Annotated in this window: 44 protein-coding genes and 1 other RNA gene; 26 read left to right on the forward strand and 19 right to left on the reverse strand. The window is 71.5% G+C overall.

Annotated elements, in window-relative coordinates:
• Positions 1-182: 182 nt before the first annotated feature.
• From ACFY6S_RS31060 to ACFY6S_RS31080, 5 genes are read right to left on the reverse strand one after another with little or no spacing between them, the layout of a single operon-like run.
• On the reverse strand, positions 183-1,493 hold the full coding sequence (locus tag ACFY6S_RS31060) for a DUF58 domain-containing protein (protein ID WP_388824905.1): 1,311 nt from the start codon (positions 1,491-1,493) through the stop codon (positions 183-185).
• Positions 1,494-1,504: 11 nt separating this feature from the next.
• The gene (locus ACFY6S_RS31065) at positions 1,505-2,515 is read right to left on the reverse strand and encodes an AAA family ATPase (RefSeq protein WP_388824908.1); all 1,011 of its coding nucleotides are present in this window, start codon (positions 2,513-2,515) and stop codon (positions 1,505-1,507) included.
• Positions 2,512-3,714, reverse strand: coding sequence for a DUF4350 domain-containing protein (locus tag ACFY6S_RS31070; protein ID WP_388824911.1), 1,203 nt, complete (start codon positions 3,712-3,714; stop codon positions 2,512-2,514). Before ACFY6S_RS31070 ends, ACFY6S_RS31065 begins: the two co-directional genes overlap by 4 nt.
• On the reverse strand, positions 3,711-4,394 hold the full coding sequence (locus ACFY6S_RS31075; protein WP_388824914.1) for a DUF4129 domain-containing protein: 684 nt from the start codon (positions 4,392-4,394) through the stop codon (positions 3,711-3,713). Before ACFY6S_RS31075 ends, ACFY6S_RS31070 begins: the two co-directional genes overlap by 4 nt.
• 4 nt (positions 4,395-4,398) lie before the next feature.
• Complete coding sequence (locus ACFY6S_RS31080) at positions 4,399-5,634, reverse strand: hypothetical protein (protein WP_388824916.1); 1,236 nt, start codon at positions 5,632-5,634, stop codon at positions 4,399-4,401.
• Between the two features lie 194 nt (positions 5,635-5,828).
• Here ACFY6S_RS31080 and mtnA point away from each other — a divergent pair, with 194 nt between their 5' ends.
• The 8 genes from mtnA (at position 5,829) to ACFY6S_RS31120 (ending at position 14,469) form a co-directional block, all read left to right on the forward strand.
• Entirely contained in the window at positions 5,829-6,977 is a 1,149-nt protein-coding gene (gene mtnA / locus ACFY6S_RS31085) for an S-methyl-5-thioribose-1-phosphate isomerase (RefSeq protein ID WP_388824919.1), read from the forward strand.
• Between the two features lie 15 nt (positions 6,978-6,992).
• Positions 6,993-7,670, forward strand: coding sequence for a two-component system response regulator MtrA (mtrA, locus tag ACFY6S_RS31090; RefSeq protein WP_114659522.1), 678 nt, complete (start codon positions 6,993-6,995; stop codon positions 7,668-7,670).
• A 1-nt stretch (position 7,671) separates the two neighbouring features.
• Positions 7,672-9,738 (forward strand): MtrAB system histidine kinase MtrB, encoded by a 2,067-nt coding sequence (mtrB, locus tag ACFY6S_RS31095; protein ID WP_388824923.1) that lies wholly within the window; start codon positions 7,672-7,674, stop codon positions 9,736-9,738.
• Entirely contained in the window at positions 9,728-11,575 is a 1,848-nt protein-coding gene (locus ACFY6S_RS31100) for an LpqB family beta-propeller domain-containing protein (RefSeq protein ID WP_388824926.1), read from the forward strand. The genes mtrB and ACFY6S_RS31100 overlap by 11 nt, the downstream gene beginning before the upstream one ends.
• A 150-nt stretch (positions 11,576-11,725) precedes the next feature.
• Positions 11,726-12,448, forward strand: a complete 723-nt coding sequence (locus ACFY6S_RS31105; protein WP_388825791.1) for a ComF family protein — start codon at positions 11,726-11,728, stop codon at positions 12,446-12,448.
• Positions 12,449-12,580: 132 nt separating this feature from the next.
• Positions 12,581-12,742: a hypothetical protein gene (locus tag ACFY6S_RS31110; RefSeq protein ID WP_388824929.1), complete on the forward strand. Its 162-nt coding sequence runs from the start codon at positions 12,581-12,583 to the stop codon at positions 12,740-12,742.
• 19 nt (positions 12,743-12,761) lie between these two features.
• Complete coding sequence (gene hpf, locus ACFY6S_RS31115; protein WP_388824932.1) at positions 12,762-13,457, forward strand: ribosome hibernation-promoting factor, HPF/YfiA family; 696 nt, start codon at positions 12,762-12,764, stop codon at positions 13,455-13,457.
• 250 nt (positions 13,458-13,707) lie between these two features.
• Complete coding sequence (locus ACFY6S_RS31120; protein ID WP_388824935.1) at positions 13,708-14,469, forward strand: response regulator; 762 nt, start codon at positions 13,708-13,710, stop codon at positions 14,467-14,469.
• A gap of 96 nt (positions 14,470-14,565) precedes the next feature.
• On the opposite strand, the gene ACFY6S_RS31125 is transcribed toward ACFY6S_RS31120, so the two are convergent.
• Together ACFY6S_RS31125 and ACFY6S_RS31130 are read right to left on the reverse strand one after the other, a co-directional pair.
• Positions 14,566-15,762, reverse strand: a complete 1,197-nt coding sequence (locus ACFY6S_RS31125) for a winged helix-turn-helix domain-containing protein (protein WP_388824938.1) — start codon at positions 15,760-15,762, stop codon at positions 14,566-14,568.
• Positions 15,763-15,812: 50 nt separating this feature from the next.
• Positions 15,813-16,382, reverse strand: coding sequence for a GNAT family N-acetyltransferase (locus ACFY6S_RS31130; protein WP_388824941.1), 570 nt, complete (start codon positions 16,380-16,382; stop codon positions 15,813-15,815).
• A 241-nt stretch (positions 16,383-16,623) separates the two neighbouring features.
• Between ACFY6S_RS31130 and secA the strand changes: the two genes are divergently transcribed.
• Positions 16,624-19,449 carry a preprotein translocase subunit SecA gene (gene secA / locus ACFY6S_RS31135; protein WP_388824944.1) on the forward strand — a complete coding sequence of 942 codons (2,826 nt, stop codon included), beginning with the start codon at positions 16,624-16,626 and terminating at the stop codon, positions 19,447-19,449.
• A 201-nt stretch (positions 19,450-19,650) separates the two neighbouring features.
• Here the strand turns inward: secA and ACFY6S_RS31140 are convergent, their stop codons facing one another.
• Positions 19,651-20,154: an Rv3235 family protein gene (locus tag ACFY6S_RS31140; protein ID WP_388824947.1), complete on the reverse strand. Its 504-nt coding sequence runs from the start codon at positions 20,152-20,154 to the stop codon at positions 19,651-19,653.
• Between the two features lie 281 nt (positions 20,155-20,435).
• On the opposite strand from ACFY6S_RS31140, the gene ACFY6S_RS31145 reads away from it, so the two are divergent.
• The 3 genes from ACFY6S_RS31145 to ACFY6S_RS31155 all read left to right on the forward strand — a co-directional run bounded on the left by ACFY6S_RS31145 (position 20,436) and on the right by ACFY6S_RS31155 (position 27,148).
• Positions 20,436-20,942, forward strand: a complete 507-nt coding sequence (locus ACFY6S_RS31145) for a DUF6912 family protein (protein ID WP_388824950.1) — start codon at positions 20,436-20,438, stop codon at positions 20,940-20,942.
• Between the two features lie 104 nt (positions 20,943-21,046).
• Positions 21,047-21,715 (forward strand): HAD family hydrolase, encoded by a 669-nt coding sequence (locus ACFY6S_RS31150; protein WP_388824953.1) that lies wholly within the window; start codon positions 21,047-21,049, stop codon positions 21,713-21,715.
• 399 nt (positions 21,716-22,114) lie between these two features.
• Positions 22,115-27,148: an NAD-glutamate dehydrogenase gene (locus ACFY6S_RS31155; RefSeq protein ID WP_388824956.1), complete on the forward strand. Its 5,034-nt coding sequence runs from the start codon at positions 22,115-22,117 to the stop codon at positions 27,146-27,148.
• A 614-nt stretch (positions 27,149-27,762) separates the two neighbouring features.
• Here ACFY6S_RS31155 and ACFY6S_RS31160 read toward each other — a convergent pair.
• The 6 genes from ACFY6S_RS31160 to ACFY6S_RS31185 all read right to left on the reverse strand — a co-directional run bounded on the left by ACFY6S_RS31160 (position 27,763) and on the right by ACFY6S_RS31185 (position 33,700).
• On the reverse strand, positions 27,763-28,413 hold the full coding sequence (locus ACFY6S_RS31160; RefSeq protein WP_388824959.1) for a hypothetical protein: 651 nt from the start codon (positions 28,411-28,413) through the stop codon (positions 27,763-27,765).
• Between the two features lie 102 nt (positions 28,414-28,515).
• Positions 28,516-29,724 (reverse strand): helix-turn-helix domain-containing protein, encoded by a 1,209-nt coding sequence (locus tag ACFY6S_RS31165; RefSeq protein ID WP_388824962.1) that lies wholly within the window; start codon positions 29,722-29,724, stop codon positions 28,516-28,518.
• Positions 29,725-29,823: 99 nt separating this feature from the next.
• On the reverse strand, positions 29,824-30,522 hold the full coding sequence (locus tag ACFY6S_RS31170; RefSeq protein WP_388824966.1) for a hypothetical protein: 699 nt from the start codon (positions 30,520-30,522) through the stop codon (positions 29,824-29,826).
• Positions 30,523-30,627: 105 nt separating this feature from the next.
• The gene (locus ACFY6S_RS31175; protein WP_388824969.1) at positions 30,628-31,839 is read right to left on the reverse strand and encodes a helix-turn-helix domain-containing protein; all 1,212 of its coding nucleotides are present in this window, start codon (positions 31,837-31,839) and stop codon (positions 30,628-30,630) included.
• Positions 31,840-31,992: 153 nt separating this feature from the next.
• Entirely contained in the window at positions 31,993-32,787 is a 795-nt protein-coding gene (locus tag ACFY6S_RS31180; RefSeq protein WP_388824972.1) for an ABC transporter ATP-binding protein, read from the reverse strand.
• Positions 32,780-33,700 (reverse strand): ABC transporter permease, encoded by a 921-nt coding sequence (locus ACFY6S_RS31185; RefSeq protein WP_388824976.1) that lies wholly within the window; start codon positions 33,698-33,700, stop codon positions 32,780-32,782. Before ACFY6S_RS31185 ends, ACFY6S_RS31180 begins: the two co-directional genes overlap by 8 nt.
• 211 nt (positions 33,701-33,911) lie before the next feature.
• On the opposite strand from ACFY6S_RS31185, the gene ACFY6S_RS31190 reads away from it, so the two are divergent.
• The gene (locus ACFY6S_RS31190; RefSeq protein WP_388824979.1) at positions 33,912-34,547 is read left to right on the forward strand and encodes a TetR/AcrR family transcriptional regulator; all 636 of its coding nucleotides are present in this window, start codon (positions 33,912-33,914) and stop codon (positions 34,545-34,547) included.
• 73 nt (positions 34,548-34,620) lie between these two features.
• Here ACFY6S_RS31190 and ACFY6S_RS31195 read toward each other — a convergent pair whose 3' ends face one another.
• The 4 genes from ACFY6S_RS31195 to ACFY6S_RS31210 form a co-directional block, all read right to left on the reverse strand.
• Positions 34,621-35,502, reverse strand: coding sequence for a carbohydrate ABC transporter permease (locus ACFY6S_RS31195; protein WP_388824982.1), 882 nt, complete (start codon positions 35,500-35,502; stop codon positions 34,621-34,623).
• Positions 35,499-36,845: a carbohydrate ABC transporter permease gene (locus tag ACFY6S_RS31200; protein ID WP_388824985.1), complete on the reverse strand. Its 1,347-nt coding sequence runs from the start codon at positions 36,843-36,845 to the stop codon at positions 35,499-35,501. Before ACFY6S_RS31200 ends, ACFY6S_RS31195 begins: the two co-directional genes overlap by 4 nt.
• 4 nt (positions 36,846-36,849) lie before the next feature.
• Positions 36,850-38,271 (reverse strand): ABC transporter substrate-binding protein, encoded by a 1,422-nt coding sequence (locus ACFY6S_RS31205; protein WP_388824988.1) that lies wholly within the window; start codon positions 38,269-38,271, stop codon positions 36,850-36,852.
• A gap of 231 nt (positions 38,272-38,502) precedes the next feature.
• Entirely contained in the window at positions 38,503-42,267 is a 3,765-nt protein-coding gene (locus ACFY6S_RS31210; protein WP_388824991.1) for an FHA domain-containing protein, read from the reverse strand.
• A 569-nt stretch (positions 42,268-42,836) separates the two neighbouring features.
• On the opposite strand from ACFY6S_RS31210, the gene ACFY6S_RS31215 reads away from it, so the two are divergent.
• From ACFY6S_RS31215 to ACFY6S_RS31230, 4 genes are all read left to right on the forward strand, one after another.
• Entirely contained in the window at positions 42,837-44,534 is a 1,698-nt protein-coding gene (locus ACFY6S_RS31215; RefSeq protein WP_388825794.1) for a protein kinase, read from the forward strand.
• A gap of 144 nt (positions 44,535-44,678) precedes the next feature.
• Positions 44,679-45,914 carry a protein kinase gene (locus ACFY6S_RS31220; protein WP_388824994.1) on the forward strand — a complete coding sequence of 412 codons (1,236 nt, stop codon included), beginning with the start codon at positions 44,679-44,681 and terminating at the stop codon, positions 45,912-45,914.
• Between the two features lie 216 nt (positions 45,915-46,130).
• Positions 46,131-47,237 (forward strand): peptide chain release factor 2, encoded by a 1,107-nt coding sequence (gene prfB, locus ACFY6S_RS31225; RefSeq protein WP_388824997.1) that lies wholly within the window; start codon positions 46,131-46,133, stop codon positions 47,235-47,237.
• A 302-nt stretch (positions 47,238-47,539) separates the two neighbouring features.
• Complete coding sequence (locus ACFY6S_RS31230; protein ID WP_388825000.1) at positions 47,540-48,394, forward strand: hypothetical protein; 855 nt, start codon at positions 47,540-47,542, stop codon at positions 48,392-48,394.
• 123 nt (positions 48,395-48,517) lie between these two features.
• On the opposite strand, the gene ACFY6S_RS31235 is transcribed toward ACFY6S_RS31230, so the two are convergent.
• Complete coding sequence (locus ACFY6S_RS31235; protein ID WP_388825003.1) at positions 48,518-48,712, reverse strand: hypothetical protein; 195 nt, start codon at positions 48,710-48,712, stop codon at positions 48,518-48,520.
• A 298-nt stretch (positions 48,713-49,010) separates the two neighbouring features.
• On the opposite strand from ACFY6S_RS31235, the gene ftsE reads away from it, so the two are divergent.
• From ftsE to ACFY6S_RS31280, 9 genes are all read left to right on the forward strand, one after another.
• A complete protein-coding gene (gene ftsE, locus ACFY6S_RS31240; RefSeq protein WP_114622971.1) occupies positions 49,011-49,700 on the forward strand; it encodes a cell division ATP-binding protein FtsE in 690 nt (229 codons plus the stop codon).
• A 107-nt stretch (positions 49,701-49,807) separates the two neighbouring features.
• A complete protein-coding gene (gene ftsX / locus ACFY6S_RS31245) occupies positions 49,808-50,728 on the forward strand; it encodes a permease-like cell division protein FtsX (protein WP_388825007.1) in 921 nt (306 codons plus the stop codon).
• Positions 50,729-50,795: 67 nt separating this feature from the next.
• Positions 50,796-52,043, forward strand: coding sequence for a S41 family peptidase (locus tag ACFY6S_RS31250; RefSeq protein WP_388825010.1), 1,248 nt, complete (start codon positions 50,796-50,798; stop codon positions 52,041-52,043).
• Between the two features lie 34 nt (positions 52,044-52,077).
• Positions 52,078-52,557, forward strand: a complete 480-nt coding sequence (smpB, locus tag ACFY6S_RS31255) for an SsrA-binding protein SmpB (protein ID WP_388825014.1) — start codon at positions 52,078-52,080, stop codon at positions 52,555-52,557.
• Between the two features lie 181 nt (positions 52,558-52,738).
• Positions 52,739-53,125, forward strand: a transfer-messenger RNA (tmRNA) gene (gene ssrA / locus ACFY6S_RS31260).
• 105 nt (positions 53,126-53,230) lie between these two features.
• Positions 53,231-54,451 (forward strand): acyltransferase, encoded by a 1,221-nt coding sequence (locus ACFY6S_RS31265; protein ID WP_388825797.1) that lies wholly within the window; start codon positions 53,231-53,233, stop codon positions 54,449-54,451.
• A 236-nt stretch (positions 54,452-54,687) separates the two neighbouring features.
• A complete protein-coding gene (locus tag ACFY6S_RS31270; protein WP_388825017.1) occupies positions 54,688-55,551 on the forward strand; it encodes an LLM class F420-dependent oxidoreductase in 864 nt (287 codons plus the stop codon).
• A gap of 186 nt (positions 55,552-55,737) precedes the next feature.
• Positions 55,738-56,883, forward strand: a complete 1,146-nt coding sequence (locus ACFY6S_RS31275) for a uroporphyrinogen-III synthase (protein WP_388825019.1) — start codon at positions 55,738-55,740, stop codon at positions 56,881-56,883.
• 147 nt (positions 56,884-57,030) lie between these two features.
• Entirely contained in the window at positions 57,031-57,561 is a 531-nt protein-coding gene (locus ACFY6S_RS31280) for a GNAT family N-acetyltransferase (RefSeq protein WP_388825800.1), read from the forward strand.
• Positions 57,562-57,671: the final 110 nt, after the last annotated feature.

Here is a 57,671-nt window from a genome sequence, read left to right on the forward strand (position 1 = left end):
GGGGGGACCCTGTGGGAGAGTAGGACGCCGCCGAACAATCATTGTGGGAATGCCCCGCACCAGGTATCTGGTGCGGGGCATTTCTGCGTTCAGGGCCTTTTTGGAGCGCCTGCCGGGACTTCACCGGCCCGGTTCCGGTCTCCCTTTGCGCTTTCCCCGGGCCAGTGACATCCCTGCCGTCCTCAGAGACGCCCCGCAGCCTTCAACGCGAGGTACGTATCCGCCAGCGCAGGAGCGAGACCGTCCGGGGAGGCATCCACGACGGAGACTCCATAACGCTGCAACTGCTCCCCCGTCCGTCGACGCCGGGTCTGTGACTGGGTGCCGGCGGCGGCTTCGTAGACCGCGTCCACTGTGCCACGTGCCGCGCTCATCGCCTGGATGTGCGGATCGGACACCGAGGCGACGACCACGGAGTGGCGGCGAGTGAGCTGGGGGAGGACAGGGAGCAGCCCCTCCTCGACCGCGGTCGCGTCGAGGCCGGTGAGGAGAACGACCAGCGATCGGCGTGGGGCGCTCTTGAGGACGGCCGCACTGAGCCCTCGGGCGTCCGTCTCCACCAGCTCGGGCTCCAGAGTCGCGAGCGCGTTCACCGTGGCGGGCAGGAGATCCCCCGCCGAGCGCCCCTGGACCCGCGCTCGGACGCGGCGGTCGTAGGCGAGCAGATCCACCCGGTCGCCGGCCCGTGAAGCCAGGGCGGTCAGGAGAAGCGCCGCGTCCATCGCCGCGTCGAGACGAGGGACATCACCCACCCGGCCGGCGGAGGTGCGGCCGGTGTCGAGCACGATCAGGATGTGACGGTCGCGTTCGGGGCGCCAGGTGCGTACCGCCACCGCTGACTGCCGTGCCGTCGCCCGCCAGTCGATGGACCGCGTATCGTCCCCCGGCACGTAAGCGCGAAGGCTGTCGAACTCGGTTCCCTCGCCTCTCGTCAGCACGCTGGTGCGGCCGTCCAGTTCTCGAAGCCTGGCGAGCCGCGACGGCAGATGCTTGCGGCTCGTGAACGGCGGAAGCACACGCACCGCCCACGGCACCTCGTGGTTGCCCTGGCGCGCGGCCAGCCCCATCGGGCCGAACGAGCGGACGGTGACCCGCTGCGCGTGGCGCTCGCCCCGGCGGGTGGGCCGTAGGACGGTGGTCACGCGGCGTCGCTCACCGGCGGGAACCGTCAACATGTGACGGGAACGGCTCTGCTCGGTTCCGGTGATCCAACTGCTCGGCTCCCAGGCGTCCCGGAGCCGGGCACGTAGCCTGCGACCTGCGCGGTTGGTGACAGTGAGGTGGACATCCGCGCTCTCTCCCAGTCGAACTGACGTGTCACCGCTTCGAGTGAACCGGAGCGATTTGACTGGTGCTGCCAAGGCGTAGTCGCACAGAATGGCGATTGAGAGGGGCGCATTCACGGCAAGGATTCCCGCCCAGCTGGGGGCGAGGATGCCGACGGGGAGGGAGCCGAGGGCGGCGAGCAGCGCGGTTCGTCCGGTGAGGGCCATGGTTCAACGCCTCACCTGGGGACGGGGACTTGGGCGAGGATCGCGGTGATGACGGAGTCGGCGGTGACGCCCTCCATCTCGGCCTCTGGCCGCAGTTGGACGCGGTGGCGGAGGGTAGGGAGTGCCAGGGCCTTCACATCGTCCGGGATGACGTAGTCCCGGCCGGTGAGCCAGGCCCAGGCGCGGGCGGTGGAGAGCAGGGCAGTGGCGCCTCGGGGCGAGACGCCGAAGGCGAGTGAGGGGGACTGACGAGTGGTACGGCAGATATCGACGACATAGCCCGCGATCTCGGGCGAGACGGTTGTCCTGGCCACGGCATCCCGGGCGGCTTCCAGGTCGGCGGGCCCGGCGACGGGCCGTACCCCCGCTGCGTGGAGGTCGCGCGGATTGAAGCCTTCCGCATGTCGGGTCAGGACATGGATCTCGTCTTCTCGTGACGGCAGAGGCACGGTCAGCTTGAGGAGGAAGCGGTCGAGCTGGGCTTCGGGAAGGGGGTAGGTGCCCTCGTACTCGACCGGGTTCTGTGTCGCGGCGACCAGGAAGGGATCGGGCAGCGGACGTGCTGTCCCGTCGACCGTGACCTGGCGTTCCTCCATCGCTTCCAGAAGCGACGACTGGGTTTTCGGCGGCGTGCGGTTGATCTCGTCCGCCAGCAGCAGGTTGGTGAACACCGGGCCGGGCTGGAAGGAGAACTCGGCGGTCCGGGCGTCGTAGACGAGAGATCCGGTGATGTCGCTCGGCATCAGGTCCGGAGTGAACTGGACGCGTTTGGTGTCGAGTTCGAGGGATGCCGCGAGGGCCCGTACGAGCAGGGTCTTCGCGACACCGGGGACTCCTTCGAGAAGGACGTGGCCGCGGCAGAGAAGGGCGACGACCAGCCCGGTGACGGCGGGGTCCTGGCCGACCACCGCCTTCGCGATCTCGGAGCGCAGGGCCTCCAGGGAAGCACGGGCGCTGTCCGCGCTGGCCGCCTTCTCGGTGGTCGTGGTTTTCCCGGCGGTCTGTGCGGTCGGGGCACTCATGAGGTGCGTACCTCTCTTTCGAGGGCGTCGAGTTGGTCCGCCAGGCGGATGAGAGCGGAGTCGTCGGCCGGCGCCGGGCCGAAGAGGAGAGAGGGCGGGTCCAGCGCGGTGGAGGGGATCCGCGCGGAGACGGGAGGGAGCAGGGTTTCGGGGGCGTGGGCCTCCTTGGGAGGCACGCCGAGGAGGGCGGCGAGACACTCGCGGGCGGCCGAACGCAGGGCGGACGCGGCGTGATCCCGGGCGTTCGTCCTGCGGTAGAGACGGGCGCGGCCCTCTGCGGCCTCGGAGGCCCTGGTGGCCACGGGAAGGCGCTCGGCCACGAGCGGGCCCAGTCTGCGGGCACGCCAGACGGCCGCGAGCACCGCGGCGAGAAAGAGCTGGAAGGTCCCCCAGAGCCAGCCGGAAGGGATCAGGTCGAGGAAGTCACTGCCGCCACCGTCTTCAGCGCTGTCACGCCCGTCGGCGGCGGAGGGGTCACTGAGCGAAGGGAGGTACCAGACGAGATGGGGCCGGGAACCGAGCAGTTGGAGGGCCAGCGACGCGTTGCCCTCATGGCCGAGGCGGTCGTTGAGGAGGATGTCGGGGGAGCCCAGGAGGATCATGTCGCCCGCGCCGGCTTCACCCAGCCGGAGAAGGGAGGCCACCCCGTCGGTCGGGTAGCAGGCGTCGCTGTCGAGGGCGTCGGTGACATAGCGCTCTCCGCCGAGATCGGCCCTGCCGGCCCGGGTGGCGGCGGGCAGGGCGCACCGGGGGGATCGCGCGGAGACCGGTACGGGGGCGACGGTGCGGACGCCGGGGGCCAGTGTGCCCACGGAGGGTGTCCCGGGGGCGAGCAGTACGGTACGGCCGGCCGAGGGCGCGATCGCGGCGCGCAGTACCCGCTGCTGGTGGGGCGTCAGCAGATCGGGGTCCGTGACCAGGAGCGTCGTATCGGAGCCGGACCTGGTGGCGGCCTCGTCCAGTGTGGTGGCCACCTCGACGGAGACACCGCCGCTGGTGAGCAGCTCGGCGACCGCGCGGCTGCCGGACCGGTCGGCGGAGCGGGGGTCGAGGCGGCCGTGCTGATCGCCGGAGCGCAGGACGGCCAGGGTGACACCGGCGGCCAGCAGGATGACGAGGGCGAGCAGCAGCCCGCGGCTGCGGTTCCAGATCTGGCGGGAGGTCGGGGAGAGCGAGGTGGGGCTGATGGTGGAGGTCACTCGGCGGGTCCTCCGGGCACGGTGCTCAGCTGGGGTTTCGTGCGCTCCAGAGCGAGATCGAGGTCGTGCAGGCGCTGGTACGCGCGCTGGTCGCCGACGCGTCCTCCGTATGTGACGTCGTCGAACTCCCTGGCGGCGGCGTGCAGTCGGTCCGCGTGGCCGGGGAGGGTGCGGGCGGCCTCGGAGGCTGCTTCGTCGGCGGTGCGGCCGGGGCGTGGGTCGAGGAGGGCCCGCTCTTCCAGGGAGCGGACGATCGCGCGCATCCGTTCCTGGACGGCTTCGGTCCAGCGTGCGGCGGCGGCGTGTTCCTCGGCGGTGGCGCGGTGTTCCTCGGCGCTGCGCGGGCCGTCGTCGAAGAGGCGTCCCGGTGCGTCCGAGATAAGGCGGGGGGTGCCCAGCCGCCACCAGAGGGCGGCGAGGAGGGCCCCGACGATCAGTGCGATGACGGTGAGGCCGAGCGCACCGCCGGGGGCCGCGCCGGAGACCGAGTCGAGGATGCGGCCGAGCCGGTCCCACAGGGCGTTCATCGCGCGGGAGAGGAGGTTCGGGTCGTTCTCGTGGTACATCGGTTTGGACAGCTCCCGCTCCGCCGCCTCGCGGGCGGGGAGACGCGGGGTGTCCAACGGTATGTCGCCGCTCGCGCGGATCAGCAGTCTGCGCGCTCCCCCCGGTATGGACACCGTGTCAGGCTCCGGGGGCGTCGTGGCCCGGCTGGTGTGGGCTGTTGCCGGACACACCCGCGGCGCGGGCCAGTTCGAGGTCGAGGGCCTCGCGCCGGATGCGCTGGTCCACGTAGAGGAGGACGCTGACACCGGCGGAGATCGGGTAGGTGATCGTCAGGGCGATCACGGAGCCGATGCCGCTGATGATCAGGAAGGGCCAGCCGAAGTCCGGTGCGTCGCCCGAGAGCAGGCTGTCGAGGAAGGAGCCGTCCACGGTCACCGCGATGACGCTGAAGGGGACGGCGATGACCAGAGTGATGAACATGACCAGCACGACGGTCAGTGCCTGGATGCCGAAGATGCGCCACCAGGCTCCGTTCACGAGCTTCGCGGAGCGGCGCAGGGAGGTCAGCACGCCCTGGCGCTCCAGCATGAGAGCGGGGGAGGCGAGGCTGAAGCGGACCATCAGCCAGACGACGGCGACGACGGCCGCGAGTCCGCCGAGCAGAGCCAGCATGGCTCCCGCCGCCGAGCCCACCAGCAGACCGGGGAGGATACCGACGGTCACGACGACGACGCTGATGAACGGCACCAGCAGGGTGAGCCCGAGCAGTTGGGGGAGCCGGGGGCGGGCCTCGTTCCAGGCTTCGGAGAGGGTGACGGGGCGTCCCAGCACGGATCGGCTGATCACGACGGTGAGTACCGCGGTGATGAAGAGGGTGCCGATGATCGTGATGATCAGGGAGGGGGCTTGGCCGACGATGCTCGACTGCGCCGATTCGGCGGACTGCCGGAGGGCTTCCGAGGGGGTCGCGTCCGGATCGATCTCGGCCGGCTCGGGAATGAGAAAGCGCTGTACGAGTATCTCGCCGATCTGCGAAATGACGGCGACGACGAGGCTGACGCTGAGCACCGTGCGCCAGTGCGCGCGCATCGTGGAGACAGCGCCGTCGAGGATCTCCCCGACGCTGAGCGGGCGCAGCGGGATCACACCCGGCTTGGCGGCGGGCGGCTTGCCCCAGCCGCCGCCCGGTCCGCCACCGGGGCCTCCGTAGCCCCAGCCGGCGGTGGGCCGGGGAGCGGCGCCGGGGCCGGTGCCCGGGGTGCTCGGCGGGGACCACTGCCCGGCCGGCGGCTGGGCAGTGGACCACTTCGAGGCGGCGGTGTCGTCGGCGGGTGCGGCCGGGCCGGGCACGGTGGCGTCCTGGCCTTCGGACGGGGCGGATCCGGGCGAGGCCCAGCCCGGAGTGTCGTTCACGGTCGTCCACCTCGTGGATTGGTCGCGGGATCGGCTCGGGAGCCTGGCCCTTCAGCGGTGCCCGGTCCCCGAGCGGGGCAACGGGCCGGCAGCCATCGTGCCACGCGCGGCTCCCGGGCGGACCGGGGCCCGTATCCCCTTTCGCCCTGGAAGCGTGCCTTCAATGTCCGTGCGGCAGCGGGCAGACTGAGTGGATGGCTGATCAGCACGCACAAACCCCGGTCGGCGCCGGGGCGCCCATGCTTCCTTCTCTGCGGTGGGACGAGCCGCCCGAGGGGCCCGTCCTGGTGCTTCTCGACCAGACCAGACTGCCGGCCGAGGAAGCCGAGCTGGTCTGCACGGATGTGCCCGCGCTGGTGGTGGCGATCCGTACGCTCGCGGTGCGCGGGGCGCCGCTGCTGGGTATCGCGGGCGCCTACGGGGTGGCCCTGGCGGCGGCGCGCGGTTTCGATGTGGAGCACGCGGCCGAGCAGCTGGCGGGGGCGCGGCCCACCGCGGTGAACCTCGGTTACGGGGTGCGGCGGGCGCGTGACGCCCACCGGGCGGCGGCCGCGCGGGGCGGCGGTCCGGAGCGCGCGGCCGCCGCGACGCTCGCCGAGGCGAGGAAGCTGCACCGGGAGGACGCCGAGGCCAGCACGCGGATGGCGGCGTTCGGGCTTACGCTCCTCGATGAGCTGCTGCCGGGCGGCGGGCACCGGATCCTGACCCACTGCAACACCGGGGCACTCGTCTCGGGCGGGGAGGGCACCGCGTTCGCGGTGGCGCTCTCCGCCCACCGGGCGGGCCGGCTGCGGCGTCTGTGGGTGGACGAGACCCGTCCACTCCTTCAGGGGGCGCGGCTGACGGCGTACGAGGCCGCTCGCAACGGCATGCCGTACACCTTGCTCACGGACAACGCGGCGGGTTCGCTCCTCGCGTCGGGGGAGGTGGACGCCGTCCTGATCGGGGCGGACCGGATCGCCGCCGACGGCTCCGTGGCCAACAAGGTGGGAAGCTATCCGCTCGCGGTGCTTGCCAAGTACCACCACGTGCCGTTCGTGGTGGTCGCCCCGACGACGACGATCGACCTGGCCACCAGGGACGGTGCGGCGATCGAGGTGGAGCAACGACCGGGTCAGGAGGTGACGGAGCTCACGGCGCCGCAGGTCGCGGTGGCGGGAGTGGAGGCGGGAGGTGGGATGCCGGTGGCGCCGCTGGGAACGCAGGCGTACAACCCGGCCTTCGATGTCACGCCGCCGGAACTGGTGACGGCGATCGTCACCGAAAAGGGCGCGCTGTCCCCGGTGACCGGGGACGGAATCGCGGAGCTGTGTGTCAGGTCACGCCAGGTAACGATTAGCTAATGGGATGATGTCGATATGAAGGGACGCGTCCTTGTCGTCGATGACGACACCGCGCTGGCCGAGATGCTCGGCATTGTGCTGCGGGGTGAAGGTTTCGAGCCGTCGTTCGTAGCGGACGGTGACAAGGCACTGGCTGCCTTCCGTGAGGCCAAGCCCGATCTGGTGCTGCTGGATCTCATGCTGCCCGGTCGGGACGGCATCGAGGTGTGCCGGCTGATCAGGGCCGAGTCCGGGGTGCCCATTGTGATGCTGACGGCCAAGAGCGACACGGTGGATGTGGTGGTGGGGCTGGAGTCCGGCGCCGACGACTACATCGTCAAGCCGTTCAAGCCCAAGGAGCTGGTGGCCCGGATCAGGGCGCGGCTGCGCAGGTCGGAGGAGCCGGCGCCGGAGCAGCTGACGATCGGTGATCTGGTCATCGACGTGGCCGGTCACTCCGTGAAGCGGGAGGGGCAGTCCATCGCCCTGACGCCGCTGGAATTCGATCTGCTGGTCGCGCTGGCCCGTAAGCCGTGGCAGGTGTTCACGCGTGAGGTGCTCCTGGAGCAGGTGTGGGGATACCGGCACGCGGCGGACACCCGGCTGGTCAATGTGCATGTCCAGCGGCTGCGCTCCAAGGTCGAGCAGGACCCGGAGCGGCCGGAGATCGTGGTGACCGTGCGCGGTGTCGGCTACAAGGCAGGGCCGAGCTGAGATGACCGGCGGCGCTGCTCCGAAGCCCGGTGAGCCGGGAGTCCGTACGGGGCGGGCTGCCGGGTCTCGGCATGCGTTCTCGCGGTTCGGGCTGCTGCTCAGGAGCGGTCGGCTGCTTCAGGACGGTTCGCCCGGCGCACCAGTGCTGCGTCTCGTGGTGCGCTGGGTGAGGCGGCCGCTGCTGCCGGCGGTGCGGCTGTGGCGGCGCAATATCCAGCTGCGGATCATCGCGACGACGTTGCTGATGTCGCTCGGTGTGGTGCTGCTGCTCGGTTTCGTGGTCATCGGGCAGGTCCGTAACGGTCTCCTGGAGGCCAAGGAGAAGGCGGCCCAGAGTCAGGCGGCGGGTGGTTTCACCGTCGCGAAGGAGAAAGCCGACTCGCCGGCGGCGCTCGGTGGCAGGGACGGCGACGCGACGAGCGGCCGGACGGGGAGGAACTCCGTCAACTGGCGCTCCGACCTGGTGGAACAGCTGGCCAGTGGGGGGCCCGGCGCCTTCAATGTGGTGGCGCTGAGTCCGGATTCCGCTGACGCGACCAGCCGCGCGCCCCGGGTCTCCGGCGGGGTCGACTTCTCCAGCGTTCCCGCGGATCTGCGGACGGCGGTCGCGCAGGGCAGTGGATCGTTCGAGAAGTACGCGCAGATCAAGTACTCCGGGGCCACCGAGGACCGGGATCCGGAGCCGGGGCTGATCATCGGCAAACGGCTGAACGATGTCGACGGCAACGCGTACGAGCTGTACTACCTCTTCCCGCTCTCGCAGGAGGAGCAGTCGCTCAATCTGGTCAAGGGCACGCTGGCCACCGCGGGACTCTTCGTGGTCGTGCTGCTCGGGGCCATCGCCTGGCTGGTGGTGCGGCAGGTCGTCACGCCCGTACGGATGGCCGCCGGCATCGCCGAGCGGCTCTCCACCGGCCGGCTCCAGGAACGTATGAAGGTCACCGGCGAGGACGACATCGCCCGGCTCGGTGAGGCGTTCAACAAGATGGCGCAGAATCTCCAGCTCAAGATCCAGCAGCTGGAGGAGCTGTCCCGGATGCAGCGGCGGTTCGTCTCCGACGTGTCGCACGAGCTGCGCACACCGCTGACGACGGTACGGATGGCGGCGGATGTCATCCATGAGGCGCGCGCCGACTTCGATCCGGTGACGGCGCGCTCGGCCGAGCTGCTCGGGGATCAGCTGGACCGTTTCGAGTCGCTGCTGTCGGATCTGCTGGAGATCAGCCGCTTCGACGCGGGGGCGGCGGCGCTGGAGGCCGAGCCGATAGATCTGCGTCAGGTCGTACGCAGGGTGATCGGCGGCGCCGAACCGCTGGCCGAGGCCAAGGGCAGCCGGATCCGGGTCCTCGGGGACGAGCAGCCCGTCGTCGCTGAGGCCGATGCCCGCAGGGTCGAGCGGGTGCTGCGGAATCTCGTCGTCAACGCCGTGGAGCACGGCGAGGGCCGCGATGTGGTCGTACGGCTGGGAGCGGCGGGCGGTGCGGTCGCCGTCGCGGTGCGCGATTACGGGGTCGGACTCAAGCCCGGTGAGGCGACCCGGGTGTTCAACCGCTTCTGGCGTGCCGATCCCGCTCGGGCCCGTACCACCGGGGGGACCGGTCTCGGGCTGTCGATCGCCGTCGAGGACGCGCGGCTGCACGGCGGCTGGCTCCAGGCGTGGGGGGAGCCGGGCGGGGGCTCCCAGTTCCGGCTGACACTGCCGCGTACGGCCGACGAGGCGCTGCGCGGGTCGCCCATACCGCTGGAGCCCGAGGACTCGCGGCGCAACCGGGAGAGCGCGGCCGCCCAGGATGTCAAGGAGAAGGCCCAGCGGCTGGCGGCCGTGCCCGGTCAGCCGGGGGCGGACCGCCCGTCGCTGACCGGGGCGCCGGTGGTACCGGCGCCCGCGCGGCCGACGGCCGCGGTGGACCCGGCGGCGCTGCCCGGCAGTGGCGCGCGGGTGGTGGCACGTCCCGCCGGGGAGCGGGGTCCCGGTGGGGAATCGGATGACGGGGGATCGGATGACAGCGGCTCCTCGGAACCGGCACGCCGGGCTCCGGAGCGGGAGGACACGGTTCGTGGGCGCTGACCGCGGTCGGTACGGGAGGGGGCGCGCGGCGCTGACGTCCGCCGCGCTGGGGGTGTGCGCGGCGCTGCTGGCCGGGTGCGCTTCGATCCCGGACCACGGGGGGGTGGAGCCGGTCAAGGCGTCGCCGCCGGGTGAGTCGCAGGTGCGGGTGTACGCGGTGCCGCCGCGCGAGAAGGCGCAGCCCGACGAGATCGTCGACGGCTTCCTGGAGGCCATGACCAGTGACGATCCCGACTTCGCGATGGCCAGGAAGTACCTGACGAAGGAAGCGTCCGCGTTCTGGCGGCCGGGGGCCGGTACGGCGGTGCTGCGCGCCGCGCCCGACCCGGCGGGTCCGAAGGAGCCTTCGGGCGGTGAGGCGGCCGGTCTGACGTACCCGCTGTACGGCGACCGGATCGCCGAGGTGGATTCCACACACGCCTACAAGCCGGTCGAGCCGACGGCGTACGACGGGGACATCCATCTGGTGCGGCAGACCGTGGGGAACACCAAGGAGTGGCGCATCGACTCGCTGCCGCAGGGGCTGGTGCTCGGCGAGTCGGACTTCCAGCGGAACTACCGCTCCGTCAACAAGTATTACTTCGCTTCCGGGGAGAACTGGCTGGTCGCGGATCCGGTCTACATCCGGCAGCGAATAGATCCCACGACCCGGATGGACCCGGTCACCCAGGCCGTCAGGGTGCTGCTCGACGGCCCTACGCACTGGCTGAAGCCGGTCGTGGACTCTCCGTTCCCCTCCGGTACCGCGTTGCAGAAGGGCGTCACCACGCTGGAGTTCGACGACCGGAACGCGCTGAAGGTGCCGCTGAACGAGAAGGCGGCCGGGGCGGGGCGGAGCCAGTGCCGGAAGATGGCGGCGCAGCTCCTGTTCACCCTGCGGGATCTCACCTCCACCCCGGTCGGTCAGGTCGAGTTGCTGGCGGACGGCTCGTCGCTTTGTGTGCTGAGCGGGGACCAGGCCGAGGAGTTCGCGCCGGACCGTGCGACGGGCCGGCCGGTCAATCCGTACTTCGTCGACGACCGGGGGCGGCTCTCGCTGCTTCAGGCGGGCGCCGATCAGCCGGTGGACCGTTCACAGGTCATCGGGCCTTTCGGTACGGGGGCGGTGAAGCTCTCGGCGGTGGGGGTGGCGCGCGACGAGAAGCACGCGGCGGGGGTGACGGAGGACTACAAGTCGCTGTACGTGTCGTCGATCCTCTCCGACGGTGAGCTGGGCGATCCGCTGGTGACCAGCGGGGGCAGCGGGAAGGAGGGCGCGCTGTCGGCGCCCAGCTGGGACGGGCGCGGCGATCTGTGGATCGCGGACCGCGACGCTGCCAGGCCGCGCCTGCTGCGGTTCACGGGCGGTACCGGGTCGGCACGGGCGGTGACGGTCGAGGGGCTCGACGGCGCGCGGATCAAGTCGTTGCGGGTGTCCGCGGACGGCGTGCGGATCGCGCTGCTGCTGACGAAGGGCGGACGGAACACGCTCCAGATCGGGCGGGTGGAGCGGCACGGTTCCAAGACCGATCCGACGGTGACGGTGACCCGGCTCCAGTCGGTGGCGCCGCAGATGGAGACGGTGACGGCGGTGTCCTGGGCGGGGCCGAGCCGGCTGGTGGTCGTCGGCAAGGAGGCCGGCGGGGTGCAGCAGGTGCGCTACATCCAGACCGACGGGTCGACCTCGGCCGCCGGGGTGCTGCCCGGGCTGAACCAGGTGACGGCGATCGCGGCGGCCGACGACGACCGGCAGCCGCTGGTCGCGGATTCGGAGGACGCCGGGATCGTACGGCTGCCCAGCGGGACGAACTGGCAGACGATGGTCGAGGTGGGGACGTCGCCGGTGTATCCCGGCTGACGGCTCTGTCCCGGTCAGGGCCCTGCTGGGCCCCGGCCGGGGATCCCGGGCGGATCTCGTGGGACGCGCGATTCCGGTGGGGCACGGGTACGGGTGTCCGGTTTTCCACAGGGGTAGCCGGGCGCCCGCGACGTTGGCACAGTGTCCCTCATGCGGGCGTGGTGGCGTGAGATCACCGGGTTGGTGCTGCCGGTGGCCTGTGGCGGCTGCGGCAGCCCCAGGACACCTCTGTGCGAGGACTGCGGACGGGCGCTGTACGGGACCTGGCCGTGCCGGGTGCGGCCGGTCCCCGAGCCGGCGGGGCTGCCGCCGGTGCACGCGGCGGCGCCTTACGAGGACGCGGTGCGGGCGGTGTTGCTGGCGCACAAGGAGCGTGGTGCGCTGGGGCTGGCGGCGCCGCTGGGGCGCGCGCTGGCGGGGGCGGTGCGGGCCGCCGCACCGCCGGGTACGGGGGTGGGGCCGCTGCTGCTCGTACCGGTGCCTTCCACGCGGCGGGCGGTGGGGGCGCGGGGGCATGACGCCGCGCGCAGGATCGCGCTGGCCGCCGCCGGTGAGCTGCGGCGGGCCGGGCGGCCCTGCCGGGTGCTGCCGGTGCTGCGGCAGCGGCGCGCGGTGGCCGACCAGGCGGGCCTCGGTGCCCGTCAGAGGCTGTCGAATCTGTCGGGGGCCCTGGAGGTCGCCGTGGGAGGCGCGGGCCTGCTGGAGGGCGGCCGGGTGGTGCTGGTGGACGATCTCATGACAACCGGAGCCTCGCTGGTCGAGGCGGCCCGGGCGCTGCGTGGCGCCACCGGGCCCGGCATTCCCGGATACCCGCCGGTGAGCGCCGCTGTCGTGGCCGCGCCGCCGCTTTCCTTCGAAATAAACCGGAACTGACATCGGGTGCGCATCGACGCAGGTAAACGGGGCAGGAGAACAGCTGAGGAGAGATATCCACCGGTAGCGGGTGCCGACACCCGTCCGGGGGGTCTATGTTCGGTTATGAGGAGTGGCGCCCATCATGACTCGATGAACGCACTGGTGTACTTCGGCGCTTTTCGGGCCCTCGAAATCCGGAGGGTGGGGATCTTGCCGAGGGGGGAGGAGGAGGTGCAAGCCGCCAAGTCCGAGGCTCCGGTGCTGACCGGGGCCTGGTGCAACAGGGAGTACCTCCGCAACGAGGCGGAGTGATCCGGGAACGGAGTTCTGCGTGGACATCGTCGTCAAGGGCCGCAAGACCGAGGTGCCCGAGCGGTTCCGCAAGCACGTGGCCGAGAAGCTGAAGCTGGAGAAGATCCAGAAGCTCGACGGCAAGGTGATCAGCCTCGACGTCGAGGTGTCCAAGGAACACAATCCGCGTCAGGCCGACCGGTGCGACCGGGTGGAGATCACGCTTCATTCCCGAGGCCCGGTGATCCGGGCGGAGGCGGCGGCGGCCGATCCGTACGCGGCGCTGGACCTGGCCACCGGCAAACTCGAAGCGCGGCTGCGCAAGCAGCACGAGAAGCGCCACAACCGCCGTGGCAGCGGCCGGCTCTCCGCGGCCGAGGTCCCCGATGTCGTTCCTGGCGTGGCCCAGTTGAACGCCAACGGCGAGACCGCCGCCGAGGAGGAGGCGGCCGAAGCCGCCACCACGACCACCATGGTCGCCTCGCTGGAGGTGCAGGGCGAAGGGCCCCTGGTGGTCCGTGAAAAGACCCATGTCGCCGCACCCATGACCCTCGATCAGGCGCTCTACGAGATGGAGCTGGTCGGGCACGACTTCTATCTGTTCGTCGACTCCGACACCAAGGAACCCAGCGTCGTCTACCGGCGCCACGCCTACGACTACGGCGTCATTCATCTGCGGACGGACCCGCTGGCGGGATCGGACGCGGGCGGCGCCGGCGGCGCCCTCGGCGGCTGATACCGGACGGAAATACCGCTCGAAACCACCGTAATCCGGTCGGAACCGACCCAGAATCAGACTGAAATCCGTGCTCCGGCAGTGCCCCTGAGCGCTCTACGCGCCCTCGGGGGCACTGTCCTGCGTGCCGGAGGACCCGCGCGCCGTCGTCCGGGCATGAAATCATGGCGTGGCAAGCCAACAGGTGGTCTGCGAACTGCGGTTGGCCGGCTCTCAGGATCTCGGGCCCCGGCCTTCAGGGGAGGGAACGATGGCGGACAGCTTCGGACCGGTGCACCACGCGGGCGGCGCCCAGGGCTCGGCGGGCGGCGTCGGGGCCGACACCCGGGCCGAGTGCGGCGGCTCGGACAAGGAGCCGATCCGGGTCCTGGTCGTGGACGACCACGCGCTCTTCCGCCGGGGGCTGGAGATCGTCCTCGCCCAGGAGGAGGACATCCAGGTCGTCGGTGAGGCGGGCGACGGCGCCGAGGCCGTCGACAAGGCGGCGGATCTGCTGCCGGACATCGTGCTGATGGACGTACGGATGCCCAAGCGCGGCGGTATCGAGGCGTGCACCTCCATCAAGGAGGTGGCTCCCAGCGCCAAGATCATCATGCTGACGATCAGTGACGAGGAGGCCGACCTCTACGACGCGATCAAGGCGGGCGCCACCGGCTACCTCCTCAAGGAGATCTCCACCGACGAGGTGGCCACCGCGATCCGCGCTGTCGCCGACGGGCAGTCCCAGATCAGCCCCTCCATGGCGTCCAAGCTGCTGACCGAGTTCAAGTCGATGATCCAGCGCACCGACGAGCGCAGGCTCGTCCCGGCGCCGCGCCTCACCGACCGTGAGCTGGAGGTCCTCAAGCTGGTGGCCACCGGAATGAACAACCGTGATATCGCCAAGGAGTTGTTCATCTCCGAGAACACCGTGAAGAACCATGTGCGCAACATCCTGGAGAAGCTCCAGCTGCACTCCAGGATGGAGGCCGTGGTCTACGCGATGCGGGAGAAGATCCTCGAAATCCGCTGACGCGGTCACGGGCCCCGGCCCCTTCCGGCGCCCCTCCTGTCGCGTCCCTCCCGGCCCGCCTCTGCCCCCTGGTCGACCACCCCTCCCGGCGGCCGCTCAGAGCGCGCCGAGCGCCTCGGTGAGAGGGCCGCGCAGTCCGGGCGCCTCGACCCGCTCCAGCCGTACGGCCGAGCAGCCCACCCACTGCGCCGCCTCCCGGAGCGCCCGCGCCATCGGCTCCACGGCCTTCGGGCCGTCCAGCGAGACCTGCTTGGCGACCAGCGTCCGCCCCTCGCGCGCGGGGTCGACCCGGCCCAGCAGCCTGCCCCCCGACAGCAGCGGCATCGCGAAGTAGCCGTGAATCCGCTTCGGCTTGGGGACGTACGCCTCCAGCCGGTGGGTGAAGCCGAAGATCCGCTCGGTGCGGGCGCGGTCCCAGACGAGCGAGTCGAACGGCGACAGCAGCGTCGTACGGTGACGCCCGCGCGGCACGGTCGCCAGCGCGGCCGGATCGGCCCAGGCGGGCTTGGCCCACCCCTCGACCGTCACCGGCACCAGCCCCGAATCCGCGATCACGGCCTCGACCTGCTCGGCCTTGAGCCGGTGATAGTCGGCGATGTCGGCCCGCGTCCCCACCCCGAGCGAGCGCCCCGCGAGCCCCACGAGCCGGCGCAGGCACTCCGTGTCGTCGAGCCGGTCATGGAGGAGATCGCCGGGCACGGCCCGCTCCGCCAGGTCGTACACCCGCTTCCAGCCGCGTCGCCCGACGCACACCACCTCGCCGTACATCAGGGCGCGCTCGACGGCGACCTTCGCCTCCGACCAGTCCCACCACAGCCCGCCGTTCTTCGCGCCGCCCAGCTCCGTGGCCGTCAGCGGGCCCTCCGAGCGCAGCTGCTTGATCACCGCGTCGTAGGAGCCGTCCGCCAGCTCGTGGTGCCAGTGCGGGCGGGCACGGTAGGCGCGGCGGCGGAACGCGAAGTGCGGCCACTCCTCGATGGGCAGCACGCACGCCGCGTGCGACCAGTACTCGAACGCGTGCGGGTGGGCCGGGGACGTGCCGGCGGGCGACGGTGTCCAGTAGGCGTCCTCGACCTCCTTGCGGCCCACGGCGCCCAGCCGCGCGTACGGAATCAGCTCGTGCGACCGCGCGAGCACCGAGATGGTGTCCAGCTGGACGGCCCCGAGATGGCGCAGCACGCCGCGCACCCCGCCGCGCCGGTCGGGAGCGCCCAGGAACCCTTGGGCGCGCAGCGCGATACGGCGGGCTTCGTCGGCGGACAGCTCGGCGGTGGCGGGCGGCACGATCGTCATGGTCCGCACGATAGACGGCGGCACTGACAACCGGCCCCGCCCGGTGGCTCTCAGCGCGCGGGCAGGTACGGGTACGGGCCCGGCAGCCCCAGGTCGGACGGCAGCAGCCCGCCGACCCAGCAGTCGCGCAGCGTCTCCTTGTTGAACACCCCACCGCGCAGGGTTCCCTCCAGCGCGAAGCCCGCCTTCTCGGCGACGGCCCGTGACCCCGTGTTGCCGACCTCGGCCCGCCACTCCACCCGCACCGCGCCCAGCGTGACGAAGGCCCAGCGGGAGACGGCGCGTACCGCCTCCGTCATGTAGCCGTGGCCGCGGTGGCGCCTGGCCGTCCAGTAGCCCACCTCCCAGCTGCCGGAGCGGGGGAGGTGCAGCGCGACCGAGGCGATCACCTCCGCGCCGTCGCGCGGCTGTACGGCGAAGGTGTACGCGGTGTCGCCGCGCCAGCCGTCCGGGACCATCCGCTCGACGAAGTCCTGGGCGTGCCGGCGTTCGTACGGCGACGGCATGGTCGTCCAGCGCTGGATGTCGGGATCCTGACAAGCCGCGTTCACGGTGTCTATGTCGGCCGGGGTGAAGGGACGCAGCAACAGGCGCTCGGTCGTGAGGGTGACGGGTTCCATGCGGCGATTCTGCGGACCGTGCCCCCTGGGTACGAGTGGTTTTCCCCTTCCACCGGCACCTTCGCGCGCTTCCGAGCGTTCTTCAGTGCGGGTGGCGGCGGGCCTGCCCGGCGGCGGCCCTCCCGGCGCGGGCCGGTCCTCGCTTACGATGGCCGTTGCGGTGGGGCCCGCCTGCCGTGCCCGCGCCCGTGTCCGTACACGACCCACGTGCCAGGCCCGACCGGCAAGGAGACCAGCCTCAGTGTCCGTCTTCCACAAGCTCATGCGTGCAGGCGAAGGTAAGGTCCTGCGCAAACTGCACCGCATCGCGGACCAGGTCAACTCTATCGAAGAGGACTTCGTCAACCTCTCCGACGCCGAGTTGAGGGCGCTCACCGCCGAGTACAAAGAGCGGTACGCCGACGGTGAGAGCCTGGACGACCTGCTTCCCGAAGCGTTCGCGACCGTCCGTGAGGCGGCCAAGCGCGTCCTCGGCCAGCGCCACTACGACGTACAGCTGATGGGCGGCGCCGCGCTGCACCTCGGTTATGTCGCCGAGATGAAGACCGGTGAGGGCAAGACCCTCGTCGGCACGCTGCCCGCGTACCTCAACGCGCTGTCCGGCAAGGGCGTCCACCTGATCACGGTGAACGACTACCTGGCCGAGCGCGACTCCGAGATGATGGGCCGCGTCCACAGCTTCCTGGGCCTCCAGGTCGGCTGCATCATGGCGAACATGTCGCCCGCGCAGCGCCGTGAGCAGTACGCCTGCGACATCACGTACGGCACGAACAACGAGTTCGGCTTCGACTACCTGCGCGACAACATGGCGTGGTCGCAGGACGAGCTGGTGCAGCGCGGCCACAACTACGCGATCGTCGACGAGGTCGACTCGATCCTGGTGGACGAGGCCCGTACGCCGCTGATCATCTCCGGCCCCGCCGACCAGGCCACCAAGTGGTACGGCGACTTCGCCAAGCTGGTCACCCGGCTGACCAGGGGCGAGCCCGGCAATCAGCTCAAGGGCATCGAGGAGACCGGCGACTACGAGGTCGACGAGAAGAAGCGCACCGTCGCCATCCACGAGCCGGGCGTCGCGAAGGTCGAGGACTGGCTGGGCATCGACAACCTGTACGAGTCGGTGAACACCCCGCTGGTGGGTTATCTGAACAACGCCATCAAGGCCAAGGAACTGTTCAAGAACGACAAGGACTACGTCGTCATCGACGGCGAAGTCATGATCGTCGACGAGCACACCGGCCGTATCCTCGCGGGCCGCCGCTACAACGAGGGCATGCACCAGGCGATCGAGGCGAAGGAAGGGGTGGACATCAAGGACGAGAACCAGACGCTCGCCACGATCACCCTCCAGAACTTCTTCCGGTTGTACGGCAAGCTCTCCGGTATGACCGGTACGGCCATGACCGAGGCCGCCGAGTTCCACCAGATCTACAAGCTGGGCGTCGTGCCGATCCCGACGAACCGGCCGATGCAGCGGGCGGACCAGTCCGACCTGATCTACCGCACCGAGGTGGCCAAGTTCGCCGCGGTCGTCGACGACATCGCGGAGAAGCACGAGAAGGGGCAGCCGATCCTGGTCGGCACCACCTCGGTCGAGAAGTCCGAGTACCTCTCCCAGCAGCTCAGCAAGCGCGGCGTCCAGCACGAGGTGCTCAACGCCAAGCAGCACGACCGGGAGGCGACGATCGTCGCCCAGGCCGGCCGCAAGGGCGCCGTCACAGTCGCCACCAACATGGCCGGACGAGGCACCGACATCAAGCTCGGCGGCAACCCCGACGACCTGGCGGAGGCGGAGCTGCGCCAGCGCGGCCTCGACCCCATCGAGCACGTCGAGGAGTGGGCGGCGGCCCTGCCGGCCGCGCTGGAGAAGGCCGAGCAGGCGGTCAAGGCGGAGTTCGAGGAGGTCAAGGAGCTGGGCGGCCTCTACGTCCTCGGCACCGAGCGCCATGAGTCGCGCCGGATCGACAACCAGCTGCGCGGCCGTTCCGGACGTCAGGGCGACCCGGGCGAGTCCCGCTTCTACCTGTCCCTCGGCGACGACCTGATGCGGCTGTTCAAGGCGCAGATGGTCGAGCGCGTCATGGCCATGGCCAATGTGCCGGACGACGTTCCCATCGAGAACAAGATGGTGACCCGCGCGATCGCCTCCGCGCAGTCGCAGGTCGAGCAGCAGAACTTCGAGACACGCAAGAACGTCCTGAAGTACGACGAGGTCCTCAACCGGCAGCGCGAGGTCATCTACGGCGAGCGCCGCCGGGTCCTGGAGGGCGAGGACCTCCAGGAGCAGGTGCGCCACTTCATGGACGACACGATCGACGCGTACATCCAGGCGGAGACCGTCGAGGGCTTCGCCGAGGAGTGGGACCTGGACCGGCTGTGGGGCGCCTTCAAGCAGCTCTACCCGACGAAGGTCACCGTCGAGGAGCTGGAGGAGGCGGCGGGCGACCGCGCCGGGATCACCGCCGAGTTCATCGCGGAGTCCATCAAGGACGACATCTACGCCCAGTACGAGGACCGCGAGAACCAGCTCGGCTCGGACATCATGCGTGAGCTGGAGCGGCGCGTGGTGCTCTCGGTCCTGGACCGCAAGTGGCGTGAGCACCTCTACGAGATGGACTACCTCCAGGAGGGCATCGGCCTGCGGGCGATGGCGCAGAAGGACCCCCTGGTCGAGTACCAGCGCGAGGGCTTCGACATGTTCAACGCCATGATGGAGGGCATCAAGGAGGAGTCCGTCGGCTATCTGTTCAACCTGGAGGTCCAGGTCGAGCAGCAGGTCGAGGAGGTCCCGGTGCAGGACTCCGCCGAGCGCACCTCGCTGGAGAAGGAGGACGCCGTGCCCGCGGGCGCCGCGCGTCCCGAGATCCGCGCCAAGGGGCTCGACGCTCCGCAGCGGCCCGACCGGCTGCACTTCTCCGCCCCCACCGTGGACGGGGAGGGCGGCATCGTGGAGGGCGACTTCCAGAGCGCGGACGGTCCCACGCGTTCCACGTCGGACGGTATGACGCGCGCCGAGCGCCGGAAGGCCCAGAAGGGCACGGCCGGCGGGCGTCGCCGCAAGAAGTAGCGGAAGCAGGCAGGGGCGGGGCCCGCCGGGCCCCGCGGCGCGCGGCCCGGCGGGTCTCGGGCCGCCCGTCCTGTCCCGTACCACCTGCATCCGGGCCGGGGCCGTCGCACACTCGCTGTGCGGCGGCCCCGGCCCGCTGTCGTGGTCACGCGGGCGACCCTGCCGTGGTCACGCGGGTGAGCGGCCCGGCTCGGCGCCCGCTCATGATCCGGCGGCGGCCCGTTCGCCGCCGACCTCGACCGCCGCGCACCGCCAGCGCAGATCGGCGCTCTGCTCCAGCCGGAACGCCAGAGCGCGCACCTGTTCCCCCGCCGCGATGCTGGCGGACGCCTCCACCACGCCGGCGCAGGGCTGGAACCCCCGGCAGGTGCGGACCACGGGGCGTGCGCCCCGCGCCCTGAGCGGGGCGGCGGGCGCCAGGCGTACGAGCTGCTCGTACGCCTCGCCGACGGTGTGGCCCAGCATCCAGTGCACCGGGCGGTGGCCGCTGAGGACCGCGAGCAGCCGCTCGGCGAAGAGTTCGTGCGGCGGGAGGTGCGTACGCCGGCGCGGGCGTGCGCTGGCGGGCCTGCGCTGATCGCGCCTGCCGGGCGGCCTGCCCGGGGCGACTGCCCTGGCCGCCGACCGGTCGGCGGCCGTTCCGCGCGGGGGAGCGGCGTGTGTCGCGGAGCCGGGAGTGGTGGCCGTCGTGCTGGTCCTGTTCACGCAGATCGCCCCCGTTCTGCCCGACCGGCGCGATACCGGTCGGTAACTTGTCGTTGGGGGATCTTTTACGGTTCCTTGGCGGGCGGACGCAAGGACCCCGGGCGTGGACAGCGGCGGGTCGTCGAATCACCTATCCGGGTGGCCCACGGGCGGTGCCGGCCCCGATGACGCACCGGCGAGCGGGTTCCGGTGGACGCCCACGAGCGCCGAGGTCATCACCCCGAAGGGGGACGCGCGCACGTATCCTTTGAAAGCTCTCCCTCTACCGAAAGCGGCCAGCCATGCGCGTCTACGTCCCCCTGACCCTTCCCGGTCTCGCAGAGGCGCACAGGACGGGCGAAGTGGGGCCGGGACCGCTGGTCGCCTACGCGGTGACGCCCGGACTGCGCGAGTGGTACGTCTCCGACGACATCGAGGAGCTGGAGTACGCGGCCCTCAACCGGGCCGCCGCCGCCTCGCTGAGGCTGCTCGCCGCCGACCCCGGGGCCCGGCGCCGCAGGGTGGTCGTCGCGGCGGACGTGCCGGACCGCGAGGCCGTGGCCGACCCGGACCTGGCGCTGGACCCGGCCGGCCTCGGCGAGGTGCGGATCGCCTCGGCGATCGCGCTCGCGAAGGCGGCGGCGGTGCACGTCGACTCCGACGAAGCGGACGCCGAGGTGAGCGCCGCCGCCGCGGCCCTGGGCGCGGCCGACCACGGCGACGACGACGCCCGGTTCACGGTGGACGGGGCGGAGGACCACGAGTTGCTCTGGTACGGAATCCAGGAGATCCCGAACCTGCTCGGCTGACGCACCGGGCGAGCGCACCCCGGCGCACGACGCGCGGGTCGGTGCACCCTGGCGCCAGGACGCGGCCGGGGCCGCTGTCAGACCCTGCCGGTACCGTTCTGGGCATGGGGAAGCAGCACGCGCATCTGGTCTGGGACTGGAACGGCACCATCCTCGACGACATCCGGGCGGTCGTCGGGGCGACCAACGCGGCCTTCGCCGAGATAGGTCTGGAGCCGATCTCCCTGGACCGCTACCGCGAGCTGTACTGCGTCCCGATCCCGCGCTTCTACGAGCGGCTGACGGGCCGGCTCCCCAGCGACGCGGAGTGGGTCGCGATGGACGAGACCTTCCACCGGCACTACACGCGGCGCCGCTCCGGCTGCGCGCTGACCGCGGGCGTGGAGGAGCTGCTCGCGGCATGGTCGCTCGACGGCGGCAGCCACTCGCTGCTGAGCATGTACGGCCATCAGGAGCTGGTCCCCGTGGTGCGGGGATACGGGATCGAGCGCCACTTCCTCCGGATCGACGGACGCACCGGCCCCTCCGGCGGCAGCAAGGCCCTGCACATGGAGCGCCATCTGACCTCGCTGGCCGCCGAGGGCGCGATATCCGCCGCCCGTACGGTGGTGATCGGGGACGCGGTGGACGACGCGGTCGCGGCGGCGCACGTCGGCGCGCGGGCCGTGCTGTACACCGGGGGCACGCACAGCCGGACCGCCCTGGAGGCGGTCGGCGTCCCGGTGGTGGACAGCCTCGCTGAGGCCGTCGCCGTCGCGCGGGACCTGACGTGACCGCCGGGGCTCCGGCCGTTCACGGCGGTCCCGAAGACCACCGGTCCCGTTCCTGTCGCTGTCCACAGCGTCCAACTCGGCGCACCGCTTTTGTACACAAGCGGCTCATGACGGCCCCCCGGTGGAGAGCGATAGCCTTGGGCTCGTGATCAGCGCGATACGCCGTGGGGGCAGCGAAGCCCCCGGCCTGCGCCCGGAGCGCCACCGCGCCCGGGCGGTCGTTGGTCACCAGGAGCGACACGCCCTGAATCCCGGGCCGGCGGCCGAAATTGGCCAATAACGCCCCGGACATCTCTCATCGCGGCATAACGTCGACTCAGACCGGAAACCTCGCGTCGTGGCGTTGTGTCGCTTCCTTCACCTACGTCACGCAATGGCGCGCGACAGGAGCCAGAGGACATGCAGACCAAGCTGGACGAAGCCAAGGCCGAGCTGCTCGAACAGGCGGCCCGGGCCGCTGAGAACAGCCCGGCGGGGGGTACGGGAGGGCCGGGGCGCGGCCCCAGAAAGGACAACGCCTCGGCCGGGTCCCGCACCGCCGGCCACGGAGAGGGTCCCGCCGGCCGGGACGCGATTCTGGCGTACCTCCAGCGCTACTACCTGCACACCGCCCCCGAGGACCTGACGGGACGCGACCCGCGCGACATCGGCGGCGCCGCGCTCTCCCACTACGGGCTCGCCCGGAGCCGCCCCCAGGGGACGGCCAGCGTCCGGGCGCACACCCCGACGGTCGAGGAGAACGGCTGGACGTGCAGCCACTCCGTCGTCGAGGTCGTCACCGACGACATGCCCTTCCTCGTGGACTCCGTCACCAACGAGCTGACCCGGCAGAACCGCGGCATCCACGCGGTCGTCCACCCGCAGATCGTGGTGCGCCGCGATGTCGCCGGGAAGCTGATCGAGGTGCTTCCCGAGGGGGCGGCCACCTCCGGGGAGCTGCCGCACGACGCGGTCACCGAGTCCTGGATCCATGTCGAGATCGACCGCGAGACCGAGCGCGCCGACCTCAAGCAGATCACCTCCGACCTGCTGCGCGTCCTGTCCGACGTCCGCGAGACCGTCGAGGACTGGGAGAAGATGCGCGGCTCCGCGCTGCGCATCGCCGACGAGCTGCCCGGCGAGCCCACGGCGGGCGACCTGCGCGACCAGGAGGTCGAGGAGGCCCGGGAGCTGCTGCGCTGGCTCGCCGCCGACCACTTCACCTTCCTCGGCTACCGCGAGTACCAACTGACCGACGGCGACGCCCTGTCCGCCGTACCCGGCACCGGCCTGGGCGTGCTGCGCTCCGACCCGGTCCACAGCGAGAGCGACGACCACCCGGTCAGCCCGTCCTTCAGCCGGCTGCCCGCCGACGCCCGCGCCAAGGCCCGCGAGCACAAGCTGCTCGTCCTGACCAAGGCCAACAGCCGGGCCACCGTCCACCGGCCCGGCTACCTCGACTACGTCGGCGTCAAGAAGTTCGACGCCAAGGGCAATGTCGTCGGGGAGCGCCGCTTCCTCGGGCTGTTCTCCTCGGCCGCGTACACCGAGTCCGTACGGCGGGTCCCGGTGATCCGGCGCAAGGTCGCCGAGGTCCTGGAGGGCGCCGGCTTCTCGCCCAACAGCCACGACGGCCGCGACCTGCTCCAGATCCTGGAGACCTACCCGCGCGACGAACTCTTCCAGACGCCCGTCGACGAACTCCGCTCGATCGTCACCAGCGTGCTCTACCTCCAGGAGCGCCGCCGGCTGCGGCTCTACCTGCGCCAGGACGAGTACGGGCGCTACTACTCGGCCCTCGTCTACCTGCCCCGCGACCGCTACACCACCGGGGTCCGGCTGCGGCTCGTCGACATCCTGAAGGAGGAGCTGGGCGGGACCAGCGTCGACTTCACCGCCTGGAACACAGAATCGATTCTCTCCCGGCTGCACTTCGTCGTCCGGGTCCCCCCGGGCACCGAGCTGGCCAAGCTCACCGACGCCGACACGGACCGGATCGAGGCCCGCCTCGTGGCCGCCGCCCGCTCCTGGGCCGACGCCTTCGGCGAGGCGCTGAACGCCGAGTACGGCGAGGAGCGCGCGGCCGAGCTGCTGCGCCGTTACGGCTCCGCCTTCCCCGAGGGGTACAAGGCCGACCACTCCCCGCACGCCGCCGTGACCGACCTGACCCATCTGGAGGCGCTCGACAAGGCCGAGTCGGACTTCTCGCTCGCGCTGTACGAGCCGGCGGGCGCCGAACCCGGCGAGCGACGCTTCAAGATCTACCGCTCGGGCGAGCAGGTCTCCCTCTCCGCCGTCCTCCCGGTCCTCCAGCGGCTCGGCGTCGAGGTCGTCGACGAGCGCCCCTACGAACTGCGCTGCTCGGACCGCAGCCACGTCTGGATCTACGACTTCGGCCTGCGGCTGCCGCAGAGCGGGGCCACGGGCGTCGACTACCTGACCGAGGACGACCGCGAACGCTTCCAGAACGCCTTCGCCGCCGTCTGGACCGGAGCCGCCGAGAACGACGGCTTCAACTCCCTCGTCCTGGGGGCCGGTCTGGACTGGCGCCAGGCGATGGTGCTGCGCGCGTACGCCAAGTACCTGCGCCAGTCGGGCTCGACCTTCAGCCAGGACTACATGGAGGACACCCTCCGCAACAACGTCCACACCACCCGGCTGCTGGTCTCCCTCTTCGAGGCGAGGATGGCGCCCGAGCGCCAGCGCGCGGGCATCGAGCTGACGGAAGCGATGCTGGAGGAGCTGGACGGAGCCCTCGACCAGGTCGCGAGCCTGGACGAGGACCGCATCCTGCGCTCCTTCCTCACCCTCATCAAGGCCACGCTGCGGACCAACTTCTTCCAGGGGAAGGAAGGCAGGGGCAAGGACAAGGACAAGGAGAAGGGGGACGCCGGGTTCCACGACTACGTGTCGATGAAGTTCGACCCGCAGGCCATCCCCGACCTCCCGGCGCCCCGCCCGGCGTACGAGATCTGGGTGTACTCCCCGCGCGTCGAGGGCGTCCACCTGCGCTTCGGCAAGGTCGCGCGCGGCGGGCTGCGCTGGTCGGACCGGCGGGAGGACTTCCGTACCGAGATCCTGGGCCTGGTCAAGGCGCAGATGGTCAAGAACACGGTGATCGTGCCGGTCGGCGCCAAGGGCGGCTTCGTCGCCAAGCAGCTGCCCGACCCGGCCGCCGACCGGGACGCCTGGCTCGCCGAGGGCATCGCCTCGTACCGGATCTTCATCTCGGCACTGCTCGACATCACCGACAACATGGTCGCGGGCGAGGTCGTGCCCCCCGCCGACGTGGTCCGCCACGACGGGGACGACACCTATCTCGTCGTCGCCGCCGACAAGGGCACCGCCAGCTTCTCCGACATCGCCAACGAGGTCGCGGTCTCCTACGACTTCTGGCTCGGTGACGCCTTCGCCTCCGGCGGCAGCGCCGGATACGACCACAAGGGCATGGGCATCACGGCGCGCGGCGCCTGGGAGTCCGTCAAGCGGCACTTCCGCGAGCGCGGCCACGACACCCAGACCGAGGACTTCACCGTCGTCGGCGTCGGCGACATGTCCGGTGACGTCTTCGGCAACGGCATGCTGCTCTCCGAGCACATCCGGCTCGTCGCCGCCTTCGACCACCGGCACATCTTCCTCGACCCGCACCCCGACGCGGCCACCTCCTACGCCGAGCGCCGCAGGCTGTTCGAGCTGCCGCGTTCCTCGTGGGCCGACTACGACAAGTCGCTGCTGTCGCAGGGCGGCGGGATCCACCCCCGTACCGCCAAGTCCATCCCCGTCAACGCGCATGTGCGCGAGGCCCTCGGCATCGAGCCCGGCGTCACGAAGCTGACCCCCGCCGAGCTGATGAAGACCATCCTCCAGGCCCCCGTCGACCTGCTGTGGAACGGCGGCATCGGCACGTACGTCAAGGCGTCCACCGAGACGGACGCCGACGTCGGCGACAAGGCCAACGACGCCATCCGCGTCAATGGCGAGGACCTGCGGGTCAAGGTCGTCGGCGAGGGCGGCAACCTGGGACTGACCCAGCTCGGCCGGATCGAGTTCGCCCGGCGCGGGGCGGGCGGCGAGGGCGGCCGGATCAACACCGACGCCATCGACAACAGCGCCGGCGTGGACACCTCCGACCACGAGGTGAACATCAAGATCCTGCTCAACGGCCTGGTCACCGAGGGCGACATGACCGTCGAGCAGCGCAACAAACTGCTCGCGGAGATGACCGACGAGGTCGGCGCGCTCGTCCTGCGCAACAACTACGCGCAGAACACCGCCCTCGGCAACGCCCTGGCCCAGGCGCCCTCCCTGCTCCACGCCCACCAGCGCTTCATGCGCCGGCTGGTGCGGGACGGGCACCTCGACCGGGCGCTGGAGTTCCTGCCCGCCGACCGCCAGGTCCGCGAGCTGCTCAGCTCCGGCCGGGGCCTGTCCCAGCCCGAACTGGCCGTCCTGCTCGCCTACACCAAGATCACGGCGGCGGACGAGCTGATCCACACGGATCTGCCCGACGACCCGCACCTGCGCAAGCTGCTGCACGCGTACTTCCCGCAGCCGCTGCGCGAGCGGTTCGCCGAGCAGATCGACGCGCACGCGCTGCGCCGCGAGATCATCACGACGGTGCTGGTCAACGACACGGTCAACTCGGGCGGTTCGACGTTCCTGCACCGGCTGCGCGAGGAGACCGGGGCGTCGATCGAGGAGATCGTACGGGCGCAGACGGCGGCCAGGGAGATCTTCGGGCTGAGCGCCGTCTGGGACGCGGTCGAGGCGCTGGACAACCAGGTCCCGGCCGATGTGCAGACCCGGATCAGGCTGCACTCGCGGCGGCTGGTCGAGCGCGGTACGCGCTGGCTGCTGGGCAACCGGCCGCAGCCCCTGAAGATCGCCGGGACCATCGCGTTCTTCGCGGCGGGCGTGGAGCGGGTCTGGGCGCAGCTGCCCACGATGCTGCGCGGCGCGGAGCTGGAGTGGTACCAGTCCATCCTGGCGGAGCTGACGGACGCGGGTGTTCCCGAGGAACTCGCCGTACGGGTGGCGGGATTCTCGCCTGCCTTCCCGACGCTCGACATCGTGGCGATCGCCGACCGTACGGAGCAGGACCCGCTCGACGTCGCCGAGGTGTACTACGACCTCGGGGACCGGCTGCGGATCACCCAGCTGATGGACCGGATCATCGAACTGCCCCGGGCCGACCGGTGGCAGTCCATGGCCCGCGCCTCCATCCGCGAGGACCTGTACGCGGCGCACGCCGCGCTGACGGCGGACGTGCTGGCGGTGGGCAACGGCAGTTCGACGCCGGAGGAGCGGTTCACCGCCTGGGAGCTGAAGAACGCGGCGATCCTGGGCCGGTCGCGTGCCACCCTGGACGAGATCCAGGGCTCGGACGCCTTCGACCTGGCGAACCTGTCGGTCGCGATGCGGACGATGCGCACGCTGCTGCGTACGCACAGCTGACGCGTCGGCCGGGCGGTTGGCCCAGCCGCCGTCCGGGCCGGGGCCTTCGGGCTCCGGCCCGGACGGGGGCCGGGCCCCTCCCGTACGTACCGGCCGGTCAGCGCGACGGCGTGGTGACGTAGGGGCGACGGGTGTCTCGTGGGCGTGGTGGCCCATGCCCATCAGGCGTTCGGCGCAGGACCGGCAGGCGTACAGGGGCGTTTCGCCGTACGGGCCGATCAGCTCGCCGACCCGGCTCACCTGAAGGCCGCCACGGTCGCAGCGGAAGCAGTCGCCCAGGTGCACCGGGGCGGCGGCGTCCCGGGCCGTCACAATTCTTCGGCCGTCCGGCGCCGGCTCCGGCACGCGCACGGGCAGGGCCGGGGGCCCGAGAGCGCCAGCGCGCGGGCCTGCGCCTGGACGTACGTCGTGCCCGTACAGCGGTGCGGGGAGCGCAGCTCGAAGATGTCGGCGGCCAGGCACGGCGGGCACGGGGCGGGCACGCCGGGCTCCCCGGAGGGGGGCGGCCTCCCCGAGGGGCGGGCCGTGCCACAGCATCGTCGTTCCGCTCTCCTCGCACCGGGTGCCCAGGAGGTATCCGGTGGGGACATGGGGGCCGGTGCCCGGTTCCCGCGTCATCGGGCCGCCCGTTCGGTCTGGCGCAGGGTGGCGCCCTGGTCGCACGGTTCGCTGTGGGTGCATGTGGGGCATGTGATGAGGTGGTTCAGTAGGTTTCGCCAGGCGTGTGTGTGTGGGTGTGCGGGGTTTTCGAGTCGTTCGGCTCCGGCGCGCAGTATGGTCGCGACGGCGTCGGGGAGGCAGAGGCGGTCCGGGCTTTCCAGGGGTGTGGCCCAGTAGGGGGCGGCCATGCGCTGTGGTGTGGCGTCGATTTGGGGGACGGCCAGCCAGGCGCCGCGGCCGAGTACCGCGGCGTGGGGGGAGAGCCATGTTTCGGTTGTCCTGGGTGGTACGAGGGCGTAGTACCAGAGTCCGTGGCGGCAGATCACGGGCCCGTCGAGTGCGGCGGTCAGTCCGGCGCGTACGCCGTCTTCGGTGGTGCTGCCGAGGGCGGCGTGTACCAGGTCGGGGTGCATTTTGACGGCGTCGAACCGGTGCCCGGTCGGCAGCATGGCCGGGCGCTGTTCCTTCCAGTCGCGGAGTGGGATGTCGGGGTCCTTGGCGGTCAGGGACAGCCATCGGGCGACGGCCTTACGGGCCCGGCGCCGGGGACCCGCCGGGGGATGGGGTCGGTGGGGGCGCGTGGGTGCGCCGTGGGGATCGGACATGGTCGACTCCGGGTGACGGGGCGTATGTTCTCCGTCACATCGTGTCGACTGGGGAAGCCCGTGGTGTTCCTCTCTCGGGAACACCGAGCCGCTTCCCGGGTGCTACATGCCGACCCATGCGGCCATGGCGGAAAGGGAGTCGGAGGCGCGGCGCTGCCGTCGCACCAGCACGCCGATGGTCTCCCGCATCAGCGGATGGTACCGAGCCTGCTGAGGAGCGATCTCGCGTGCCCGGCGCAGTGCGCGTTGCGCGGCCTCGGCCTTCCCCATCTGCGCGTAAGCCCTGCCCATCTCCATGTAGTAGCGCCCCATGCGCATCTTGGGGTGGCCAACGGGAAAGCGGAGTTTTCTGGCTTCCTGGACCGCTCCGCCGAGCTGCCCCAGTTCCACTCGGGTCGCCACCTCGTAGTGCAGCACGTTCGTCTTGCCGAAGGAGGTCCAGTACACGTGGGGCACATCGCGGCCGATCTGGTCCGCTGCCCTATTGGCCAGCTCCATGTAGCCGCTGACGCTTTCCTTGTTCTGGGCCTGGGCGGAGGCGATGGCCGACGCGAGATGGAGGGTGCCGGTGACAGCCAGGGCATCCACCGGCCGCCGGCTCTCTGACTGTTCGACCAGGGCGTGACCGCGCTCGATGATCCGTCCCGCCATGTGGTTGTCCCCGCGACGCAGCAGGATGCTGGACCGCTTGGCCAGCCGAACGGCGAGAAGCAGCGGGTCCTGTGCCTGTTCGGCCATCCAGCCCATGCGCTCCAAGGCGATCGAGGCGAGGTGGTGGTAGCCGAGCCGGTAGGCGAACTCGTAGCTGACCCAGTAGCACCAGCTGAGAGTCGCGCTCGCGCTCCGGTACTCCGCACTTCCCAGGGGCAGCACATTCACGGCGGTGATCAGTTCACCCAGGAGTCCGGGCAGGCGCGCGCCGACGTTCTTGTACTCCGTGGCGCACGCCCCGGAGCACAGGACCGCGACATCGTCGGCGATCCTGGAGATCGGACGAGGGGTGATGTCCGGGTCCGGTCCGAGGTCATACATGTCGAGCGCGTTCGACAGCGGACTGATCAGCCGGTCGAGGTGGTCCTGCCGCAACTCCGAGATGTAGGGCTGGCCGTAGAGGACGGCGACATCTACCTGAAGGGCTCGGGCGCAAGCCGCGACGACGGCGGTACTCGCCGGCGAGAGACCGGCCTCGACCTTCGCGATCGTGCTGCGTGAGAGGAACGCGTCGCGCGCCAGCGCGGTCTGCGACATCTGGCGGAGCTTCCGGTAGTCCGCGATGCGTGCGCCGGTGTGCTCCTGACTGCTGTGCGCCATGCTGAACTCCGTTCTGAACCGGTTACTCAGAACGGTAAGCCCAGGCGGCCACGTGTCGGCGGCCAAGTGGGCTCTGAACGACTCGCGTTGACGCCCGGCTCAGCACGAGCCGGGCGCCCCCTGGCCGTAGTGCCGCAGTACCGAGGCACCGCCGGTCGCCCGTTCGGTCTGGCGCAGGGTGGCAGCCTGGTCGCACGGTTCGCTGTGGGTGCATGTGGGGCATGTGATGAGGTGGTTCAGTAGGTTTCGCCAGGCGTGTGTGTGTGGGTGTGCGGGGTTTTCGAGTCGTTCGGCTCCGGCGCGCAGTATGGTCGCGACGGCGTCGGGGAGGCAGAGGCGGTCCGGGCTTTCCAGGGGTGTGGCCCAGTAGGGGGCGGCCATGCGCTGTGGTGTGGCGTCGATTTGGGGGACGGCCAGCCAGGCGCCGCGGCCGAGTACCGTGGCGTGGGGGGAGAGCCATGTTTCGGTTGTCCTGGGTGGTACGAGGGCGTAGTACCAGAGTCCGTGGCGGCAGATCACGGGCCCGTCGAGTGCGGCGGTCAGTCCGGCGCGTACGCCGTCTTCGGTGGTGCTGCCGAGGGCGGCGTGTACCAGGTCGGGGTGCATTTTGACGGCGTCGAACCGGTGCCCGGTCGGCAGCATGGCCGGGCGCTGTTCCTTCCAGTCGCGGAGTGGGATGTCGGGGTCCTTGGCGGTCAGGGACAGCCATCGGGCGACGGCCTTACGGGCCCGGCGCCGGGGACCCGCCGGGGGGTGCGGTCGGTGGGGGCGTGTGGGTGCGCCGTGGGGATCGGACATGGTCGACTCCGGGTGACGGTATGCGTGCGTGTCGTCACATCGTGTCGAGGTGGGAAGGGCTGAAGTACCCCAAGCTGGGGTACCCCGAAGATGCCCTGAGCTTGACTACTCCAGGCCGAACCAGGTACTCAGCGAGCGGAGTTCCTCCGTCGTCCGCCGATACTTCATAGTCAGCAGCAGCGCCGCGTCGCGAGCCATGGGTTTGTACCGCGTCACCTGGGGTGCGGCCCTGCGTGCCTCCTGCAAGTTCCTCAGAGCCTCGTCCCGGCGGTCGGCCTCGATGTGAACCCGGGCCACGTTGATGTGATACGCACTCATCCGTGTGGGAGGGACGGTGTCGGGGAGTTCTCTGTTCTTGCCGATGACCTTGTCGGCCTCCGCGATCTGTTGTAGCTCCAGGCGGGCCTGGATCTCATGGATGGCCAGGTTGCCCTGGCCGAACACCACGCTGTGGTGCCGCCGATCGTGCGCGTGCGGCAACTCGGCGAGCAGATTCCGTGCTGCCTCCATGTGATGGTCGGTCGCTGCCTTGTCGCGTTGCCTGGACGCGAGGGTGACCTCCCGCAGCCGCATCCCGCCGAGGACGGTCACGTACTCGGCACCACGTCCGCGCCCCTCATCCGTGAGCTGCTCACGGGCTGCTCGCAGTACGCGCAATCCGGCGTCGTATTCGTGAGCGGACTTGAATGTCTCCACCCTCTTGTACTCGGCAAGAGCCGTGAGGAGCGGGTCTCCCGAGAGGTCGGCGGCCCACCGCAGACGGTCCTCCACCTGGCCTCGCAGGTCCGGGTATCCGAGTCGGTACGTGAGTGTGTGGGCCAGGTCGTAGGCCAGCGAGAGCAACCGTGCGGCCTGCTGCTGCTCACGGCCCGTGCGCAGGTGCACGGAAGCGGTCAGTTCTTCGAGCAGCGCGGGAAGAGACTCCCCGAGTCTGGTGAGACGGCCACGAACCCTGTGTTCGGTCACGGCCTGGACCTCGGCGTGGAGTTCGGACAGCGGGCGAGGTAGTTCGAACCAGTCGGCGGGCAGGTCCCAGTGCCGAAGTGCCGCGCGAACCTCGGTTATGGGGGCGTGCACTTGCTGATCCTGCGGCAGCCGGCGATAGGGCTGACCCGTCAGGTCTTCGACCGTGACGTGAAGGACTCGCGCGACGCCTGCGAGGATGCTGGGGGTGGGCGGACGCTCGCCGCGCTCGACCTTACGGATTGAGCCGAGAGACAGATGAGCGTGCTCGGCGAGTTGCCGCTGTGTGTAACCAGCCAGCTTCCGACGCGAGGCCATGCGCGCGCCGATATGAATATCAGTGGGCTCCGGCATACTGCACTCCGTTCTGACCTGGATACTCAGAACGGTAAGCCCAGCCGCCTCCGGGCGGACACGGCTCGCTCCTCAAGTGGGCCCTGCCCCATTACGGTTGACGCCCGGCGCAGCGCGATCCGGGCGACCTCCCGCCGTAACGCCGCCAGCGCGTCACCCCTTCTTCCTGCCCTTGCCCCCCTTTCCGGTGAACTCCTCGTACGCCGCGAGGACCTCCGCCACCGGGCCGTCCATCCGCAGCGTCCCCGACTCCAGCCAGATCGCCCGGTCGCAGGTGTCCAGGATCGACTGGTTGCTGTGGCTGACCAGGAAGACGGTGCCCGCCTCCTCGCGCAGTTCGGCGATGCGCTGCCGGCTGCGGCGCTGGAACTTCGCGTCGCCGGTGGACAGCGCCTCGTCGATCAGCAGGACGTCGTGGCTCTTGGCGGCGGCGATCGAGAAGCGCAGCCGGGCGCCCATCCCCGAGGAGTAGGTGCGCATGGGCAGGGAGATGAAGTCGCCCTTCTCGTTGATGCCGGAGAACTCCACGATGTCCGCGTAGCGTTCGCGGACCTGCTCCCGCGACATGCCCATGGCCAGCCCGCCCAGGATGACGTTGCGCTCGCCGGTCAGGTCGCTCATCAGCGCCGCGTTGACCCCGAGCAGCGAGGGCTGGCCGCGCGTGAAGACCCTGCCCTGTGACGGTGGGAGCAGTCCCGCGATGGCCTTGAGCAGCGTCGACTTGCCGGAGCCGTTGGAGCCGATCAGGCCGATGGCCTCGCCCTTGTACGCGGCGAAGCTGACGCCCTTGACGGCGTGCACCTCGCGTACGCCGGGGGCCGACCGGCGCGAGACGATCCGGCTGAGCGCTGAGGTGGCGCTGCCCCGGCCGCCCTTGGCGCCGTGGACCTTGTAGGTGATGTGCACGCCGTCGACGACGACGGTGGGGGTGGGTTCGGGGTCAGCCACGTCCGTACTCCTCCTCGGCCTTCCAGAAGAACAGGAATCCGCCGACGCCCGCGAGCGCGGCCCAGCCGACGGCGACGGCCCAGATGTGCGGGGGCAGTTGGCCGGCGGTGTAGCTGTCGATGAGCGCGAAGCGCATCAGGTCGATGTAGACGGCGGCCGGATTGCACTCCAGGGCCACCGTGACGGCGTGGGGGAGGTGGTCGCCGTTCGTCACCCGGTCGACGCTCCACATCACCCCTGACACATACATCCAGGTCCGCAGCAGGAACGGCATCAGCTGCGAGATGTCGGGGGTCCTGGCGGCCAGCCGCGCCACCACCATCGAGACCCCGGTGTTGAACAGCGCCTGGAGCAGCAGCGCCGGCACCGCGAGCAGCCAGCCGAGGCGCGGGTACTGGCCGAAGCAGGCGAGGATCACCACCAGCGCGCCCATCGAGAACAGCAGTTGCTGGAGCTGCTGGAGGGCGAGCGCGATCGGCAGGGCGGCGCGCGGGAAGTGCAGGGCCCGTACGAGACCGAGGTTGCCGGAGATCGCGCGGGTGCCCGCCATGATCGAGTTCGAGGTGAAGGTCCAGATGAAGACGCCCGTCACCAGGAACGGGACGAAGTCCGGCACATCGCGCTTGGTGTCGAGCAGCACTCCGAAGATGAAGTAGTAGACCGTCGCGTTGAGCAGCGGGGTCATGATCTGCCAGACCTGGCCCAGCTTCGCCTGGCTGTACTGGGCGGTCAGCCGCGCGGTGGCGAACGCGGTGATGAAGTGCCGGCGCGACCAGAGCCGGCCGACGTACTCCGGCAGGGACGGGCGGGCGCCGCTGACGGACAGGCCGTGCCGGAGGGCCAGCGCGGTGAGGTCGGTCACGGGGGTGGGCCCGGGGGCCTGTGGGGAGGGCGGTGCGATCGTCTGGCTCACAGGTGTCGCTTTCGACGGTGGCTGGTTCGACGGCGGCCGGGCCGCGCGGTGCGCTGGCGCGGGGGCCTGGAGGTGCGGGGGCGCTGAGGCAGGGCGGAAGCAGGGGGTGTCCGGTGGCGACCAGGGACGGAACGGGACCGTATCGTCGTAACGACAAGGTAGAGCGGCGAGCGTCGCAACGCAACCGTGTCGTCGTAACGTCGATGAGGCTATGCTCGACGTGATGACCAAGGAATCCCGCCCCCCGGCCGCCGCCCGCACCGCCCGCCGTGCCCCGGCGGGCGCCGCCGTGCTGCGGGAAGAGGTGACCGACGCCATCCGCGCGGCCGTCTTCGATGAGCTGGCGGCGGTCGGGTTCGCCCGGATGTCCATCGAGGGCATCGCGCGCCGCGCCGGGGTCGGGAAGACCGCCGTCTACCGGCGCTGGAAGTCCAAGCTGGCGCTCGTCCTCGACCTGGTCTCGGCCTTCGCGGCGCAGGGGCTGCCCGCCCCGGCGACCGGTTCGCTGTACGGGGATGTGCGGGCCCTGCTCGAAGTGGCCTCGCACGCCCTGCGCCACCCGGTCGCCTCGCAGGTCATCCCGGATCTGCTGGTGGAGGCGGCCCGGCACCCGGAGATCTCCGACGCGATCAAGGCGGCGCTGCTGGACGGACAGCGGGGCATCGTGGCGGTGATCGTGCGGGAGGCGGTGGAGCGCGGCGAACTGCCCGAGGGCGCGGACCCCGACCGGGCTCTCGATCTGATCGTCGGACCGCTCTACTGGCGGCTCGTGGTGGTACGGGGCGAGCTGCCCCGGGGCTATCTGGACGACCTGGCGGCGTCCGCGGTGCTCGCGCTCAGCCGCTGAGCGGGCGCGGCAGTGCGGGGAGGCCGTTCTCCCGGCCTCCCCGCACCCGCTCCGGTGAACGGTGGAAGCGGCGCTACTTCACCGCGCCCGCCATCACGCCGGACACGAACTGCCGCTGGAACGCGAAGAACACGGCCAGCGGAATGATCATCGAGACGAACGCACCCGGCGCCAGTACGTCGATGTTGTTGCCGAACTGCCGTACCTGCTGCTGGAGCGCGACCGTGATCGGCGGGTTCTTGGAGTCCGCGAAGATCAGCGCGACCAGCATGTCGTTCCAGACCCACAGGAACTGGAAGATGCCCAGCGAGGCGATGGCCGGTCCGCCGAGCGGCATCACGACCCGGGTGAACAGTCTCAGCTCACCCGCCCCGTCGAGCCGGGCTGCTTCCAGCAGCTCCCTCGGGATCTCCGCGAAGAAGTTCCGCAGCAGGAAGATCGCGAAGGGCAGTCCGAAGGAGACATGGAAGATGATCACGCCGAAAGTTGTCTCAAAGATGCCGATGGCGCCGAACAGCTTCGCCACCGGGACCAGCGCGACCTGTACGGGCACCACCAGCAGCCCCACGACCACCAGGAACCACCAGTCGCGGCCGGGAAAGTCCAGCCAGGCGAAGGCGTAAGCGGCAAGCGAGCCGATCACCACGACCAGGAGCGTCGAGGGAACGGTGATCATGACGGTGGAGAACAGCGAGTTGGTGATCGTGTCGTTCTCCAGCAGCCGCGCGTAGTTCGCGGTGGTGAGCTGGGCGGGGGCCGTGAAGACCTTCCACCAGCCGCTGGCGTTGATGTCGGAGGCGTCGCGCAGCGAGGAGATCAGCAGACCGAGCGTCGGCATCAGCCAGAACAGGCCGACGAGGACCAGGAAGACCCGCATCACCCCGCCGCCCGCGCGGGCCGCGATCCGACCGCCGAGGGACTGCTTCGCCCCGACCGAGGTGGACTGAGTGGTCATCGGCGGGTCTCCTTCCGCATGCGCCGGATGTTGAACAGCATCACCGGCAGCACCAGCAGGAGCAGCAGGACGGCGATGGCGCTGCCGACCCCCAGATCCGCGTCCGTGCCGAACGACGAGCGGTAGAGCTGGAGCGCCAGCACGTTGGCGTCGGCCTGGGAGGAGCCCGGTGGGATGATCAGGACCAGGTCGAAGATCTTCAGTACGTTGATCATCAGCGTGACCATGACGACCGCGAGGACCGGGGCCAGCAGCGGCACGGTGATCCGGCGGAAGACCTGCCACTCGGTGGCGCCGTCCACCCGTGCCGCCTCCATGAGCTCCCGGGGCACGCTCGCCAGACCCGCCGCGATCAGCACCATCGCGAACCCGGCCCACATCCACAGATAGCTGCCGATGATCGCCGGGGTGACCAGCGAGGGGCCGAGCCACTCCACCCCGTTGTACGGCTCCTTGAAGTTGGACTCGGGCAGCCGCAGCTGGGCGCCGTCGGCGGACGCGGGGAGGGTGAACGTACCGTCGGCGCCCGCTGTCGCGGTGGCGACCACCTTGCCGTCCTTCACCGCCTCCACCGTGAGCCCCTTGAGCCCCAGCTCCTCGGGGTCGATGACGTTGGGCTTCCCGCCGCCGCCCGGCGTGAAGTCCAGCCACGCCGTGCCGGTGACCTTGCCGTCCCCGGGCTTCGCCGCCCGCGCCGGGGCCGCGTCCGAGGGCATCTTGGCCGGGGGCACCCCGACGAGCGGCAGCAGCACCTGCGTACCGGCGCTCACGGGCTCCTTGGTGACGAACGAGCCGCCGCCGCCCGCCTTCAGCGGATGCGCGGGCAGCGGATGCGCCTTCGGGTAGCCGGCCGCGTCGCTGAAGGTGTCGTGCACCCCGACCACCACCGCGTTGGCGACCCCCCGGCTCGGGTCCTGCTCGTACACCAGCCGGAAGATGATGCCGGCGGCGAGCATCGAGATCGCCATCGGCATGAAGACGATCAGCTTGAACGCCGTGCCCCAGCGGACCCGTTCGGTGAGTACGGCGAAGATCAGCCCGAGCGCGGTGGCGACGGTGGGGGCGACGACGACCCAGATCGCGTTGTTCTTGACCGCCGTCAGGATCGTGTCGTCGGTGAACAGCTGCACATAGTTGTCGAGTCCGGCGAAGCTGTTGCCCGACTTGTCGAAGAAGGACCGGTAGACCGAGAACCCGATGGGGTAGACCACGAGCGCGCCGAGCAGCACCAGCGCGGGCAGCAGAAAGCCGACCGCGACGATTTTACGTGTGCCTGTCACGCTCTTACGTGTACGGGGAACGGGGGGCGCCGCCGCGGCGCCCCCCTTGACCGGGGAAGTCATCCCGTCAGCTCTGGTACGCCTTGGCCGCGGCTGCTTCCAGCTGCCGCTGGACGCCCGCGACGTCCTTCGGGTTCTTCAGGAAGTCCTGAAGCGCCTTCCACTCGCCCTTGCCGGGCGTCCCGCCGAACGACTGCGGCATCTGGTCCGACATGTCGAACCGGAAGTCGTCGCCCGCCGCGATCAGCGCCTTGGCGATGTCGCGCTGGACGTCGTTGGGGTAGGCGGCGAGGTCCAGGGACTTGTTGGGCGAGACGAAGCCGCCCGACTCCGCCCAGATCTTCGCCGCGTCGGCCGAGGCCAGGAAGGTCAGCAGCGCCTGCGCGCCCTTGGTGTCCTTCAGCGCCACGGCCGCGTCGCCGCCGGTCACCACCGGCGAGTCGGTGCCGACCGCCGGGAACGGGAAGACCTTCGCGTCCGTACCGATCTCGGCGTCGGTCTCCGCGATGTTCACACCGACGAAGTCGCCCTCGAAGACCATCGCGCCCTTGGGCTGGTCACCGCCGGTGAACGTCTGCGTGACGGACGTGGGGAACTCCGTCTGGAGCGCGCCGTCCGTGCCGCCCGAGATCAGACTCGGCTTGCCGAACAGCTGGCCGAGGGTGGTCAGCGCGTCCTTCACCGACCCGTCGGTCCACATGATCTCGTGCTTCGCCAGCTGGTCGTACTTCTCCGGACCCGCCTGCGAGAGGTAGATGTTCTCGAACCAGTCGGTGAGGGTCCAGCCGTCCGCGCCGCCCACCGAGACCGGGGTGACGCCCGAGGCCGAGATGGTCTCGGCGGTCGACAGGAAGTCCTTCCACGTCTTGGGCACGGAGGCGCCCGCGTTCTCGAACGCGGTGTTGTTGTACCAGACCAGCGACTTGTTGGCGGCCTTGAAGTAGACGGCGTACTGCTCGCCGTCCACCGCGCCGAGGTCCTGCCAGCCCTTGCCGTAGTTCTTCTCCAGCTGGGCCTTGGCCTCGGCACCGACCGGCTTGGCCCACTTCTTCCCCACGGCCTGCTGGATCGCCCCGACCTGGGGCAGCATCGCCACGTCCGGCGGGCTCCCACCGGCTATTTTCGTACCGAGGAAGTTGACGATGGGGTCCTGCGCGGGGACGAAGGTGACCGTCGCCCCGGTGCGCTTCTCGAACTCGGTCAGCACCTTGGTGAAGTTCTTCTGCTCGGAGCCCGTCCAGACAGCCGCGACCTGGATCTTCTCGCCGTCCAGCTTGGGCAGTTCGACCGTGACGGCCGCCGGCTTGCCCCCGGCGTCGCCCGAGCCCTTGTCGTCGTCCGCGTCGCCGCCGCAGCCGCTGAGGGCCACCGCGCCGACGGCGACGAGCGCCACGGCCGCCCGGCGGGAGACCGGCCCCGGCCGGCCGGCTCCTCCGCCGGAGCCTCTTCCGGCACCAAGAACCTTGCTCGTTGTCCGAGTTGTGCGCATCACTGCCCCGTCTCTTCCCGTGTGCGTACGGATCTACGCAGGCGGGACCGGCATCGCGGCCGTGACGTGGCGGCGCTGCTCCCGTCCCGTGGGCACAGTCCTACGCCGGGTGACCGGGCGCCGCAATAGCGATCCCGGCCTCAACTCCTTGATCGTAATGGCCTCGTGACGTGCCGGACGCTCCCGGACCGACGGGTTGGACAGCGGTTTCTCAGGGGTCCTCGGGGGGCGTCAGGGATGCGCCGGGGTCAGTGGTGCCACCGGGGCGGCGCCGACCGATCGGGCCGCCCGCTCCAACGCGCTGGCCAGCAGCGCGAGATCGGTCGGACCGTTGCCCAACTCCCGGACCGGGCGCCTCGTCGGCGGGTCGCCCATCCGCTCCCACTCCAGCACCACGACGGTGGGCCGCTGCGTGGCCGTACGGGGAATGCGACCGGTCACCCGGCCGCCCTGGAAGGGGGTGACCCGGCCGTCCGGATGACCGAGCCGGCCGCGCCCGGGGGCCGGCTCGTCCGGGCCCGGCACGGCGGGCGGCGCGTCCAGCACGACCCGCAGCCGCGCGCCGTGCGCCAGCTCCGTGTCCACCGTCCGCTCCGGCCGGGCCGAGGCGGCCACCAGATGCACCCCGAGACGCTCGCCCTCGCGGGCCACGGCCTCCAGGGCCCGCACGACGGAACCGGCGGCGGGCCGGCCCGGGCTGCCCAGCGCCGGCGCCACCAGCGCGTCGAAGTCGTCGACCAGGACCACGAGCCGGGGGAGGGACGCGGGCGGCTGCTCCTGGACCCGGCCCCGCTCCTGCGGGAGCGATTCGGGGCGCAGCCGCAGCGTGCCACTGGAGGAAGGGTCCCGGTCGGGGCGCTGGCCGGAGCGGGACTCCGGGTGCTGGTCCCCGCGCTGCTCCATGCGCTGCTCCATGCGCTGATCGGCGCGGTACGTGTCGTGGCGCGTCCGGTCCGTACGGTGCCCGTCGCCGCGGCGGCCCGCCCGCTGTTCCGCCGCGCTCGGCCGGCGCCGGCCGAGCGTCCGGTCCGCCGTCTCCCGTTGGCCGTGCCACTCGGCGAAGTCCAGCCGCCCCAGCAGCTCGGACCGCCGCTTCAACTCCGCGCCCAGCGCCTGCGCGAAGTGCCGCATGCGCACCGGGTCGGAGGCGATCAGATGCTCGGCCACGTGCGGCAGATCGGTGCAGACGGACAGCCCGCCCGCCGCGCCGTCGCGCTCGCTCCCCGCGCCGTCCACCAGCAGCAGCCCCAGCCGGTCGGGGCGCGCGGCGGCGGCCAGCGAGGCGGCGATCGAGCGCAGCAGCTCCGTACGGCCGCTGCCCGGGGGCCCCTCGATCAGCAGGTGGGGGCCCTCCTCCAGCAGATCGAAACTCACCGGACCGCGCGGACCGGCGCCGAGCACCACCGTGCAGTCGTCCGTACGGTCCGCTGCGGACGCCCAACGGGCCATCAGGGAGGCCGGGGTGGCGCGGGCGAGTCCCAGCTCGTCCAGCAGCCTGGACGAGCGCGGCAGCGCCGCCGCCGGCCGCTCCCTGCCGCTCCCGGCCGCAGCGAGCAGCGGCGCCAGCGCGCGGCCGAAACGCTCGGCCCAGGCGGGCGAGACAGCGTCCACCACCGCGACCGTGCCATGCCCGGCGGGCTGCCCCACCGCCGTACGCAACAGCCGCAGCGCCGTCGCCACATCGCCGCTGAGCAGGGCGACGGCCCCGCACTCGCGGAACGGCAGCGAGGCCGCGCACGCCGTCTCGTAGGTCGCGGCGACCGGGGAGTCCGGCGACGCCGACGGCGTCTCGGCGAGACAGAGGACATGGACCCCGGCGGCGGCCCCGGCCCCGGCCAACTGCGCCGCCGACTCGCGCAGCGCGGCGGAACCGGGGTCGCCGTCGACGATCACCAGCGTGTGCGGACCGTCGTGCCGGGCGCCCGCCTCCGTGACCGTCCACGGATCGGCCGAGGCCCAGCCGGGGCCCAGCGGCCCGTCGTCGAGGCGGCGGGTCAACTCGGCGATCCTGGCGGCGGCCTGCTCGCGGTCGTAGGCGAGCAGCAGCCGGCAGTCCTGACCGTGGGCGGGGCGTACGTGCGGGAGCCAGCCCAGCCAGCCCCAGTCGCGTCTGCGCTGCTCCAGGCTCTGGGCCCGGTCCGCGCTGATCAGCACGATCTCCAGATCGGCCGGGGAGTGCAGCGCGGCGAGCTGCGCCACGACCCAGCGGGTCAGACCGGTCAGCCGCTCGCGGGGACCGGCGAGACCCAGCGAACCGGCCTCGCGCAGGCCGACCGTCACCGGCACCAGCGGCAGCGACCCGCGTCCGTCGCCGGCCGGCCGGTCAGCCGTGCCGAGCCGGACGGCGAGCGCCTCCGCGTGACGGCTGCCACGCTCCCACAGCCGGGGGCCGGGGCCGAGGGCGGTCAGCAGCACGGCGGCCGGATCGGGCCAGGTCTCGGGACGGGGGGCGCGGCCGGCGGCCCCGGCGGGGCTCCGGGGGCCGGGGGCGGTCTCCGGCAGCTCCTCGCCACGGCTCCCGGCGAGCCGGCGCGCCCAGGCGCCTATGCCGCGCCGCTTGGTCGTCTGGTCGGGCGCGTCGAGGGCCTCCGGCGGCTCCGTCCCGCGCGGGGGCGTGTCCTGCCGCCGCGAGCGGGTGGGGGCCGCCGCCGGGGCGCCGCTACGGCTGGTGCGGCTGTGCGCGTGGGGGCCGTCGTCGCCCCGCCCGCCGTCCCGCGGCCACGGTGAACCGTCCGGGATGGTCGGGCCGCCCTGGCCGTCCTGGGCCGCGGCCCTGCTGTGGGTGCCACGGGATTGGTGGGGCAGTTGGGACGGCTGGTACGGGGTGCTCGTGCCCCGCGCCGGTACGTCACCGGGCGCCTGGGGAGAGCCGGGGCGGGTGGCGGGCGAGCCGGGAAACCCGGAAGGGGCGCCGGGGGTGCCGGGGGCGCTGGGCGGGGGGCCCTGTCTGCTGCCGTAGTGCGTGTCCGCGCTGCGCGGGTCCGGTACGCGCGGGGCGCCCGGCGGGTTCCCGTACTGCGAACCGCCGTACTGCGGGCCCGGGACGCCGCTCGACTGCCCCGTCCGAGGGGCCCGGACCGTACCGCCGCCGCCCGGCCCGGCCGGTCCGCCGCCGTGCGCCGGGGCGGGCTCGCGCGGGCCGCCCGCGTGCCGCGGGCCGGGCTCGCCGCCGGCCGGTGCGCCGGGGCCGGGGCCGTCCGCCGGGTGGCCGCCCGCTCCGTACCTCTCCGCCGCCCTGCCGCCGTGCTCGCTTCCGGCCGGGCCGGCTTCCGCGTCCGATGCCCTGTCCGTGCCCGTACCCGTATCCGGGGCCGTGACCGTGCCGCTGTCGGTGCCCGTGTCGCCGCCGCCCTGCGCCGGGGCCGCGATCCGCAGATGGCCCTCGCCGTCCGGCGCGGTCGGCAGTCCGGCCGCACGGACGCCGGGGGTGAGGCGGAGCGCCGACTCACCGATCCGCAGCAGCGCGCCGGAGGCGAGCGCGACCGGCCGCTCACCGACCCGGGACCCCTCCAGCCAGGTGCCGTTGGTCGAGCAGAGGTCCGCGACGGTGACCGAGCCGTCATCGGCGACCGTCACCGCGCAGTGCAGCCGGGAGACGTCCGGGTCGTCCAGCGGCACGTCGGCGTCGGCGGAGCGGCCGATCCTGACCTGGCCGCCGTGCAGCAGGTGCACGCCGCCCGCGTCGGGGCCCGCGACCACCTGGAGCTGGGCCGGTACGTCGTCCACCGGCGCGTCGTCCTCGCCGGGGAGCTGGAGGGAGATCACGGCGCCGTCTATCAGCGGCGGCTCGCCCAGCGCGCAGCGCTGCGCGTCCAGACGCTCCCGGCCGGAGTAGACGACGACGGTGCCGGAGGCATCGGGGCCGGAGGCGGCGGTGGCCAGGCCGGAGGCGACGGCGGCCAGCGCCGTCCCGGCCGGGGCGGTGACGAGCACATCGCACGCCCGCGCGGCGGCATGGCCGCTGCGCGGCGCGAGGACGGTCAGCCGGATCTGCATCGCCGTCAGCGGTCCCTTCTGCGCGGGGTGCCCGGCAGGAGAGCCCTCTGTCCGCCCCCCACCACGCACGGACGCGTCGTCCGGTACAGGTCGGCACGGGCGATGTGGTCCCCACGCCACTCGTCACGTGCTGGGGGCATCCTCGCACCTGCCGCTGACAACACGCCCGCCGACCGGCGACAAGTGATCTTGAATGGTCGGCGGTTGGCGCAAAAGTGCCTGCTTGGATGCCGCTTCGATACGGCTTGGGATCGTCTGTGATCCGTGCCGCGTGGCCACCGTGCTGTGCGCCCCTGCGAGAGGAACCGCTGTGACGCGTACCGCTGTGACGGGTGCCGCTGTGACGCGTACCGCGCCGACCCCGCTCCGCTCCCCGGCAACCATCCGTACGATGCCGACGTCTTCCCTTCGGACACGATCGTTCCGCCGCTGGTCCGGCGTCCGCCGACGGTCCGGCGGGAGCCGGATCGCCACGGTGCCGGAGGACGATCGGCGGCGATCCGTCCGGCCGGTCTAAGGTGGGCCGGGAACGTGTGAGTGACGACCTCGATCAGCAGGGAGCGCATGGAGTGCGGCCCGTAGGCAGCAAGTATCTGCTCGATGAGCCCATCGGCCGCGGTGCCACCGGCACCGTGTGGCGGGCTCGTCAGAGGGAGACCGCGGGGGCCGAGGCGGCGGTGGCCGGGCAGCCGGGGGAGACCGTCGCGATCAAGGTCCTCAAGGAGGAGCTGGCGAACGACGCGGACGTGGTGATGCGCTTCCTGCGGGAGCGTTCCGTCCTGCTCCGGCTGACCCACCCCAATATCGTGCGCACCCGCGACCTGGTGGTCGAGGGCGATCTGCTCGCGCTGGTCATGGATCTGATCGACGGTCCCGACCTGCACCGCTATCTGCGCCAGAACGGCCCGTTCAGCCCGGTCGGCGCCGCCCTCGTGACCTCCCAGATCGCCGACGCGCTCGCCGCGAGCCACGCCGACGGCGTCGTGCACCGGGACCTCAAGCCCGCCAACGTCCTGCTGAGGACCGACGGCGACCAGCTGCACCCGATGCTCACCGACTTCGGTATCGCGCGCCTCGCGGACTCCCCGGGCCTCACCCGTACCCACGAATTCGTCGGCACGCCCGCCTATGTCGCGCCCGAGTCCGCCGAGGGCCGCCCGCAGACCTCGGCCGTCGACATCTACGGCGCCGGCATCCTGCTGTACGAACTGGTCACCGGGCGACCGCCGTTCGCCGGGTCGACCGCGCTCGAAGTGCTCCAGCGCCACCTCAGCGAGGAGCCCGTCCGCCCCGCCACCGTGCCCGAGCCGCTGTGGACGGTCATCGAGCGCTGCCTGCGCAAGAACCCCGACCAGCGCCCCAGCGCCGAGAACCTCGCCCGCGCCCTGCGCACGGTGGCCGCCGGGGTCGGGGTGCACTCCACCCCCGCCCAGGCCGACGCGGCACTCGGCGTCGCCGCGCTTCTCGCGCCCGACCCGTCGCCCGCGCCGGTGCCCGTACCCGAGACCTTCGGCGGCGGCGACGCCGACGCGACGCAGGTCCTGCCGGGCAACGTGGGCCCGTACGACCCGAACGCCGCGACCAGCGTCCTGCCGAACACCGGCCCCGACGCGGCGACCAGCGTCCTGCCGACCGGCGCTGCGGGCCCCGGCTCCGGCCACCCCGACCCGACCGCCGTGATGCCGCCCGTACCGACGGAGCCGGACGGGCCGCACCCCTGGCAGAACCAGCTGCGGGCGGCCCGCGACCGCAACGACCAGACGCAGGTCCAGTACCTCGACCCCAGCGAGGATCCGCTCCGCCGCCGCCCGCAGCGGCAGCCGCAGCAGCAGGCGCCTTACCCGCACCAGGGCCGGCCCCAGGGACAGCGGCAGGGCCCGCCCCAGGGCCAGCAGTACGGGCAGCAGCAGTACGCGCCGCCTCCCCAGCAGCCGCAGCAGCAGCGCTACGCCCCGCCCCCGCAGGCGCCGCCCGAGCGCCGGCAGGAGCGCCCCGCGCCCCGCCCGGAGCGCGAGCCCCGGGAACCCCGGGAGCCGCGCCAGGAGCGCCGGCGCAGCGCCAACCCGATGCGGATCCCGGGCCTCGGCTGCCTCAAGGGCTGCCTGTTCACCCTGGTCCTGCTCTTCGTCGCCGGCTGGCTCCTGTGGACGCTGACGCCGCTTCCCGACTGGTTCGACACGGGCAAGGGCTACTTCGAGACGATCAGCGGGGGAATCTCGAAGATCGCGAACTGGATCTCCGACCTGAGTGACGCCGTCTCCGGCTAGCCGGCGACCGTCCGGTCCGGGGGGCGGAAACCCCGGATCGGTACATAACACCGGCCGAGGAGAGGGCTCGGCGTCGACAAGGGCACGGAGCACCCCGACACCCGCGTACTTTGAGGGGCAACGCCAGCCGGTGAGGGAGCAGTCTTGGCACGGAATATCGGCAGCCGGTACACCGCCCATCAGATCCTAGGGCGGGGCAGCGCCGGCACGGTGTGGCTCGGCGAGGGGCCCGAGGGTCCCGTCGCCATCAAACTGCTGCGCGAGGACCTGGCCTCGGACGAGGAACTGGTCGGACGCTTCGTGCGGGAGCGCACCGCCCTGCTCGGGCTCGACCACCCGCATGTGGTCGGCGTCCACGAGCTGGTCGTGGACGGCAACGACCTGGCGCTCGTCATGGAGTTGGTCCGCGGCACCGACCTGCGGACCAGACTGGACCGCGAACGGCGGCTGGCGCCCGAGGCGGCGGTCGCGATCATCGCCGACATCGCCGACGCACTCGCGGCGGCGCACGCCGCTGGGGTCGTCCACCGCGACGTCAAGCCCGAGAACATCCTCCTCGACATGGAGGGCCCGCTCGGGCCGGGCGGCGCGCACCCCGCGCTGCTCACCGACTTCGGCGTCGCCAAACTGATCGACACGCCCCGGCGCACCAAGGCGTCGAGGATCATCGGCACGCCCGACTACCTGGCGCCGGAGATCGTCGAGGGGCTGCCGCCCCGCGCGGCCGTCGACATCTACGCGCTGGCCACCGTCCTGTACGAGCTGCTCGCCGGCTTCACGCCGTTCGGCGGCGGCCACCCCGGCGCCGTGCTGCGCCGCCATGTCACGGAGACCGTCGTCCCGCTGCCGGGCATCCCCGAGGAGCTGTGGCAGCTGCTCGTGCAGTGTCTGGCGAAGGCCCCGGCCTCCCGGCTGCGCGCCTCGGAGCTGGCGGCGAGACTGCGCGAGCAACTGCCGCACCTCGCGGGCATTCCGCCGCTGGAGGTGGACGAGCCGGACAGCGGACCGACCGAGCAGCCCTACGAGGAGCCGCAGGCGGACGCTCCGCCGGAGCCGCGCCGCCGGGGCGCGGTCCCGCTCGTGCCGGGCGCGACCCCCGACTCCAACCGCGACACCCACACGAGCATGCGGGTGCCGGGCCCCGACGAACTGGCGGGCGGCGCGCGTGGCACGGCCCGCGCGCCCCGCGCGCCCGGCCAGCGCCGGCCCGGCTCGGCCCGCCACAAGGCGGGGGCGGTCCGCAAGCGCCGGATCGCGCTGGGGGCGGGGGCGGTCCTGCTGGTCGCGGCGGTCGGTGTGGGCGGCTGGCTCGCCACCGGCGGCGACGGTACGGACGGGGTTCCGGGCGACTCGAAGCAGACGACGTCGCCGGTGCCGTAGCCTCGCGCGGGCCCGGAGAGCGGGCCGGAGGGCGCGTCGCCGCCGTGCCGAAGGGCGCGTCGCCGTCGTGAAAGAGACCGTGCCCGGTACGCGGCGGCGCCGTTCGGGCCGGGGCTCGTGCGGAGCGAGCGAATCGGGCCCGGTCCACGGCGGGCGGCGGCACGGAGCGCCCGGAGGTGAACCGAGCCCTCAAAAAGAAGGGGTTAGGCTGGACCCGTGGCAGTCGTCGATGTATCCGAAGAGCTGAAGTCCCTCTCCTCGACCATGGGGTCGATCGAGGCCGTCCTGGACCTCGACAAACTGAGGGCAGACATCGCCGTGCTCGAGGAGCAGGCGGCGGTCCCGTCCCTCTGGGACGACCCCGACGCGGCGCAGAAGATCACCAGCAAGCTGTCGCACCTCCAGGCCGAGGTCCGCAAGGCGGAGGCGCTGCGCGGCCGTATCGACGACCTCGCGATCCTCTTCGAGCTGGCCGAGGACGAGGACGACGCCGACACCAAGGCCGAGGCCGAGTCCGAGCTGGCGTCGGTGCGCAAGGCGCTGGACGAGATGGAGGTCCGCACCCTCCTGTCCGGTGAGTACGACGAGCGCGAGGCCCTGGTCAACATCCGCGCCGAGGCGGGCGGCGTCGACGCCGCCGACTTCGCCGAGCAGCTCCAGCGCATGTATCTGCGCTGGGCCGAGCGGCACGGCTACGGCACCGAGGTCTACGAGACGTCGTACGCGGAAGAGGCCGGCATCAAGTCGACCACCTTCGTCGTCAAGGCGCCGTACGCGTACGGCACGCTCTCCGTGGAGCAGGGCACCCACCGGCTGGTCCGCATCTCGCCCTTCGACAACCAGGGCCGCCGCCAGACCTCCTTCGCGGGTGTCGAGGTGCTGCCGGTCGTGGAGTCGAGCGACCACGTCGAGATCGACGAGTCCGAGCTGCGCGTGGACGTCTACCGCGCCTCGGGCCCGGGTGGGCAGGGCGTCAACACGACCGACTCGGCTGTCCGCATCACGCACCTGCCGACCGGCATCGTGGTCTCCTGCCAGAACGAGCGCTCCCAGATCCAGAACAAGGCGAGCGCCATGAACGTCCTCCAGGCGAAGCTGCTCGAACGCCGCCGCCAGGAGGAGCAGGCCGCGATGGACGCGCTCAAGGGCGACGGCGGCAACTCGTGGGGCAACCAGATGCGTTCGTATGTTCTGCACCCCTATCAGATGGTCAAGGACCTGCGCACCGAGTTCGAGGTGGGTAATCCGCAGGGGGTACTCGACGGCGAGATCGACGGTTTCCTCGAAGCCGGAATTCGCTGGCGCAAGCAGCAGGAGCGCTAGAAAGCGCGAGAACGCGCCGGAACTCACGATTTATCGACATGTACAGCAGTGAACTGCCGCCCTTGGGGCGGCAGTTCCCTTTTATGTCACAGTTGCATCCCCGCACGTCGGACAAGTGGCCCGATTTCCGGGCATCGCGCTCGCAACGACCTTGACGCTCATTTGAAAACCCGGAACTCTGACGTTTGGCATGCGTATTTCCGGGGCGCGTGTGACCGGGGGCCGGAGTGCGAAGGACCCCCAGTGGCCACGGGCCCGGACGCTGCACCACTGACGAATGACCTACTGGGGGTAGCAACCAGATGACCAAGAAGACGCGGATGCGCGTGGCACGTGTGGCGGCCGGCGCGGTGATCGCCGCGGGTGCCTCGCTGACGATCGCGGGCGCCGCTCAGGCCGTCTCCGGCAGCGGCAGCGCCGACTCGTCGCTGATCGGCGGTCTCAGCGAGACCGACGGCGGCACCTCGGACGGTGGCACGGACGGCGGCGGCGACCCGGGCGGCGTCGACGGCGGCGTCGACGGCGGCACGACGGACGGCGGCACCACCGACGGTGGTACGACGGACGGTGGTACGACCGACGGTGGTACGACCGACGGTGGCACCACCGACGGTGGGACCACGGACGGTGGCGCGACGGACGGCGGCACCACGGACGGTGGCGCGACCGATGGTGGGGCCACCGACGGCGGCACCACTGATGGTGGCGCGACGGACGGCGGGGCGACCGACGGCGGCGCGACCGACGGTGGCAGCACCGACGGTGGTACCACCGGCGAGACCACCACCGGCGGCACGGACGGTGGCACCACCGGCGAGACCACCACCGGTGGCGGCGACGGCGGCTCCACGACCGGTTCCACCGGCGGCAGCTCCACCGGCGGCAGCTCCACCAGTGGCGGCTCCGCCTCCACCGGCGGTTCGACCGAGGGTGGTTCCGCCTCCACGACCGGCGGTTCGACCACCGGCGGCAACGGCGCCGACACCGACAGTGTCGGCTCGCAGCCGGTGCAGCAGGGCGAGGCCAAGGAGGAGCTGGCGGAGACCGGCGCCGCCGAGACCACGTTCCTGCTGATCGGCGCCGCGACCATGATCGCGGGTGGCATCGGCTTCCGGATGCTGCCGCGTCTGGTCGCCGGTGGCCGCACGGCCGCGTAAGGCCCGTACCGCACCCGTACCACGGGCAGGTACGGAAGGGCCCGGACGCTGGTTCAGCGTCCGGGCCCTTCCCTGTGCTGTCCGCGCACCTTCGCGCCGAGGCCGTACGGGCCGGGGCCTCGGTCAGGCGGGCTGGTGCGCCGCCACCAGCGCCACCGCCGCCACGAGCAGTACCACCAGCGTCAGCAGAGCCACCGGGCTCAGGCCCCCCAGGGGGCCCTGCTGCTGAAGTCGGTCCCGGTGGGCTCGGCACACGCGGCATCGGCCCTCGGCGACCGGCCCCGCGCAGTTGGCGCACACCAATCGGTCGTAGGTCATGCGCTTTCCTCCTCAGCGAGCGGCGGAGCCGCCGGCTACATGTCACTCCGCTCAACGCTCGGGGGAACGAGACCGTTCCCCCCTCCCACTGTGCCAGTTCCCGGCCGTTTCGGCGCGGTCGGCCGGATCCCGCCGGTCCGCCACCCCTGGCGGTGGCGGCTCATCCGTGATAAATCACCCCAAGCGCGGACCTGGTGCCCTCCTGCCCGGGCACCCAACCCCGGACGCGGACTGCGCGCCCCTGTGCGGTTCGCGTAAGGTCTCGCTCACCTACTCCCTGCCGACCGTGGTGCATCTCGTGATTCGATTCGACAACGTCTCCAAGACCTACCCGAAGCAGAACCGGCCCGCCCTGCGGGATGTCTCCCTCGAAATCGAGAAGGGGGAGTTCGTCTTCCTGGTCGGCTCGTCCGGTTCCGGCAAGTCGACCTTCCTGCGGCTCCTGCTGCGCGAGGAGCGCACCAGCCACGGCATGGTGCACGTCCTCGGCAAGGACCTCGCGCGCCTGTCGAACTGGAAGGTGCCGCAGATGCGCCGTCAGCTCGGCACCGTCTTCCAGGACTTCAGGCTGCTGCCCAACAAGACCGTCGCGCAGAACGTCGCGTTCGCGCAGGAGGTCATCGGGAAGCCGCGCGGCGAGACCCGCAAGGCCGTGCCCCAGGTGCTCGACCTGGTCGGTCTCGGCGGCAAGGAGGACCGGATGCCCGGCGAGCTGTCCGGTGGTGAGCAGCAGCGCGTCGCGATCGCGCGGGCCTTCGTCAACCGTCCGATGCTGCTGATCGCGGACGAGCCGACCGGCAACCTCGACCCGCAGACCTCCGTCGGCATCATGAAGCTGCTGGACCGCATCAACCGCACCGGCACCACGGTCGTGATGGCGACCCACGACCAGAACATCGTCGACCAGATGCGCAAGCGCGTCATCGAGCTGGAGAAGGGCCGTCTGGTACGAGACCAGGCGCGCGGCGTCTACGGCTACCAGCACTGACGGCTGCCGGCCCCGAGCGACGACGGCTGCCGGATCCGGGTATCCGAGCACCGAGTATTCGAGCACCGAGCATCTGAGCACCGAGTATCAAAAGCTGAAAGGACGCCATGCGCGCCCAGTTCGTCCTGTCGGAGATCGGCGTCGGTCTTCGCCGGAATCTCACGATGACTTTCGCGGTCGTCGTCTCCGTAGCCCTTTCGCTCGCTCTGTTCGGCGGCGCGCTGCTCATGAGCGAGCAGGTCAACGTGATGAAGGACTACTGGTACGACAAGGTCAACGTCTCCATCTTCCTCTGCAACAAGAACGACGCGGCGACCACGCCCAAGTGCGTCAAGGGCGCGGCCACCGGCCAGCAGAGGGATCAGATCAAGGCCGATCTGAAGAAGATGGACAACATCGTCCAGAGCGTCCATTACGAGACGTCCGACGAGGCGTTCAAGCACTACAAGGAGCGGTACGGCGACAGCCCCCTCGCCGCCACCATCACGCCCGACCAGATGCCGGAGTCGTTCCGCGTCAAGCTCAAGGACCCCGAGAAGTACCAGGTCGTGGCAACGGCCTTCGCCGGCCGGGACGGTGTCCAGTCCGTCCAGGACCAGCGCAACATCCTCCAGAACCTCTTCGACCTGATGAAGGGGATGAGAGTCGCCGCGCTCGGGGTGATGGCGCTGATGCTGGTGATCGCGCTGATGCTGATCGTCAACACCGTGCGCGTATCGGCGTTCAGCCGCCGCCGGGAGACCGGGATCATGCGGCTCGTCGGTGCCTCCAGCTTCTACATCCAGATGCCGTTCATCATGGAGGCCGCCTTCGCCGGACTGATCGGTGGCGCCGTCGCCTGCGGAATGCTGCTCGTCGGCCGCTACTTCCTGATCGATCACGGTCTCGCCCTCGCCCAGAAGATGGAACTCGTCAACTTCATCGGCTGGGACGCGGTGCTCGCCAAGCTCCCGCTGGTGCTCGCGATCGGTCTGCTGATGCCCGCCGTTGCGGCTTTCATAGCGCTGCGCAAGTACCTCCGGGTGTGACAAGCGCCCCTGGCGCGCTCCCGCCAAGCTCCTTTGGGGCGTCCGCCGTTGTCCTACACTCGACGCCATGTCGGGCTCAGATGCGTACCGAAGATCCCGCGGCGTGGGCCGCGGGGCGGCTCTGACATTGGTCTTCGCGAGCGTGCTGGCCGCTGGTGCGGCCACCAACTCGCTGCCGCGCAGCCAGGAGAAGGCCCCCCGCGTCGCCGCCCGTCCGGTGGCCTCGACGGTCGACCGCGACGAGATGACCCGGGCGGCGACCGAGGCCATGGCCGACGGCAAGTCGGCCACGGAGGCGGCCGAGGAGGTCGTCAGCCGCAGCGGCGACCGCTGGGGAGCGGTGTACGACAAGAAGGAGTACGAGGAGTTCCAGCAGGCCCTCGACGGCGAGTACACCGGGGTCGGGCTCTCGGCCCGGCGCACGGCGGGCGGGCTGATCGAGGTCACCCGCGTCCAGCCCGGCGGCCCCGCCGCGCGGGCGGGCATCGGCCCCGGGGACACGGTCCGGAGCGTCAACGGCACGGGCGTCTCGAAGCGGCCCGTCACCGAGGTCATGGCGCTGCTGCGCGGCGACAAGGGCGGTACGGGTACCGTCCGCGCGGGCGGTAAGGACACGGCGGACGCCGCGGGCGCCCCGGCCGGCGGGACGGACTCCGCCGTCGGCACCCGGGTCGCGCTCGGCCTGGAGCGGGACGGCCACCGCTGGACGCAGAACCTGCGCCGCGCCCGGCTCACCACCGAGGCCGTCACCGTCGACCCGATCGAGGGCGGTGCGCGGCAGATCAAGGTCAACGCGTTCACGAAGGGCTCGGGCGAGCGGGTGCGCGAAGCCGTCCTGGACGCCCCGCGCGGCGCCGGCGTCCTGCTGGACCTGCGGGGCAACGCGGGCGGGCTGGTCGACGAGGCGGTGACCGCCGCCTCCGCCTTCCTCGACGGCGGTCTCGTCGCCACGTACGACATACGGGGCGAGCAGCGCGCCCTCTACGCCGACCAGGGCGGCGACACCGAGCGGCCCGTGGTGGTGCTGGTCGACGGCGGCACGATGAGCGCCGCCGAACTGCTCACCGGCGCCCTCCAGGACCGCGGCCGGTCCGTCACCGTGGGCTCGCCCACCTTCGGCAAGGGCTCGGTCCAGATGCCCAGCAAACTGCCCGACGGCTCCGTCGCCGAGCTGACCGTCGGCCATTACCGCACCCCGGCCGGGCACGGGGTGGACGGCCAGGGCGTCACGCCGGATCTGCTGGCGGGCCGCAGCGCCCAGGAGCGGGCCAGAACCGTGCTGAGCGGCCTGGGCGGTCTCGGCGGCAAGGAGTAAAGGAGTTGCGCCGGGGTGCGAAAATGGCGGGACTATGGCTAAGGAAACTGGGCGCAAACTGATCGCGCAGAACAAGAAGGCGCGGCACGACTACCTCATTCTCGACACCTACGAGTGCGGTCTCGTGCTGACGGGTACCGAAGTGAAGTCCCTGCGCCAGGGGCGGGCCTCCCTGGCCGACGGCTTCGTACAGATCGACGGCCACGAGGCGTGGCTGCACAACGTCCATGTCCCCGAGTACAGCCAGGGGACGTGGACCAACCACACCGCCCGGCGCAAGCGGAAGCTGCTCATGCACCGCGCCGAGATCGACAAGCTGGAGTCGAAGTCACAGGAGTCGGGTCACACGATCGTGCCCCTGGCGCTGTACTTCAAGGACGGCCGGGCGAAGATCGAGATCGCGCTGGCCAAGGGCAAGAAGGAGTACGACAAGCGTCAGACGCTGCGGGAGAAGCAGGACCGGCGCGAGACCGACCGGGCGATCGCGTCGGCCAAGCGGCGCCAGCGGGCGTGAGGCGTCGGCGGGCCGTGCGGCTCCAGTGGCCGTGAGCGTGGACCCGGCCGCGCGTCCGGCGGAATAGGCTGGCACGGTCGTGCGTTGGTCACGTAGGATGGAACACGTACCGGCGCACAGCGGGTACACGCTCATGAAAGTGAGCACCGCCCATGAAAATGGGCTTTTGAAAAAAACACATGGGGATGATCGGTTTCGACAGCGGATGTCGAAGCAGGGGAAGCGAGTCGAGGAAGCGGCAATGATCTCGTTAACCATATGTCGCAAACAATAATCGCCACTTCCAAGCGCGATTCCTCCGCCTTCGCCCTCGCTGCCTAATTAGCAGCTAGCGAAGACTCTGCGGAGTGTCAGCCCGGGGCTGTTCCCGACCCGGTTCCTGGCATCAACAAGGGAACTAAACCTCTGAGTCCGGTCACGGGACACAGAGGGAAACCAAACAGTGACTGAGCCCGTCGGAGACTTGTCCGTGTGATCTCCGGGGCCGAGAAAAGCGTAGCGGACTGCACTCGGAGAAGCCCTGGTTCCGCACCGTTGGACGCGGGTTCGATTCCCGCCATCTCCACAATTCCCATGTTTTTGATCAAAAAGCGACGAAGGCCCCGCTGCTCAGGCAGCGGGGCCTTCGTCGCGCGCTGCGAGTGGTGGGGGATTGGGTCCAGTGGGGGAACAGGTGCGGCACAGCGCCTCGAAGGGGCAGGCGCGCGAGCCGGACGACAGCGCCGTCGAGCGGCCGGACCGCCCGCGTGCTCCCGGCGGGTCCGCCGGCCGGGACCGCTACCTGGATCTGCTGCGCGCCGTCGCGCTGGTCCGCGTCGTGGTGTTCCACCTCTACGGCTGGGCCTGGCTGACGATCCTCTTCCCCTCCATGGGCGTCATGTTCGCGCTGGCCGGGTCGCTGATGGCCGGATCGCTGTCGCGACGCACCCCCTGGGGCGTCGTCCGGGCCCGGCTGCGGCGGCTGCTGCCGCCGCTGTGGGCCTTCGCGCTCCTCGCCGTACCGCTGATGTTCGCGACGGGGTGGAAGCCGGTGCGCGAGGAGGGCCTGTGGTGGTTCCTGCGGCTGGCGAACTACCTCGTACCGCTCGGCACACCGCCGTACCCGTACGAGAGCGCCGGCGGCGGCGACTGGCTGGACACCTCCTGGGCGGCGGACGCCGCCGGGCCGCTCTGGTACATCCGCGCGTACCTCTGGTTCGTACTGCTCTCCCCGCTGCTGCTGCGGGCGTTCCGCAGGCTGCCATGGGCGACGCTGCTCCTGCCCGCCGTCCTCACCGCGATCGTGAGCGGCGAATTCGTCACCGTGCCGGGCGAGGCGGGCGAGATCGTCATCGACTTCGCGATCTACGGCGGCTGCTGGGTGCTCGGCTTCGCCCACCACGACGGACTGTTCCGGCGCGTCCCGCGCCGCGTCACGCTCTCGCTCTCCGGCATCCTGATGGCCTTCGCGCTGTGGTGGGCGTCCGGCCATCTCACCGACGAGGGCTGGAACTTCGACGAGATCCCGCTCGCGCAGGCGACCTGGTCGCTGGGGTTCTGCGCGATCCTCCTCCAGTACGCGCCGTCCTGGCGGGAACTGCCGGGCGGGCTGGCGCGGTTCGACCCCGTGATCACGCTGGCCAACAACCGGGCCGTGACGATCTACCTCTGGCACAACCTGATGATCCTGGCGACCTTCCCGCTCATCGACCAGCTCTGGAAGGTCCCCGGCATCGACGCCTACGCCGCGGAGCTGGACGCCGCCTACGGGGTGCTGCCCCTGCTGCTGGTCTGGCCGCTGCTCGCCCTGATGATCCTCGCCGTGGGGTGGGTGGAGGACATCGCGGCGAAACGGCGCCCGAGGCTGTGGCCGGACGGCGGGGAGCGGGCGGCCACGGCGCTGGGCGGGCGCTGACGGCGCGTCGGGGGTGGCGGGGGCCCGATCGGGTATCGGCGGGGCGGGTGCCGGTCTTCGGGTCGCCCACGGTCACCTCGCGGAGGCGGCCACCGGGAGGTGGACACCGGCGAGCCGGGCGTCCCGCGGGGCCGGACGAGTGTGGGTTGTCGTCAAGGTGCGGAATATGCGGTCTTCGGATGGGGCAGATGGGGATCGTTGGACGGGACACCCCCGTGGCAAGAGGGAGACAACTGATGGTCGCACTGCAGGACACCGTGGGCCCCTACGGAATCTGGAGCTTCGAACTGCGCTCCGAGGACGAGGGACTGCGGGGCGAGATCCCCGAGGCGGCAGCCGAGTTGGAGGAGCTGGGGTTCGGGGCCGTGTGGCTCGGGGGCAACAGCGGGGTCGGGCACGCGGTGCCGTTGGTGGAGGCCACGACGCGGCTCACCGTCGCCACCGGCATCCTCAGCATCTGGCAGTACGAGCCCGGTGAAGCCGCCGCCCGCTTCCAGGAGCTGGAGGCCGCCCGGCCGGGGAGGTTCCTGCTCGGGATCGGGGCCAGCCACGCCAAGCTCGCCGCCCAGTACAAGCGTCCCTACTCCGCGATGGTCAGCTACCTGGACGGGCTGGAGGAGGCCGGGGTGCCCGCCGGGCGCGTCGTGCTCGCCGCGCTCGGGCCGAGGATGCTGGAGCTGTCGCGGGACCGGGCCGGCGGGGCGCATCCGTACCTTGTCACGCCCGAGCACACCGCGCACGCCCGTGAGCTGCTCGGGAAGGAGCCGTTGCTGGCGCCCGAGCTGAAGGTCGTCCTGGAGCGGGACCCGCAGACCGCGCGGACCATCGCCCGGAACTACCTCGCCTCCTATCTGGAGCTGCCCAACTACACCAACAGCTTCCTGAAACTCGGCTTCACCGAGGACGACTTCACCGGCGGCGGCAGCGACCGGCTGATCGACGCGGTGTACGCGTGGGGCGACGACGCGCGGGTACGCGAGCGCGTCGAGGCGTTCCGCGCTGCCGGAGCCGACCATGTCGCCCTCCAGATCGTCCGGGCCGGTGGCGCCAGCGGCCTTCCCCGCGAGGAATGGCGGCGACTCGCCGCCCTCCTCGCCTGACACGGTGGCGAGGCGGCGGCGGCGAGGCGGCGGCGCCGGTCCTGGCCGCGCCACGGCTCCGGAGCTCCGGGCCCGGTAGGGACGTACGCCGTACCGCCGCCTCCGTCCTGCGGCGGTATACCGTCGCAGGACGGACGCCAGGACCGGCCGCTTCGCGGTCGGCGGTGCGGAGAGGCGAGGAGAGGCATGGACCGGGACGGCCCCCAGGACGGTCCGCTCGCGGGGTTCACCATCGGGGTCACCGCGGCCCGCCGCGCCGAGGAGCTGGGCGCGCTGCTGGAGCGGCGCGGCGGCTCCGTCGTACACGCCCCCGCCCTGCGGACCGCCCGGCTCGCCGACGACACCGAGCTGCTCTCCGCCACCGAGGAGCTGATCGCGCGGCCGCCGGACGTGGTCGTGGCCACGACAGCCATCGGACTCCGGGGCTGGCTGGAGGCCGCCGACGGCTGGGGGCACGGCGAGGAACTCCTCGGCTGTCTGCGCCGGGTCGAGCTGATCGCGCGCGGGCCCAAGGTCAAGGGCGCCATCCGGGCCGCCGGGCTCACCGAGCAGTGGTCACCCGCCTCCGAGTCCCTGGCCGAGGTGCTGGAACGCCTCCTCGGCCAGGGCGTCGAGGGCCGCCGGATCGGACTCCAGCTGCATGGCGAGCCCCTGCCGGAGTTCGTGGACGCGCTACGGGACGGGGGCGCCGATGTCGTCGTCGTACCCGTCTACCGGTGGCTGCCGCCGGACGACCTCGCCCCCGTCGACCGGCTGATCGAGGCGGTCGTCGCCCGCTCGGTGGACGCCGTCACCTTCACCAGCGCGCCCGCCGTCTCCTCGCTGCTCTCGCGCGCCGAGGAGCGCGGACAGCTGGCGGAGCTGCTCGCGGCCCTGCGCCACGACGTACTCGCGGCCTGCGTCGGGCCGGTCACGGCGCTGCCGCTCCGGACGCGCGGCATCGACACCGTTCAGCCGGAGCGCTTCCGGCTCGGGCCGCTGGTGCAGGTGGTCTGCGCCGAACTGCCGCGACGGGCCCGCACGTTGCCGGTCGCCGGTCACCGCGTCGAGATCCGCGGCCGCGCGGTGCTGGTGGACGGCGAGCCGCGGCCGGTGCCGCCCGCCGGCCTGGCGCTGCTGCACGCGCTCGCCCGGCGGCCCGGCTGGGTGGCCTCCCGCGCGGAGCTGCTGCGCGCGCTGCCGGGCGCCGGACGCGACGAGCACGCCGTCGAGACGGCGGTGGCCCGGCTCAGGGCGGCGCTGGGCGTGCCGGAGCTGATCCACACCGTGGTCAAGCGCGGCTACCGGCTGGCGCTGGACCCGACGGCCGGCTCGGCGCACGGGGAGGGCTGAAGCGGGCGGCCGGCGGATACGGCTGACGAGGGCAGCCGGGGGGTACGGCTGACGAGACCAGCCGACGGGTATGGCTGACGAGACCAGCCGACGGGTATGGCTGACGGGAATGAGGGCGCCACGGCGCGGGCTCGCTACGGTACGGAGATGGTCAACGCCCCCTCCCTCCGCCTCCGGCCCGCCACCCTCGACGACGCCGAAGCTCTCACCGAGGCCCTGGTCCGCAACCGCGAACACCTGCGCCCCTGGGAGCCCGCCCGCCCCGCCGACTTCTTCACCGCGCGCGACCAGGCCCGCCGGCTCGCCGATCCCTCGCTGCGGCGCTGGCTGCTGGTCGACGGTCCGCGCGTCGTCGGCACGGTGACCCTGTCCAACATCGCGCTCGGCTGCTTCCGCAGCGCCCATCTCGGCTACTGGATCGACGCCGACCACACCGGCCGGGGCCTGGCGACCCGCGCAGCCGAGGAGGTGTGCCGAGCGGCCCGCGACGAGCTGGGGCTGCACCGCGTCGAGGCGGGCACGCTGCTCGTCAACACCGCCTCGCAACGGGTGCTCGGCAAGTGTGGCTTCGAGCTGATCGGCACCGCGCCGCGCTATCTCCACATCGCGGGGGAGTGGCGCGACCACCGGCTCTACCAGCGCATCCTGCACGACAGCCCGCCCGACCCCGCCGCCTGACGCCCAGACCCCGCGCCGCCGCCCGCGTGACGGGTTCGACCCGGGGCGCGGCTGCCTCGATCCGGTGGCCACCGGTGCACCAACGTGCCGAGGATGCGGACGGCTTGATT

The sequence above is a fragment of the Streptomyces sp. NPDC012835 genome, assembly GCF_042900885.1.
Lineage (GTDB): Bacteria > Actinomycetota > Actinomycetes > Streptomycetales > Streptomycetaceae > Streptomyces.

Excerpts from the sequence above, each read along its gene's own strand:
- ACFY6S_RS31060 (WP_388824905.1), bottom strand. The coding sequence starts at position 1,493 with ATGGCCCTCACCGGACGAACCGCGCTGCTCGCCGCCCTCGGCTCCCTC.
- ACFY6S_RS31065 (WP_388824908.1), bottom strand. The coding sequence starts at position 2,515 with ATGAGTGCCCCGACCGCACAGACCGCCGGGAAAACCACGACCACCGAG.
- mtnA (WP_388824919.1), top strand. The coding sequence starts at position 5,829 with ATGGCTGATCAGCACGCACAAACCCCGGTCGGCGCCGGGGCGCCCATG.
- mtrA (WP_114659522.1), top strand. The coding sequence starts at position 6,993 with ATGAAGGGACGCGTCCTTGTCGTCGATGACGACACCGCGCTGGCCGAG.
- mtrB (WP_388824923.1), top strand. The coding sequence starts at position 7,672 with ATGACCGGCGGCGCTGCTCCGAAGCCCGGTGAGCCGGGAGTCCGTACG.
- ACFY6S_RS31105 (WP_388825791.1), top strand. The coding sequence starts at position 11,726 with ATGCGGGCGTGGTGGCGTGAGATCACCGGGTTGGTGCTGCCGGTGGCC.
- ACFY6S_RS31110 (WP_388824929.1), top strand. The coding sequence starts at position 12,581 with ATGAACGCACTGGTGTACTTCGGCGCTTTTCGGGCCCTCGAAATCCGG.
- ACFY6S_RS31120 (WP_388824935.1), top strand. The coding sequence starts at position 13,708 with ATGGCGGACAGCTTCGGACCGGTGCACCACGCGGGCGGCGCCCAGGGC.
- ACFY6S_RS31125 (WP_388824938.1), bottom strand. The coding sequence starts at position 15,762 with ATGACGATCGTGCCGCCCGCCACCGCCGAGCTGTCCGCCGACGAAGCC.
- ACFY6S_RS31130 (WP_388824941.1), bottom strand. The coding sequence starts at position 16,382 with ATGGAACCCGTCACCCTCACGACCGAGCGCCTGTTGCTGCGTCCCTTC.
- ACFY6S_RS31145 (WP_388824950.1), top strand. The coding sequence starts at position 20,436 with ATGCGCGTCTACGTCCCCCTGACCCTTCCCGGTCTCGCAGAGGCGCAC.
- ACFY6S_RS31150 (WP_388824953.1), top strand. The coding sequence starts at position 21,047 with ATGGGGAAGCAGCACGCGCATCTGGTCTGGGACTGGAACGGCACCATC.
- ACFY6S_RS31155 (WP_388824956.1), top strand. The coding sequence starts at position 22,115 with ATGCAGACCAAGCTGGACGAAGCCAAGGCCGAGCTGCTCGAACAGGCG.
- ACFY6S_RS31160 (WP_388824959.1), bottom strand. The coding sequence starts at position 28,413 with ATGTCCGATCCCCACGGCGCACCCACGCGCCCCCACCGACCCCATCCC.
- ACFY6S_RS31165 (WP_388824962.1), bottom strand. The coding sequence starts at position 29,724 with ATGGCGCACAGCAGTCAGGAGCACACCGGCGCACGCATCGCGGACTAC.
- ACFY6S_RS31170 (WP_388824966.1), bottom strand. The coding sequence starts at position 30,522 with ATGTCCGATCCCCACGGCGCACCCACACGCCCCCACCGACCGCACCCC.
- ACFY6S_RS31175 (WP_388824969.1), bottom strand. The coding sequence starts at position 31,839 with ATGCCGGAGCCCACTGATATTCATATCGGCGCGCGCATGGCCTCGCGT.
- ACFY6S_RS31190 (WP_388824979.1), top strand. The coding sequence starts at position 33,912 with ATGCTCGACGTGATGACCAAGGAATCCCGCCCCCCGGCCGCCGCCCGC.
- ACFY6S_RS31195 (WP_388824982.1), bottom strand. The coding sequence starts at position 35,502 with ATGACCACTCAGTCCACCTCGGTCGGGGCGAAGCAGTCCCTCGGCGGT.
- ACFY6S_RS31200 (WP_388824985.1), bottom strand. The coding sequence starts at position 36,845 with ATGACTTCCCCGGTCAAGGGGGGCGCCGCGGCGGCGCCCCCCGTTCCC.
- ACFY6S_RS31205 (WP_388824988.1), bottom strand. The coding sequence starts at position 38,271 with ATGCGCACAACTCGGACAACGAGCAAGGTTCTTGGTGCCGGAAGAGGC.
- ACFY6S_RS31210 (WP_388824991.1), bottom strand. The coding sequence starts at position 42,267 with ATGCAGATCCGGCTGACCGTCCTCGCGCCGCGCAGCGGCCATGCCGCC.
- ACFY6S_RS31230 (WP_388825000.1), top strand. The coding sequence starts at position 47,540 with ATGACCAAGAAGACGCGGATGCGCGTGGCACGTGTGGCGGCCGGCGCG.
- ACFY6S_RS31235 (WP_388825003.1), bottom strand. The coding sequence starts at position 48,712 with ATGACCTACGACCGATTGGTGTGCGCCAACTGCGCGGGGCCGGTCGCC.
- ftsX (WP_388825007.1), top strand. The coding sequence starts at position 49,808 with ATGCGCGCCCAGTTCGTCCTGTCGGAGATCGGCGTCGGTCTTCGCCGG.
- ACFY6S_RS31250 (WP_388825010.1), top strand. The coding sequence starts at position 50,796 with ATGTCGGGCTCAGATGCGTACCGAAGATCCCGCGGCGTGGGCCGCGGG.
- smpB (WP_388825014.1), top strand. The coding sequence starts at position 52,078 with ATGGCTAAGGAAACTGGGCGCAAACTGATCGCGCAGAACAAGAAGGCG.
- ACFY6S_RS31270 (WP_388825017.1), top strand. The coding sequence starts at position 54,688 with ATGGTCGCACTGCAGGACACCGTGGGCCCCTACGGAATCTGGAGCTTC.
- ACFY6S_RS31275 (WP_388825019.1), top strand. The coding sequence starts at position 55,738 with ATGGACCGGGACGGCCCCCAGGACGGTCCGCTCGCGGGGTTCACCATC.
- ACFY6S_RS31280 (WP_388825800.1), top strand. The coding sequence starts at position 57,031 with ATGGTCAACGCCCCCTCCCTCCGCCTCCGGCCCGCCACCCTCGACGAC.